This is a genomic window from Pseudomonas sp. Sample_24 (assembly GCF_004307605.1).
Classification (GTDB): domain Bacteria; phylum Pseudomonadota; class Gammaproteobacteria; order Pseudomonadales; family Pseudomonadaceae; genus Aquipseudomonas.
Map to the genome: position 1 here is coordinate 1 of NZ_RCNW01000477.1, position 56,157 is coordinate 56,157.

Here is a 56,157-nt window from a genome sequence, read left to right on the forward strand (position 1 = left end):
GCGAATTATAGACACCTGAGATCTGCCGTCAAGCGTTGATTTGGTTTTTCTATCAGGATGAGCAAATTCACTGCTTATATATAGACGCGCCATCAAGGAATGCGCAGTATATTGCCCAACACAACAAATACGCTCCAGCTTCACCCTACTTTGGACGATGCCTTTAAATGAATGACCAGCCTCGCAGTCTTGCCTCGACCCTGTTCTCGGTCGGCCTGCTTTTAATAGCCATGGCATCGATCCAGTCCGGAGCTTCCCTGGCGAAAAGCATGTTCCCAGTTATTGGCGCCCAGGGGACCACCACTTTGCGCTTGATATTTGCCAGCGTGATCATGCTGCTGCTCCTGCGCCCATGGCGTGCGAAGCTCAGCGCCAAATCCCTGCGCACTGTCATCGTCTATGGCATGGCACTGGGCGGCATGAACTTCCTCTTCTATATGTCACTGCGCACAGTACCCCTGGGTATCGCCGTGGCCCTTGAGTTCACCGGCCCATTGGCCGTGGCCATTTATGCTTCACGCCGTGCCATCGATTTCCTGTGGATTGCTCTTGCAGCGGTTGGCTTGCTATTGCTGATACCGACCGGCGCGACAACTGCGGGTATCGACCTGGTAGGTGCCGGTTACGCACTGGGCGCTGGTGTTTGCTGGGCACTGTACATTCTGTTCGGGCAAAAAGCCGGAGCCGACAATGGCGTACAGACTGCTGCGTTAGGGGTGATGATTGCCGCCCTGTTCGTAGCACCGATAGGCATAGTTCACGCCGGCGCCGCGCTGCTGACCCCGTCACTGATTCCGATTGCCATCGGTGTCGCCATTCTGTCCACTGCCCTCCCCTATACCCTGGAGATGGTCGCTCTCACACGTATGCCCGCCAGAACATTTGGCACATTAATGAGCATCGAACCGGCATTTGGCGCGCTGTCAGGTCTGTTGTTCCTCAATGAGTACCTGTCTTTGTCACAGTGGATGGCTATCTTGTGCATCATCCTGGCATCCGTTGGTGCAACCATGACCATGGGCAGCTCCGCCAAGCCTGCCATTGCTGCCGATTGATGCAAGATTTGACGAGCCTCTGGTATTTGCCGCTCATTTAGGCCATGTTTAGCCCCGCAACCCAATGTCAGCCATGGACTTTTGAAGAAAGGGATATCAACACGCTTCATGCGAAAGCGAATACTGCCAGACCGGGCGCGAGATCCGGGACAGCAACAAGGACAGCAATGAAACGAATTTTGATTTTGATCGCCGTACTCGCGATTGCGGGCTGCTCAGCGACATCGAAGACCCAGGTCAAACATGGCAGGAAAGGGCTGCACATCAACTGTTCAGGGCTGTCGTCCTCTTGGGATCAGTGCTACGCCAGTGCCACCAACTCGTGCGCACCGAAAGGGTACAAGGTCATCGCCAAGTCAGGCGATGCGGTTGAAGAGCCCGGTGACTATCCGTTTGGCCTCAATCCTGCCGGTTATACCAGTCGCAGCATGATCGTCATCTGCAAATAGATTGCGAGTTGTCAGGTTCTCGGACTCGCCATTTGCCGTCCGATTTCATCGTAACTGGACTTCAGCACGGTATGCTGAAGCTCCGTAGTGGCGAGCATCCTCGCCACCACCAACGCCCCGATACATTGCGACAGGATGGCCCAAGCCAGGCTGTCGCTCTCCAGCACCTGCGCCCAGCTCTCCTGCAACCGACAAATCCAGTGCTCAGCCTCCTGGCGAATCGTCACGTCGGAACGGGCTATCTCCGCACCCAATGCCGGCAGTGCACAGCCCGTTTCCGGATGTTCGACGTGGGACATGCTCAGGTACTGCTTCAAGCAACGCTCGAGCTTGTCACGATCCTGCTCCGCTCCCAATCGCTCCAGACTTTGCCTCAGTTCACGTTCGACAACTGAAGCAAACAACTCGTCCTTTGAGGAGAAGTGGCTGTAGAAAGCCCCGCCACTCAAGCCGATCGCCTTCATCAAGCCATCCACGCCCACCGTCGAAAAACCAGATCTCTTGGCCGATACCGCACTGCTCTGCAGTAGTTTTTCCCTGGTTTGCAGCTTGTGATTAGCTGAGTAACGCATGGCCTTTCCCTCAGTGTTGATCGTCTTGACGCCTGTCGAATCGTAGCATAACGTTCGTTTAGTTAACGATCGTTTACCAAAGGGCTCTAGCCATGAATAACAAGAAGGTCGTACTGGTTGTTGGTGCTGGCGATGCCACCGGGGGCGCTATTGCCAAGCGTTTTGCCAAGGAAGGATTCACAGCCTGTGTCACCCGTCGCAGCGCAGACAAACTCCAGCCGCTGGTTGATTCGATTCTGGAGGACGGAGGACTGGCTCACGGCTTTGCCTGCGATGCACGCAAGGAAGAAGAAGTGGTGGCTTTGATCGAGCAGATTGAAAACGACATTGGCCCCATCGAAGCGTTTGTCTTCAATATCGGCGCAAACGTGCCTTGCAGCATTCTGGAAGAAACCGCCCGCAAGTATTTCAAGATCTGGGAAATGGCCTGTTTTTCGGGATTTCTCAATGCCCGCGAGGTAGCCATTCGCATGGCCAAGCGACAACGGGGAACGATCCTGTTCACCGGTGCCACCGCCGGCATGCGCGGCGCCGCCGGGTTTGCCGCGTTTGCCGGAGCGAAGCACGGCATTCGTGCCTTGGCGCAAAGCATGGCCCGTGAACTGGGGCCGATGAACATTCACGTCGCCCATGTCATCGTTGATGGTGCGATCGATACCGATTTCATCCGCGACAGCTTTCCCGAAAAGTACGCAACCAAAGACCAGGACGGCATTCTCAACCCCGAGCATATTGCCGAGAACTATTGGTACCTGCACAGCCAGCCTCGCGACGCCTGGACCTTCGAGCTGGACCTGCGCCCATGGAGCGAACGCTGGTAAGCCTTCCCCCATACAACAACAATCAGAGCGCAACGACCATGAGCAAAACCGTGGAGTTTTACTTCGACCTGGGCAGCCCCGCCACCTACCTGGCGTACACCCAGTTGCCCAAGATCTGTGAACAAACCGACAGCCAACTCATCTACGTTCCGATTCTGCTTGGTGGCGTATTCAAAGCCACCGGCAATGCCTCCCCGGCGACTATTGCGGCCAAGGGGAAATACATGTTTCAGGACCTTGACCGCTATGCCAGACGATATGGCGTGCCGTTGAAGTTCAACCCGCATTTCCCGATCAACACCCTCATGCTGATGCGTGCCGTCACTGGCATGCAGTTGCGCCATCCGCAGCGTTTTTTGGCATTCGTCGATTGTCTGTTCAAAGCGCTCTGGGTTGATGGTCGCAGCCTCGATGAACCGGCAACGGTCGCCGCAGTATTGACTCAAAGCGGCTTCGATCCCGACGAAGTGCTGGCTCTGACCGCCGAGGAAGAGATCAAAGCCGCATTGAAGGTCAATACCGAAAAAGCAGTACAGCGCGGTGTATTTGGTGCGCCGAGCATGTTTGTCGATGATCAGCTGTTCTTCGGCCAGGATCGATTGGACTTCGTTCTTGAAGCCCTGAACTAGATCTCGATAACCAACCGTCCCTGCGCTGCTCCCGATTGCAGCAGCTCATGGGCGGTCTCGGCGTTTTGCAGGTTGAATCGGCGCGGATCGAGTATGGGCTTGAGCTTGCCTGCCTCGATCAAACCTGCCGCTTGCCGAAGTATCTCGCCGTGATGCTCACGCCCCTCGCCCGTCAGCAATGGCAGCAAAGTGAACACACCTGAATAGGTCGCCCCACGAAACGAGAGCGGCGCGAGGCTGTGCTGTCCCCACCCAAGGCAACTGAGGACATGTCCGTGATACACCCGCGCAGCCTTGAAAGAGAGGTCCAGGGTTTCACCGCCCACCGTGTCGTAAACGATATCGAAACCCTGCCCGGCTGTGTATTGCGCCACGTACTCTTCGACTGAAGACTGGCGGTAATCGATGAACGTTGCGCCCAGGTCCTCGATAGTTTCCCGGTGTCGCGCAGAGCCCGTGGCAAAAACTTCGGCCCCCAATGCACGGGCGATCTGCACCGCGACATGACCGACACCCCCTGCCCCACCGTGAATCAACACTTTTTGCCCTGCCCGCACATGCGCCCGGTCGACCAATCCTTCCCACGCTGTAATCAACACCAGCGGCAACCCGGCCGCTTCGCGCATGTTCAGATTGCCCGGTTTACGCGCCAATAGCCGTGCATCGACCACCGCGTACTCGGCCAGCGAACCCTGAACGCCGCCAATCCCCGTTGCCATGGCATAGACCTCATCACCCGGCACCCAGCCGTTTACGCCCTCCCCCAACGCTTCAACGGTACCCGCCAGATCCATGCCCAACACGGCCGGCAACGGTTGCCGCGCATGAGCGGCCTGGCCCGCACGAATCTTGCCGTCCAATGGATTCACCCCGCTGGCCGCGACCCGTACCAGGACCTGCCCCACACCTGGAACTGGCTTGGGAATGGACACCAAGCGTAGCGGCGCATTAGCCGAGTCAACAATCAGTGCACGCATTTGCATTGAGTCAGTCATTTCGCATACTCCCGTCAGAGGTGGTTGTAGGAACGATCTTCAACCTTCCAACGCATGCCGATAAGACGCCAGATCGCTATAGTTCGTATGCCGTTAAAGCATTAATGAGGCGTCTCGTGGATAAATTAAACGCAATGGCGATCTTCGTCCGAGTGGTCGAACGCGGGAGCTTTTCCGCCGTCGCTCGAGAGATGCAGACCAGTCAGCCAACCATCAGTAAAGTGCTACGCGCGCTGGAAAGCGAACTGGGCGGAAAACTGATCGCTCGCAGTACCCGCAAGTTATCGCTGACTGACGAAGGTCAGCGTTACTACGATCAATGTCGGCAAATACTGGCTGCCGTGGACGCTGCCGAACACAGTTTCCAATCTGGGCGGGAGACCATCGCCGGCCCTTTGAGAATCGGTTCTTCCGTCAGTTTCGGGCGCCTGCAGATCGCGCCGCGCCTGCCCGCGTTTCTCGCGCGTTATACCGGGATTCAGATTGACCTGCAACTGAGCGATCAAAACCAGGATCTGGTCAGCGAAGGCCTGGATGTCACGTTCAGGATCGGTGCGTTGAACGACAGCGGCCTGATTGCACGGCAGATCGGCACCACTCACCGGCTAACCGTCGCGACGCCGCAGTACCTGGCACAACACGGCGAACCGCAAACGCCGGAGGATCTGCGCGAGCACAACTGCCTGCAGTTCAATCTGCTGACCAGTCAAAACCTGTGGGTTTACGACCATGGTACTGGTCGTCATGAAGTGCGGATCAAAGGCAATGCGCAGAGCAACAATTCCGAAGCCATTCGCGAAATGGTGCTGGGGGGATTGGGGATTGCATTGTCGCCAGTGTGGCTGTTCAGCGAGGATTTGAAAGCAGGGAAAGTGACCGCGATTTTGCAGGACTACAGTGCGCAGTCACTGCCGATACATGCTGTGTCCCCGGCGAATCGTCGCCAATCCGCCAGGGTCAAAGCCTTTGTCGACTACATGAGCCAGGCGCTGGAGGCAGCGCCCGAGCTGCAAGCAATCAAATAGCCGCGGTGCGTGTGTTCAGCCACTCAAGGGCGGCGCCGTCGAGCAACGGGCTCAAACGCTCCCGCACTTGCGCGTGGTAAGCGTTGAACCATTGTTTTTCCTCTTCGTTGAGCAACGAGGTTTCGAGGCAACGGGTGTCGATCGGGCACAGGGTCAGGGTTTCGAACTTCAGGAACTCGCCGAATTCGCTGCTGCCTGCTTCGCGGTTCATCGCCAGGTTTTCGATGCGCACGCCCCAACGACCAGGACGATACGTACCCGGCTCGATGGAGGTGATCATGCCCGGCAGCATCGCGGTTTGCGGCGCCGGCGCGGCCTGGTAGGCAATGACTTGCGGGCCTTCGTGAACATTGAGGAAGTAACCGACACCATGGCCGGTGCCGTGCCCGTAATCGACATTTTCGGCCCAGATCGGCGCCCGGGCGATGGCGTCCAGCAGTGGCGACAGAATGCCTTTCGGGAACTGCGCGCGGGACAAGGCAATCACGCCCTTGAGCACACGGGTGCAATCGCGCTTCTGCTCGTCAGTCGGCGTTCCCACCGCCACCATCCGGGTGATGTCGGTGGTGCCGCCGAGGTATTGACCGCCGGAATCGATCAGCAGCAGACCGTCACCTTCGATCACTGCGTGCTCTTCTTCGGTGGCGTGGTAATGCGGCATGGCGCCGTTGGCGTTGAATGCGGCAATGGTATTGAAGCTCAGCGACACGTAATCCGGTCGACGTTCACGGGCAGCGGTGAGTTTTTCGTCAATGGTCAGTTCAGTAATGCGTTCGCGGCCCAGTGCCGAGTCCAGCCAGGTGAAGAATTCGCACAGTGCCGCGCCGTCCTGTTCCATGGCCCGCCGAATGTGTTCAGCATCGGCCAGGCTTTTCTGCGACTTGGCCAGGGTCGTCGGGTTCAAGCCCTCGACCAGTTTGACGCCATCGTTCAGGTTATCCAGCAAACCTGCGGTTACGCGAGCCGGATCGACCAGCAGGCTTGCGCCGTTCGGCACCGCGCGCAAGGCGTCGGCCACTTCGCTGTAGTCACGCAGGGTCACGCCGTCCTGTTCAAGGACCGTGCGCATCTCGGCGTCGACCTTGCTCAGCGCCACAAACAGGGTCGCCTGCTGCTGGCTGATCAAGGCAAAAGATACGAAAACCGGGTTGAACGAGACATCGCCGCCGCGCAGGTTGAACAGCCAGGCGATGTCATCGAGGGTGGCGATGAAATGCCAGTCAGCGCCACGTGCCTGCAGGGTTTCACGCAGCCTGGCGAGTTTTTCGCCACGGCTGACTGTCGCCTGCGGAGGCAAGTGTTGATAGATCGGCGCGTTCGGCAGCGTCGGGCGATCGCTCCAGACTTCACTCAACAGATCGATGTCGGTGCGCAGGCGTGCACCGCGCTCTTCGAGTTTGCCACCCAAGGTACGCGCCGAGGCCACGGCCATTACCGCACCATCGACCGCCACCACGCCGCCTTTCGGGGTTTGCTCGGCGAGCCAGTCCAGGGGGCTTGGCTGACCCGGTTGCAGCTTGACCAGTTCGATGCCGCTGCCCTTGAGTTCCTTCGTTGCCTGTTCCCAATAACGGCTGTCGGCCCAGACTCCGGCAAAGTCCGCAGTGACGATCAGCGTGCCGACCGAGCCATGGAAACCCGACAACCATTGCCGCCCTTGCCAGTAACCCGGCAGATATTCGGACAGGTGCGGATCTGCCGACGGCACCAGCAAGGCGTAAATGCCCTCCCGGCTCATCAGCTCGCGGGTATGCGCCAGGCGCTGAGGCACTGATCCTGTAATCGAAAACTGCGTATTCATCATGACTCCTGCTAACCACTCATCATTATTGTTCAGTGCCGATCAATGCCGGCGCTTTTCGCCTTACTGCCAGAATGCCGGGGCACTGGTGCAGGCCGTTTTAATCAGTTGTACGGCTTGATCGATATCCTGCTCGGTGGTGAAACGTCCGAGGCTCAAGCGAATGGTGCGACTCGCCGAACGGGCGTCATGCCCCAGCGCCAGCAGCACGTGGGACGGCGCATTGCTCGCGGAATTACAGGCCGAGGTCGCGGAAAAAGCGATCGACGCGAGCAATGCCGTTGAGTTGAACTCGCCTTCACCGAAGGTCAGGCTCAAGGTGTGCGGAATGCGTTGGGTCGGGCTGCCATTGAGTCGCACGCCGGGCATGCTCAGCAGCTGATCGAGCAAGCGCTCGCGCAGACCCGCGATCACGGCTTTTTCTTCGTCGAAAGCAGCCGCAGCCAAGGCAAAGGCCGCCCCCATGGCGGCAATCTGGTGGGTTGCCAGGGTGCCGGAGCGCAGGCCACCTTCGTGCCCGCCGCCATGGATCTGGGCCAGCAAACGCGGGCGCGCCCGCGGGCCGACGTACAACGCACCGATGCCTTTGGGGCCGTAGAGCTTGTGCGCCGAAAACGACATCAAGTCTACCGGCCACTCGGCCAGATCGATCCTGACCTTGCCCGCGCCCTGCGCCGCGTCGACATGCAACAGCGCACCGCGCTCGCGCACTACCTGGCCGATGGCCGGGATGTCGTTGACAGTGCCCAGCTCGTTGTTGACCAACATCAACGACACCAGAAAGGTGTCTTCACGCATGGCCTCGCTGACCGCTTGCGCGGTGATCAGACCATCGGCGTCCGGCACCAGGTAGGTCACTTCGACGCCGCACTCCTGCAGCTGACGGGCAGTGTCGAGGATTGCCTTGTGTTCGATCTGACTGGTGATGATGTGACCGCCGGCGACACCGCGCGCCTGGGCTACGCCCTTGAGGGCCAGGTTATTGGATTCGGTGGCACCGGAGGTCCAGACGATTTGCTCAGCCTCGGCGCCTACCAGCTCGGCGACCTGGCGTCGCGCTTGCTCGACCGATTGCCGGGCCTGTTGACCGAAAGCGTGGGAGCTGGACGCGGGGTTGCCAAAGTTGCCGTTGAAGCCTAGACACTCGACCATGACCTTGATGACTCGCTCATCCACCGGCGTGGTGGCGGCGTAGTCGAAATACAGCGGACGTTTATTCATAAAAGACTCGCAGAGCGTGTTCCGGGATCAGGAGGCTCGTGACTGCAAACGGCAAAACGCAGCCTTGTGAGCTGCGTGCGGTTTTCAGAACGTTACCAATACCTGATCGGATGCCGTTAAAGAAGTACAACTTCATTTAAAAGTGCGTAGGAACGCTCCTGAAAAGTGAGCTTAACAGGCATCGGGCAATCGGTTGAAGCAATGCGTCAGTTGAAGCTTTCGAGCAGGATCGGATACAGCGACGCCACCAGCAATGCAGCCATGCTCCAGTTGAACAGGCGCAGCCAGCGGCGATCCTTCAAAACGTTGCGCAGCAGCGTGCCGCATGCCGCCCAGACACCGACGCTGGGCAAGTTGATCAGGGCGAAAACCGCCGCAATCACAATCACATTGGTGAAATAACCCTGCATTGGCGTGTAGGTGCTGATTGCACCGATCGCCATAATCCAGGCCTTGGGGTTGACCCATTGGAAAGCGGCGGCACCGAGGTAGCTGATCGGTTTCGCCTCGCCCTTCGCACTGTCCGAGACCGGCCCCGAGTGCGCGATCTTCCACGCCAGGTACAACAAATACGCCGCGCCGACGTAGCGCAATACGGTGTAGAGCAAGGGATAAGTCTGGAACACCGCGCCCAACCCGAAACCCACCGCCACTACCAACACGAAGAAGCCGCATGTGATGCCGAGCATGTGGGGGATCGTGCGGTTAAATCCGAAATTCACGCCGGATGCCAACAACATGGTGTTGTTCGGGCCGGGCGTAATCGAGGTCACAAGAGCAAACAGGGCAAAGCCCAGCAGCAGATCAAGCGAGAGCGTCATGGGGGTGCAGTCCATCAGGGTCGGTCAGGTATAGACCCTATCGCACACCCTCGGTGAAACCCATGGACAGTTGGGAGAAAGTTGAACCCGTACAGTTTTTGCTCAGCTCTGACGACCGTGCAGCTGTACAGCTCGTTCGGCGTTCATCTCGCCCTTTCTGTCGAACCCAAAAGTCTTTTGCGGCTGCCCGAGCAGTTCCGCTTTTTTCGCGTGGTATTCATCGAAAGACAAGCCGCGACGATTCAACGCTTCCAGAGCCAATTGCCGGGTTTCTTCGGCGGTGTAGGGCCGCAGTTCCGGGGAGACATGGCTGGCACATCCGGCAAGTACGGAGATCGCAAGCAGCAAGAAAGTGGCGATGAAAGTTTTCATGTTCGGCGTCCTGGCATCTGGGTTCGGGGCAATGAACACAGGCTACTCGCGCCATTGGATGAGCAGAAATCAACCGTCTCGATAGTCGCTATCGAGTTTTCCTGATGCTTGACTGATTCGAGCTATATAGTCGTAACAGTTCTATACGTGCTTTTTTATGACTTTTTAGGAATAACAGACCGCGTTTATAACACTGTTGCCCGAACCCTTCGCCAGTCTCGCCGGGCGCGGCCTCACCATCCTGGCAGGGCCGTTCGCCGAAATGTTCGCCAATAATGTATTGCTCACCCAACCTACGGCTTGATCCTCGCCATTCTTGCAGGACAAATACCAGGCCAAGTGCTGACAGTGGCATTGATGCGCTACGCCTGTCGGCAGCCTGATGTAATGGGTGAACTTGAAACCTGCTGAAGATCAAATCTAAGGATCGCAGTCTTCGGCAGCTCCTACACTTGATGGTCCTGCTAGAAAGCAGCGAATTCACAACAAGAACAGGGAGAACCATCATGAGCGTTAAACCTATTCCCGAGGGCTATCACAGCATCACGCCGTACCTGGGCATTGCCAAAGCCGCTGAAGCCATCGACTTCTACAAGAAAGCCTTCGGTGCCATCGAAGTCATGCGCCTGTCGATGCCGGACGGCGGTATCGGTCATGCCGAACTGCGTATCGGTGACTGCCCGATCATGCTCGGCACACCGTGCGATCAAGGGCCGTTGAGCAATCCGGACAACTCACCGTCGGTGGGCCTGCATGTGTATGTAACCGATGTGGACAAGTCCTACAAACAGGCGATCGACGCGGGTGGCACCGTGGTGTCCGAGGTCAAGGATCAGTTTTACGGCGACCGTACCGGTACCTTGAAGGATCCCTATGGGCATCTCTGGTTTTTGGCTACCCGTAAAGAGGACCTGACTCAAGAGCAGATTGAGCAGCGGGCCAAGGAGATGTTTCAGCAGGGCTGAAAGCTTCGGTGCCTGAACAGGCCTCATCGCGGGCAAGCCCGCTCCCACAGGGATTGATGGCGTGCACATCATGCGTGAGCGCCTGGATACCTGTAGGAGCCGGCTTGCTGGCGAGGGTCGTTAACGATTACGCGTGATGTCTGGTTGAACGCGGGGTATTCATCGCCAGCAAGCCGGCTCCTACGGGGAACGAAGAAGAAAGACAACGCGAAACATTTTCTTTCATATCACCCTTCGGGATTTTGGGTGCTCATCCGTCCTATATAGATGCAGTCCTGTCGCCCAGGCAAAAGCCACGGCCGGGCCTTTCATGGACCTCATCGCTGCGAAGCCCGTAGCAGAGGCCTTTCATCGATATAAGACACCCTCATCATGTCGAAGAAATCCCGTTCAAAACTCTGGTTCCTGGTCCATAGCTGGCTGGCGTTGCCGATCTGGTTTTTTGTCCTGATCGTCTGCGTGACCGGCACACTGGCCGTGGTCAGCCAGGAAATCGTCTGGCTGGCCAACCCGCAAATGCGCGCCAGCCAACCGTCGGACGATGCGCCGCGGCTCAATTACGACCAGATCGTCAGCGCGATCAAAAAGGCCGAGCCCGATATCATCATCGATAGCATCAGTCGTCCCGACGAGTCGCACTTTGCCCTCGACGTCAGCGTCAATTATCCCGACGGGCGTTCACTGACGGTCTACGTCAACCCCTACACCGGCGTAATTCAAGGTCCTGCTCCGCAATTCAACTTCAAGGCGTTTACCCGTGCGCTGCATGGCTGGTGGCTGGTGCCGTTCACCAATGGCTATAGCTGGGGCTGGTATCTGGTGTCGTTCCTCAGCCTGCCGTTGCTGGCTTCGTTGATCACCGGGCTGGTGGTGTACAAGCGTTTTTGGAAAGGTTTCTTGCGCCCGACCCTGCGCATTCGCCACGGCGCGCGGATTTTCTGGGGTGATTTTCACCGGCTCAGCGGCATCTGGTCGATCTGGTTCATCGCGGTGATTTCCGTCACCAGTACCTGGTTCCTGATCGAAGCGTTCATGTTCGACAACCAGATTTCCATCTCCACCGCTCCGGTGGCGGCTGTGGTGCCGCGTGAGAACGTGCCGCTCACCGCGGATGGTTCGGCGGCGCCGATGATCAGCCTGGAGGCCGCGATTCGTGAAGCCAAGGCGCGCATTCCCGGCCTGGACGAAAGTTTTGTCAGCATGCCGGCCAACGCCTACAGCTACCTGTCGGTGGGTGGTCGCAGTTGGTATCCGCTGATGTTCCAGACCGCCGATATCAACCCGTACAGCGGCGAGGTGGCTGCCACGCGCCTGCTGTCGGACCGCTCGGGCCTGGAATTCGTGACCGAGTCCATGCGTCCACTGCACACCGGTGATTTCGGTGGATTGTGGATCAAGCTGATCTGGTTCTTCTTTGGCCTGCTGCTGAGCATGATGGTGCTCAGCGGTCTGTTGATCTGGACCAAACGCACCGCCCTGGCTACCGCCAATGCCCTCAAGCGCAGGCACAAACGCCCGCGTAACGAAAGTATCCCGGTGACCAGCCGTGAAAGCACGGAGGTCAGCCAATGAGCCTGTTCGCCGCGGAAAAACCGGGCTCGGCACTGAGCCGCTTTTGGCACAAATGGCGTTTCCACATCAACGTTCTGCTATTGCTGGTGCCGCTGGGCTTCATGCCCAAGTACTTCGCCGACGCCGCACTGTTTCGCGGTGACACCGGGCTTGGCGAGCGAGAAATCGGTGAAGTTCAGGTCGGCCCGTGGAGCGTACGTCTGGCTGAGTTGCGCAATGAAGCACCACGGCCCGATGGCCCGGCCGGCCACATGAAAAGCTTCAATGCCGCGCTATGCGCCAGCTGCCGCGAGCAGGTCAAGGCCACTTACCTGCGCATCGGCAAACCCCGCAGCCTGCGCGCCGCCGGAGTGATTTTCTTCGGCACGCCGTACCGCATGGGCGCCATGTTGCCGATCCCGGAAAAAACCAAAGCCGACGCCGAACTGTGGATCACCATGGAAGGCTGGGACGGCTCCATGCATCAGGCATCCATTCCTCTGAGCCAGGCATCGCCCGCCACCATCGCCTGGTTGAGCATTCAAGGAGGCAAACCATGATCAACGTTATCCGTCCTCTCAGCGCTGCGCTTGTATTGTTTTGCGCCGGTTTCAGCGCCAGCGCCCTGGCCCACAACCCGATGTGCGAATGCAAGGCCATCGACGCCGAGCAGATCAAGTGCACCGGCGGTTTCTCCGACGGCAGCGGCGCCCCCGGCGTGACCCTCGACGTGATCGGCTATGACGAAACCATTCTGGTTCCAGGCAAGCTCGGGGCCGATTCGACCCTGACCTTCAAGAAGCCCGGCGCCGAGTTTTATGTGCTGTTCGACGCAGGCCCCGGCCACGTGGTCGAAATCGACCAAGCCGACATCGAGGCGCCCGGGACATGAGCATGAGTCCGCCAACCACGCAAGTCGTCCGCCCGGCCGGTGCCGGTCATGAAACGCTCTACGTATTGCTGCTGTGCCTGATCATTCTGGCAGTGGCCGGGTCGGTGGTCGCCTGGCGCGGTGAGTCGCAGGAAGCGAGCAGCGTCAACAGCCATCAGCTGGATGCCCGACGCGACCTCAGCGCTTCAGAACAAGGCATCTACGCCGATCTGCGGGTGACGCTGGACGAAATTCACTTGCTGCGCCAGGAACAACACACCCTGCCGGCACCTGAAACCCTTGCCGCTGAGGGCTTCGCGCCGTTTGCCCAAGACGCCAGTTCGGTCAGTCGCGGCGGCCATGCCTGGCAATTGCTCGATGCCAGGGCTTACTTCGGCCAGAGCCAGGTTGCCAGCGTGGCCGGCTCGTTTCTGATGCGCCTGACCGCCGAGGATGACGCGCCGGACATCTGGCTCAACCGTGCCACCGACCTCAAGCCCCCTGCCGACCTCAGCGATGCCGCGCTCGAAAGCGCCGGCTGGCAGCAGATCGTCGCGCAATTCGATGCCGGCGTGACCCGCCAGCACCGGCACTGAACCCTCGCTTTCACCCGAGAGAAGACCGCTTTCCCATGCCTATTTCATCGCTACGCTCGATTCTGCGCCTGACACTGGTCGGCCTGCTGGCCTGCCTGCTGACACCCCTGGCCAGCGCCGAGGAGGCCAAGCGCCTGCGCATCGGCATCACCCTGCATCCGTATTACAGCTACGTGGCCAACATCGTCGGCGACAAGGCCGAAGTGGTGCCGCTGATTCCTGCCGGTTTCAATCCCCATGCCTACGAACCTCGCGCCGAAGACATCAAGCGCATCAGCGGCCTCGATGTAATCGTGCTCAATGGCGTGGGCCACGACGACTTTGCCGACCGCATGATCGCCGCCAGCGAAACGCCGAAGGTGCCGGTGATTGAAGCCAACGAAAACGTACCGCTGCTGGCCGCCACCGGCGTCGCTGCGCGCGGTGCCGGCAAGGTGGTGAACCCGCACACCTTCCTGTCGATCAGCGCGTCGATTGCCCAGGTCAACAACATTGCCCGGGAGCTGGGCAAGCTCGACCCGGTTAACGCCAAGACCTACACCGAAAACGCCCGCGCCTACGGCAAACGCCTGCGCAAGATGCGCGCCGATGCCCTGGCCAAACTGACCCAGGCTCCCAACGCCGAACTGCGGGTGGCCACGGTGCACGCGGCCTACGACTATCTGCTGCGCGAATTCGGCCTGGAGGTCACCGCCGTGGTCGAACCCGCCCACGGTATCGAACCAAGCCCGAGTCAGTTGAAGAAAACCATCGACCAACTGCGCGAATTGGACGTGAAGGTGATCTTCTCGGAGATGGATTTCCCGTCGTCCTATGTCGACACCATTCAGCGTGAATCCGGGGTCAAGCTGTATCCGCTGTCCCATATTTCCTACGGCGAATACACCGCCGACAAGTACGAAAAGGAAATGACCGGCAACCTCAACACCGTAGTGCGGGCGATTCAGGAGTCAGGCCAATGACATCGAAGGAAACCATCCTGGCCGACACGCAAAGCCCTGTAGGAACGAGCCTGCTCGCGAAGGCGTCCGGTCAGCCAGCATCACTGTCAACTGAAACACCGCAATCGCGACGGTGCGACGATTCGACAGGCTCGCTCCTACAGGGGGTAGGGCCAACGCTGGATTTCGCAGAGGTCAGCCTGACGTTGGGTCGCACGACGATCCTCGACAAGGTCAGCTTTCAGGTTCGGCCCGGCAGCGTGCATGCACTGGTCGGCCCCAACGGAGGCGGCAAGAGTTCGTTGATCAAGACCTTGCTCGGGCAGATGCCGCATCAGGGTCGCCTGAGTCTGCAATGGCCGGGCGAACCGGGGACCATCGGTTATGTGCCGCAAGCCCTGGAGTTCGACCGCGGCCTGCCGCTGACCGTCGACGATTTCATGGCTGCCATGTGCCAGCGCCGCCCGGCCTTCCTCGGTCTGAGCAAGCACTACGCGGCGGCGATTGGCGAGGCGCTGGAGCGGGTCGGCATGCAGGACAAGCGCAAGCGGCGCATGGGTGCACTGTCAGGTGGCGAACGTCAGCGGGTGTTGTTGGCGCAAGGGCTGATTCCGGCGCCACAATTGCTGGTGCTCGACGAACCGATGTCAGCCCTCGATGAGGCCGGTATCCAGGTGTTCGAGCGTTTGCTCGGCGACTGGCGTGCGGCGGGGATCACCGTGTTGTGGATCGAGCACGATCTGGAGGCCGTGGGCCGTCTGGCCGATCACGTTACCGGTCTCAATCGCCGGGTACTGTTCGACGCCACACCGAAACAGGCGCTGACGCCGGACCGTTTGCTGAGCCTGTTTTCAACCCACCCGCGGAGCGTTGCCTGATGAGTTACGAAGCTTTTCGCCTGATGGTCCAGGGCTGGGCATCGTCGGGTTATCTGCCTGAGGCGCTGGCCTATGGATTTGTGGTCAACGCGCTGCTCGCCGGCCTGCTGATCGGCCCGGTACTGGGCGGTCTGGGCACGCTGGTGGTGGTCAAGCGCTTCGCGTTCTTCTCCGAAGCGGTGGGCCACGCCGCACTAACCGGCGTGGCCATCGGCATCTTGCTCGGCGAACCCTACACCGGCCCTTATGGCAGCCTGTTCGGCTACTGTCTGCTGTTCGGCATCCTGCTCAACTACCTGCGCAACCGCACCGGCCTGGCACCGGACACCTTGATCGGCGTGTTCCTGTCGGTGTCCCTGGCGCTGGGGGCGAGCCTGCTGCTGATTCTGGCGGGCAAGATCAACGTGCACATTCTGGAAAACGTGCTGTTCGGCTCGGTGCTGACAGTCAACGGCAATGACTTGCTGGTGCTGGCCATCGTCGGCTCGCTGGTGATGGCCCTGGCTTTGCCGCTGTACAACCGCATCATGCTCGCCAGTTTCAATCCGCAACTGGCGGCGGTTCGCGGTGTAGCGGTGAAGTCGCTGGATTATCTGTTCGTGATTCTGGTGACGCTGATCACCGTCGCCGCGGTGAAAGTCATCGGCGCGATTCTGGTCGGTGCCCTGCTGGTAATTCCGGCCGCAGCGGCACGGTTGCTCAGCCAATCGTTGAAAGGCTTTTTCTGGTGTTCGGTGCTGATCGCCACGATCAGCACACTGTGCGGGATTCTCGCGCCGATCGTCTTCGACCTGCCGATCCCCTCTGGTGCCGCGATCATTCTGGTGGCCGGTATCGCCTTCGCCCTGGCCGCCATCGCGCGCGGCGTCGTCCCCAGCCTGAAAGGGAACCTTGGATAAATGACTTTTTCTCTGCGCCAATTGACCCTGGCGATCACCCTGTGCGGGCTGACTACCGCCTCTTTCGCCGCTGACAACAACAAACCGCTGCGCGTGATCGCGTCCTTGCCGATCACTTATGGCTTGGGCGAAGCGCTGCTCAAAGGTACCGACGTCAGTCTGCAACGCGCAGCGCCGGACAATCTGCCCGGCAGCCGTCAGACCGCCTACTTCACCGGACGGGGCGCTCCGGCGCTGGCAAAACTGGCGGCCGACGCCGACGCGGTGATCGGCCTGCGTTCGTTGTGGCCGGATGATCCGCTGTATCCGATCTCACGGCGCAGCAACATCCGTATCGTCGAAGTCGACGCCGCCCGCCCGGTGGACGGCGCCCTGCCAGGCATCGCCGTGCAACCTGGCAACAAGGTCGATGGCTTGAACAGTCAGCCGTGGCTGGCCAGCAACAACATGGGACGCATGGCGGACGTGATGGCGGCGGACCTGGTGCGCCTGGCGCCCGAGGCCAAGCCGGCAATCGAAGCCAATCTGGCGACACTCAAACAGCGCCTGCTCAAGCTCAGCGCTGAAAGCGAGGCGCGCCTGGCTGCCGCTGACAACCTCAGTGTGATGAGCCTGAGCGATCACTTCGGCTACCTGATCGGTGGTCTCAATCTTGAGCTTGTCGGCCTTGATGCGAGGCCCGATGCCGAGTGGACGCCTGAGGCGTTGAAGGCGTTGGGGGCGACGCTCAAGGACAATGACGTGGCGCTGGTGTTGCATCATCGCCAGCCTTCGGATGCGCTGAAAGCGGTGATTGCTGAAGCCGGGAGTCGATTGGTGATGTTGAGTGTCGACGCGGCTGATCCGGTGGCGGAGTTGGAGGGCGATGTGGATTTGGTGATCAAGGGGTTGAGTGGGGCCTGACGGCAGTTCTTCCGGGTTATCGTTCATCGCCAGCAGGCTGGCTCCCACGTAGGGGCCGCGGTCTTACTTGCGATTAATGCCCCACTGAAGAGTTCCGTGGGTGTCAATTTACGCATTTTTGATTCGTGTACATTTCCGTTGCTGCGGTAACGGCGGCGAGCCTGCGCGCGATGGCTTCGTGTCAATTTACGCATTTTTGATTCGTGTACATATCCGTTGCTGCGGTAACAGCGGCTTTTACGTTGTGAGGTGTACATATCCGTTGCTGCGGTAACGGCTGCTTATGGTTCCGCTCTTACAGCGGGTCACTTTGGAAAAGCCCCAAAGTAACCAAAGGGCTCTGCCCCACCATTCGGTGCCTCGCCAAGGCTCGGCATGCCCTCACTCCGGCATTGCTCCGGGGGCCCGCCGCCATCGGCCATCCATGGCCGGGGGCGGCTACCTCGGCATCCATGCCGAGGTGCCCCCTACGCAATACCTGCGTTCGGCCTCTGGAAACGGGGCAAGAGATCAAATACCAAAGCCAAAGCCAAAGCAAAGCAAAGCAAAGCAAAGCAAAGCAAAGCAAAGCAAAGCAAAGCAAAGCAATGCATTGCAATGCAATGCAAAGCATCAAAACTTCTTTGACTCGACAGCGCACACCCACCCAGAGTCAGGCCGGCCGGTAGGCCGCCTCGCTCTTGCTTTGGCTTTGGCTTTTGATTTTCTTGCCCCATCGAGAGGCCGAGTGGAGGTTCTGCGTAGTGGGCAACCCGGCAGGGATGCCGGGTTAGCCGCCCCCGGCCATGGATGGCCGATGGCGGCGGGCCCACGGAGCAGGACCGGAGCGAGGGCATGCCGAGCCTAGGCGAGGCACCGAACGAAAGGGGCAAGAGCGTTTGGTTACTTTGCGCTTTTCAAAGTGACCCGCTGTAAGAGCGGAACCCTAAGTAGCCGTTACCGCAGCAACGGATATGTACACCTCACAACGTAAAAGCCGCCGCTACCACAGCAACGGATATGTACACCTCACAACATAAAAGCCGCCGTTACCACAGCAACGGATGTGTACACCACCAAAACAAAAAAACCCGCTAACCGTCACCAGTCCAGCGAGCTCCTTTTTTTGCAAAACACTCAGAGAGCCACACCCTGCTCATCCATCTTGCGCCGCAAGCTCAACGGACGCATGTCAGTCCAGGTCTCCTCGATGTAAGCCAGGCACTCCTTTTTCAACCCGCTCTTGCCCACGGTACGCCAGCCTTGCGGCACAGCTTTATAGTCGGGCCAGATCGAGTATTGCTCTTCGTGGTTGACCACGACCTGAAAGAGGATGTCCTCGCGGTCGAATACTGAAGTCATGCTGTTTCTCCGTCAGTGTAGGGTGGGCCGCACGCTGCGTGCAGCCGCGATGTAGAAGGAACGTTCCGGCCCCCGGAAAATTTAAAGCCCGGTGGTTGCGGCGGCCAATGCCCGGCCGAAAATCTCGGCGACATGGTCGATTTCCGCGGCAGTAATCACCAGCGGCGGCAGGAAACGCACCACCGCGCCATGCCGGCCACCCAGTTCCAGGATCAAGCCACGCTTGAGGCATTCGCGCTGCACCAGCGGCGCCAAACGCGCAAAGGCAGGCGGATGCCCCAACGCGTCCAGCGCCCCCGTCGGGTCGACCAGTTCGACGCCAAGCATCAAGCCACGACCGCGAATGTCACCCAGTTGCGGGAAGTCGCGCTGCAGGATGCGCAAGTGTTCGCTCAAGCGCTCGCCCATGGCGGTGGCGTGTTCGCACACTTTGTGTTCAACCAGGTAACGCATCACCGCAGAACCGGCAGCCATGGCCATCTGATTGCCACGGAACGTCCCGGCATGGGCGCCCGGCAACCAGGTGTCGAGCCAGTCTCGATACACCACCACCGCCAACGGCAGACTGCCGCCGATGGCCTTGGACATCACCACCACGTCCGGAATGATCCCCGCATGCTCGAAGGCGAACATCTTGCCCGTGCGGGCGAAACCGCTCTGAATCTCGTCGACGATCAACGCGACGCCAGCCTTTTCGGTAATCCGGCGCAACCCACGCAACCAGTCCAGATCGGCCGGGATCACCCCGCCCTCGCCCTGCACAACTTCAACGATCACCGCCGCCGGCAATAGCACGCCGGCTTCCGGGTCGTTCAACAGGTTTTCCAGATAACTCAAGTTGGCCTTGACCCCTTGTGCGCCGCCCAAACCAAAGGGGCAACGGTAATCGTAAGGGTACGGAATGAACTGCACGCCATTGCCGAGCAAAGCGCCCAGCGGCTTTTTCGGCCCCAGACTGCCCATCAGGCTCAACGCGCCCTGGCTCATGCCGTGGTAACCGCCCTGGAACGACAAAACGGTGCTGCGACCGGTAGCGGTGCGCACCAGTTTCAGCGCCGCTTCTACGGCATCGGTGCCGGTGGGACCGCAGAACTGGATTTTCGCATGCGCGGCCAGTGCTGGCGGCAACAAGCCGAACAGGTCCTGTACGAACCGGTCCTTGACCGGCGTCGTCAGGTCAAGCGTATGCAGAGGCAACTCGTCAGTCAGCACTTGCTGGATGGCTTCGATCACCACCGGATGGTTATGCCCCAACGCAAGGGTACCGGCGCCCGCCAGGCAGTCGATGAACGTGCGACCTTCGACGTCTTCGACATGAATGCCCTTGGCGCGCTTGAGGGCCAGTGGAATGCGTCGCGGGTAGCTGCGGGCGTTGGATTCCTGTTGGCTCTGACGGGCCAGTAACGGCGATTCGGCGAACTGATAAAGCGACTCGGTCGGGGCGACCCGGGCCGGCTGATCTTCGATAAGACTGGTAGCGACTGACATCTCTCGACCCCTCAATAAGGTTTTCCTGTTGTGGAAACGCATCAGGGGCTCAAGGATTTAGACCTTCGACAAGGCTTTGTGCATAGGGATGACGGGGAGACCCGCCACTGTCAGGGGTTCGGCCTGCGGCTGGTAGCCCAGGCGCCGATAAAAGGCTTCGCCGGTTCGCGTGCTGTTCAGTCGCGACTGGCGCAGCCCCTGATTGATCAGCCAGCCCTCAAGATCGCGCACCAACGCTTGGCCGACCCCGCGACGAAACCACTCCGGCATCACATAGCAGAACGCAACCTGCCCCTGATTCGACGCCATCGCCACCCCCACCGGTTTGTCGTGCAGCAGGGCGAGGTTGAGGTACAGGTGTTGATCCGAGAGCCAAAGCAGGATGTTTTCGTGGGTTTGATTTTGCGTCCAGGTCGCAACGACTTGCGGCTGATTACGATGGTCGAGGGCGCAACCGACCCGAATGGAGCGCTCGATGATGCGGCTGATGATACCGGCGTCGGCCGGAGTCGCCTTGCAGGTATGTATGGGTTCGTCCATGGCGCCGTTACCTCAATCCATTGAGTGTCAGGGAACGATAGTTGTACGAGAGCCGGACGACCAATGCAGAGAAGTTACATTTGATGTAGCGCCCGCGGGAGCGGCGGTGCGACGATTCGACTTGCCCGCGATGGCGTCCTGGCAGGCGATATTGATGCTGAATCTGCCGACCTCATCGCTGGCAAGCCAGCTCCCACAGGTACTGTGTCGTGCCAGGTTGATGCGGCCAACACAAGACCTGTGGTGTTTGTCAGACCGGTTGCAACGGCATGCTCAATTCAACCCGCAATCCATCCGGGCGGCTGTCGAAATGCAACGTACAACCACAGCGCTGGACGATGGCCTGGACAATTGCCAGGCCGAGACCGCAACCGGTGCTTTGACCGTTGCGCCAGAATCGCTGGGTCAGGTGTTGCACGTCATCCTCGGCAATGCCCGGCCCATGATCGCGGACCACGAACTGCACACGGTTGCCGCTGGTTTGCAGGCTGAGCTCAACCTCACCTTCGCCGGGCGTATGGCGCAAGGCGTTGTCCAGCAAGTTGCGCAGCGCAGCAATCGACAGCACCGCAGGCATTTCTACCGGCGCCTGGGAGACCCTGGCGGGCAATTGCAATTTAATGCGCTGGCGATCACCACCGGCGGCGTCCTGAATCGCCAGTTTTGCCACCTGCTCGGCGCTGCATTGCACACCGTCGTCAAACGACAAACTGCCCTCGACCCGGGCCAGCAACAACAACTGTTCAAGCGTGCGGTGCAGACGGTCGGCGCCCTCCTCGGCCCGGGCCAGGGATTGATCCCGAGCCGCGCCATCGGTCATGCGCGCCACCTGCAGATGGGTCTTGATCGCGGTCAGCGGGCTGCGCAATTCATGGGCCGCGTCACCGGTCAGCCGGCGCTCGCGCTCGATGGTCTTGCCGATGCGCTGGAACAGCTGGTTCTGCGTGTCCAGCAGCGGTTGCAGTTCGCTGGGCAGTGGCTGGACCTGCAAAGGCTCCAGGGAATCGGCGCTGCGACGCATCAAGGCATCGCGCATGCGATTGAGCGGCGCCAGTCCCTGGCCGATCCCCAGCCACAACAGGCACAGGCAACCCAGCAGCGCCACACCCACCGGCACCGAAGCGGCCAGCAGGATCGACATGTTCAACGCTTCCCGTTCGATTTGCCGATCGGCGGTGGTGATCCGCAGATCGCCTCGCGCGAGGGTAAAACTGCGCCACGGCGCGCCGTCGATCATCTGATCGTGGAAGCCCATTTTCTCGGCTTCCAGGGTCTGGCCAGGGTCCGTGTGACTGCGGGCGAGGATTTCCCCCCGCAGCGAGCTGACCTGGCACGCCATGCCACCGGGAATGCTCAGCTGTTCGGCACTGAAATGCGTGCCCTCGCCCTTGCTCGGCAATGGCGGCAATTGCTCCATCAGCCCGGCGACCATCCGCGCCGAAGCCACCAGGCGCTGGTCGAGGGAGAACATCATCTGGTTGCGCAAGTCGCTGAGCATCCAGGCCGCGGCCAGCGCCCAGATCAGCGCAAACGCGGCGCCGAGCGTCAGGCTCAGGCGCAAACGCAAACTCATCACTTCGATTGATCTCCGCCGTCGGCCGGCCCCAGGCGATAGCCCAGACCGCGCACTGTTTCAACGATGCCTTTACCCAGTTTGCTGCGCAGGTGATGGATATGCACGTTGAGGGCGTTGCTTTCCAGTTCGTCGTTGAAGCCGTAGACGCTGTCCTTGAGTTGCTCGGTGGACAACACCCGGCCACGGTTATGCAGCAGGGCCTGCAACAGCGACTGTTCGCGACGCGAGAGGTCCACTGGACGACCGGCGAGCGTGGTTTCGCGGCTGCTCGGGTCGTAGGTCAGGGCGCCATGTTCGATCAGATTGACACTACGCCCTGCCACCCGCCGCAACAGCGTATGCAGGCGCGCGGCCAGTTCGCGCAGGTCGAAAGGCTTGAGCAAATAGTCGTCGGCGCCGGCCTGCAGACCGTCGACGCGGTCAATGACCGAGTCCCTGGCCGTGAGGATCAGCACCGGTAACTCCAGACCGTTGTGGCGCAATTGCTGAAGTAACTTCAGGCCGTCTTCATCGGGCAAACCGAGATCGAGCACCATCACGTCGAACTCCGCCACCTTGAGCATCGCCCGGGCTGCAGACGCGGTGGCCACGTGCTCAACGGTCAGGCCCTGGGCGGTCAGGCCGGCGACGATGCCGCTGGCGATCAACTCATCGTCTTCGCAAACCAGTACGTGCATAAGAGCCTCGTGTAAATAAAGCAGATTAGGCCGGCGACCGATTAAGCGGACATTATGCCGCAAGTGCCATTGCCACAAGGCTGCCAAGGTTAATCATCGGTTAATCGTCGCCACCCATTGTGCTGCTCACGTGCAAAAGATAAGGCTTTTCCATGCGCCATCTGTTCCTACTCGTCGCCCTGTTGTTCTCCAGCCTGACCCAGGCCGGCACTGATCCGTTTGCAACCAAGCCAGAGTTTCTGCCGGTCGACAAAGCGTTTGTCTTTACCTCGCAGCGCCTTGAGTCCGGCGAAACCCAATTGTTCTGGCAGATCGCCGACGGCTATTACCTGTATCAGAAGCGGCTGAAGTTCGACGGTTTACCGATCGGGCAGCAACCTGCATTACCGCAGGGCGAAGCGCACAGCGACGAGTTTTTCGGTGAACAGCAAGTCTATCGCCAGGGTCTGGAGTTGAAGATTCCTGCCGGTGCCACCGGCCAGGTCAAGGTCGGGTTCCAGGGCTGTGCCGACGCAGGTTTGTGTTATCCGCCACAAACCCAGGTCGTGGACCTGGGTAACAGCGACGCCGCCGTTGCAACTGACGAAGCGCCGGACCAGGCATTGGCCAGCGGCCTGCAAAAGCAGGCATTGGGTTGGAGCTTGCTGGTGTTTTTCGGCCTCGGACTGTTGCTGGCGTTTACCCCCTGCTCGCTGCCGATGTTGCCGATTCTGGCGGGTTTGATCGTCGGCAGCGGCGCCTCGACCAAGCGCGGTTTTGCCCTCGCAGGCAGTTATGTGGTGAGCATGGCATTGGTCTACGCAGCGATGGGCGTGCTGGCGGCGCTGTTGGGGGCGAATCTGCAGGCACTGTTGCAAAATCCTTGGCTACTGGGCAGCTTCGCGGCGATTTTCGTACTGTTGGCGTTACCGATGTTCGGCTTCTTCGAACTGCAATTGCCGGTGGCGGTTCGTGATCGGCTGGAAAATGTCTCGCGCAATCAGCGCGGCGGCAGCCTGGTCGGCGCCGGTGTGCTGGGAGCTTTGTCTGGCCTGTTGGTGGGGCCGTGCATGACCGCGCCGCTGGCCGGCGCCCTGCTCTACATCGCGCAAAGTGGCAACGCGTTGCACGGCGGGCTGATCCTGTTTGCCCTGGGCATTGGCATTGGCATGCCGCTGCTGTTGCTGGTGACGGTCGGCAATCGCTTCATGCCCAAGCCTGGCGCCTGGATGAACCTGGTCAAAGGCATTTTCGGTTTCCTGTTCCTCGCCACTGCGCTGCTGATGCTGCGTCCGGTGCTGGATGAGTCCCTGTGGGTCGGTTTGTGTGGCGCGTTGCTGGTGATTGCGGCCTACAGCGCCTGGAAGCAATCGGACGGCTTCGGTCGCGTGGCGCATCTGTTCGGTGCTACTTCGTTGTTGCTGGGCATGTGGGGAGGCTTGTTGATGATCGGCGCAGCGGGCGGCAGCGATGATTTGTTCAAGCCATTGCAGGTTTTCCGCGCTTCGAACTCGGCCGTTGCGGCTGTCCCGGTCGGTCACGACGCCTTCACTACCGTCAAGGACCCGCAAGCCCTGCAACGGGAACTCGACGCGGCGCAAGCGCAGGGCCAATGGGTACTGCTCGATTACTACGCCGACTGGTGCGTGGCGTGCAAGGTCATGGAAAAACAAGTGTTCGGTAAAACCAGCGTGCTCGAAGCCTTGAGCGATGTGCGCTTGCTCCGGCTGGACGTCACCGCCGACAATGCCGCCAGCCGTGAACTGCTCGGTCGCTACAAAGTACCGGGGCCGCCGAGCCTGTTGTGGATCGGTGCCGACGGCGTTGAGCGTCGCAGCCAACGCATCACCGGCGAGGTCGATGCCGACACGTTCCTGAAACGCTGGACCACCACCCGAGACGCCCGCTAATGCTGACCTTCACCCTCGGCACCTTTGCAATCGCGCTGAACCACCTGCTGCTGATCAGTGCCTTGGCACTGGCGACCTTTGTCGGTTGGCGAGTGGCCAAACGTGGGGGCGAGAACCCAGAGTCGGCGCTGTTCAGTCTGTTCCTGATCGGCATGCTCGCGGCGCGGGTCGGTTTCGTCGCCGTTTACTGGAACCACTATCGCAGTGATCCCTGGCAGATCATCGACCTGCGCGACGGCGGTTTCCTCGCTTGGCCGGGGGTGATCGCGCTGGTGCTTGCCACCCTGTACCGAGGCTGGCGTCGACCGGGTTTGCGCCGCCCTTTGGGCTTTGGTGTCGCCAGCGGCCTGGCGTTCTGGCTATTGGCGACCTTCTCCCTGGCGATCTACGAGCAAGGCACGCGCTTGCCGGAAATCGCCTTGCGTAATGCCGCCGGTGAAACGGTGCAACTGGCCGACTACAAGGGCGGCCCGCTGGTGATCAATCTGTGGGCCACCTGGTGTCCGCCATGCCGCCGGGAAATGCCGGTGCTGGAGAACGCTCAACAGCAACGCCCGGACCTGACGTTCCTGTTCGTCAATCAGGCCGAAAGCATGCAAAGCGTCGCAACGTTCCTGGAAACCCAAGGCCTCAGTCTGTCCAATGTATTGTTCGACGGCAGTGGTCGCCTGGGTCAGGCCGTCGGCTCAATGGCATTGCCAACTACGCTGTTCTACAGCCCCGACGGTCGCTTGCTGGGCAGCCATCTGGGTGAACTGTCGCAGGCCAGCCTGGCCCGCGCCCTGGAAAACTTCGATTCCGTACCTGCCACCTCTTCAAGGAAACTGCCATGCCCCGCCTCCGCCATCTGCTGACCCTGAGCCTCGGTGCCGTCCTGCTGCACTTGCCATGGGTGCAGGCCGAAGAGTTGCCCGAGGCGATCAAAAAGATCGAAGCCAAAGGCGCGAAGATCGTCGGCCAGTTCGATGCCCCTGATGGCTTGCGCGGGTACGCCGCGCAATACCAGAACCGAGGCATGGCGCTGTACCTGACGCCGGACGGCAAACACGTGCTGCTGGGCAATCTGTATGACGCCCAAGGCAATGACCTGAGCAGCGCACCGTTGCAGAAACTGGTGTACGCGCCAATGGCCAAGGAAGTCTGGGGCAAGATGGAAGCGAGCAACTGGATTGCCGATGGCAGCAAGGATGCGCCGCGTATCGTCTACATGTTCAGTGACCCGAACTGCCCTTACTGCAGCATGTTCTGGGAACAGGCGCGGCCATGGGTCAAGGCCGGCAAAGTGCAGCTGCGTCACATCATGGTCGGCATCATCCGCGAAGACAGCCCCGGTAAATCCGCCGCCCTGCTCGCCGCCAAGGACCCGCAAAAAGCGTTGCAAGACCACGAATCCGCCGGCAAGGCCAGTACGCTTAAAGCCCTGAAGGAAGTGCCACCGGCAATTGCGGCGAAACTGGCGGCCAACATGCAGTTGATGGAAGACCTGGAGCTGCAAGCCACTCCGGCCATTTTCTACATGGACAGCAAGGGTGAACTGCAACAGCAGCAAGGTGCGCCGTCGCCGGACAAACTGGCGAAGATTCTCGGGCCTAAATAGTGTTCTGATTTTGATCGTTCCCACGCTCCGCGCGGGAATGCAGCTCGGGACGCTTCGCGCCCTTCCAGAGCCGGACGCAGAGCGTCCGAAGAGGCATTCCCACGCAGAGCGTGGGAACGATCTCAAACGCAGAGCGTGGGAACGATCTCAAACCAACTAATTTCTTTGAGCCAAAAACTCGAGCAACGCCTCAGTGACAAACTGCGGATTCTCCAGATTGGAAATATGCCCCGCCTCCGGCACCAGCACACAGGGACAACCGATCAGCTCGGCCATTTCCTGCGCTTCGCTTGGTGGACGCGGCTTGTCCTGATCGCCACACAATACAAGCGTACTCGCCGCGTCCAGTTCGCCCAGACGCGGCAACAGATCATCACGCGCGAACGTAATCCGGCCCATCGGTACGATGCTTTCACGCAGACGTTGCGCTGGCAATGCGGCGAGTTTGGCGCGGAACGCCTGATACAACGCCGACTGCGGATCGATGCCCGGACGGAAGAAAATCGGTACCACGATGTCCAGCAACTGCGGTGCAATCACGCCGCTTTGTTCGATCATGTCGAACAACGAAAAATAGTACTGGCGGGTCGGTTCCGGCTCGACACCGACATAGGTGTCCATCAACACCAGGCCATTGAGCCGCTGCGGTGCCGACAACGCCAGGCGTACGCCCCACATGCCGCCGACCGACAGGCCGATCAGGGTCACACGCGCGATATTCAAATGATCGAGCAATGCCAAGGCCTGGCGCGCCACATCGTCCAGCGATGCCGTGCCAGCAGGCAACGCCCCCGATTCACCGTGGCCCCACAGGTCCAGCGCGATGACTCGATACTGTTGTGATAGCGCCGCGATCTGCGGCGCCCACATGGTCTGGTCCCACAGATAACTGCCGGCCAGCAGGACTGCCGGACCAGAGCCTTGATCAATGTAATGGAGGGGTTGGCCGTCTAGGGTTACGAAAGGCATCGTGTCTGCGCCAGTAAAAATGGAACAGCAAGACTGCGCGGCTGGCAGGTTGCAGTCAATCGCACCAATGTATGTATTCCTGCTGACGCCATCGCTGGCAAGCCAGCTCCCACAGGGTTCTGAGTCGAACATGGATTTTGTGCACGACATCAATCACTGTGGGAGCTGGCTTGCCAGCGATGGCGTCAGCCCAGGCACTAAAGAATCAAAGCCCCTCCAGCTGCGCCATCAGATCATTCAGCCGATCCACCTTGTCCTCGGTGATCTCACTGGCCGCCAGCCCGTCGATGTAACCGGCCAGTTCTTCCACCGTGCTGCATTCGAACATCGCCCGCAACGGTACATCCCTTTGCAGGGTTTTCTGCACCCGCGAGGCGATCTGGGTGGCCAGCAGCGAATGCCCGCCCAACTCGAAGAAATTGTCGCGAACACCGACCTTCTCCACCTTCAATACCTCGGCCCAGATAGCGGCCAGGGTCTGCTCAAGCTCATTGCGCGGCGCCTGGTAATCCTGGCTTTGCAACTGACCGATTTCCAGCACCGGCAGCGCCTTGCGGTCCAGTTTGCCGTTGGCGTTGAGCGGCATTTTGTCCAGCCACAGCCAGTGCAGCGGCACCATGTATTCCGGCAGTTCGGCGCGCAGGCGCTGCTTGATGCGTTCCAGGCATTCGGCTGGATTGAGCGTTGAATCGGCAGGCACCAGATAGCCGACCAGATGCTTGCCATTCGCACCTTCCTGCACACCGACCGCCGCGTCGCGTACTTGCGGCTGTTCATGCAGGCGCGCTTCGATTTCACCCAACTCGATGCGGTAACCGCGAATTTTCACCTGGTGATCGATGCGCCCGACGTACTCCAGCACGCCGTCGTTGCGACGCCGAGCCAGGTCGCCGGTGCGATACAAACGCTCGCCCGGTGCGCCAAACGGGTTGGGCACGAACACCTGCGCGGTGCGCAGCGGATCGCTGACGTAACCGCGTCCGACGCCGGTGCCAGCGACGCACAACTCGCCCACCGCGCCCAGCGGTACCAGTTCCAGTGCGCCGTCGAGCAGGTACAAGCGGTTGTTGTCGGTCGGCGTACCGATCGGCAAATAGCTGCCGCGGGTGGAGGCCGTGTCGACGCGGAAAAACGCCACGTCATCCGAGCACTCCGCCGGGCCGTAGGCATTCACCAGGCCGATGGCCGGGTAACGCTGCAACCATTGATGCGCCAGTTCAGGCGGCATCGCCTCACCGGTCGGCAGCATCCAGCGCAAGCCATCGAGGCTCATCCGCTCCTGGGCGAGCATGCCCTGGATCAGCGATGGCACGCTTTCCAGAACAGTGATGCCCTGGGCCTGCACGTGGGCCAGCAAGCCTTGCGGATCGTGGGCGATGCTGTTCGGCACGATGTCCACCCGAGCACCGAACAACGGCGCAGCGAGAAACTGCCAGACTGAAATGTCGAAGCTTTGCGAAGCCGTCTGCGCGATCACGTCGGACTCGCTCAGGTCCAGATACGGCACCTTGCTCAACTGGTTGTTGAGCATGCCGCGCTGTTCGACCATCACCCCCTTGGGCAAACCGGTGGAACCGGAGGTGTAGATCACGTAGGCCAGGTTGTCCGGGGCGCTGTAGATACCCGGATTGCCCAACGCAACATCGCTCGCCTGCACCTGTTCCCAGACCAGCAATCGAGGCCGATTGGCACAGCTGAATTCTTCCAGCAGCCCAAGCGCTTGCTCGCGACAGGCCTGCGTGCACACCAGCAATGGCGTACGGCTCAGATCGATGATGCGGCTCAGGCGCTGGCTCGGCAGCCCCGGGTCCAGCGGCAGATAACCCGCCCCGGCCTTGAAGCTACCGATGATCATGCCCAGCAGATCGAGGTTGCGCTCGGCCAGCAAGGCCACCGGTTGATCCAGCCCGACACCGGACGCTATCAGCGCATGACCGAGCCGGTTGGCGCGCTGATTCAACTCGGCGTAACTGTGCTGCTCATTCAGGCAACTGGCGGCGATCCGCTGCGGATGCGCGGCCACTTGCGCTTCGAACAAAGCGACATAGCTTTGCTCCAGCGGGTAATGGTGCTCGCTCTGGTTGCAGGCGTGGATCAGAAACGCCTGCTCCTCGGCTCCCAGCAACGGCAGATCGGCCATGTCACCGTGGAAGCCTTCGACCAACGCCAGCAACAATCGCTTGAACTCACCGAGCATGCGCTCGACGGTGTTTTCATCGAAGTAGCGCTGGTCATAGGACAGGTGCAAGCCCAGGTCGTCACCCGGATAGCACACCGCCGTGAGCGGGAAGTTGGTGTGGGTGCGACCCGAATCGGAAGTGGCGTTGAGGCTCTGCGCACGGTCCAGCACCGAGGTTTCCACCGGAGCGTTTTCGAACACGAACAGGCTGTCGAACAGCGGCTGGCCCTTGGGCAATTCGCTTTGTTCCTGGATATTCACCAACGGCAGGTATTCGTACTCGCGCAGTTGCATGTTGCTGTCGAGCAAGTCGCTGAGCCATTGGCGCACGCTGCAACGCCGATCGTCCTGAGGCATTTTTACCCGCAGCGCGATGCTGTTGATGAACAGGCCGACAGTGCGTTGCATCTCTGGCATCTGCACCGGTCGCCCGGCCACCGTGACACCGAACAACACGTCACGATCACCGCTCAAGCGCCGCAGCACCAAAGCCCACGCTGCCTGGGCAAACGTGTTGATGGTCAGTTGATGGGCCTGCGCCAGTTCACGCAATCGTGCACCGTCACGGGCGTCGAGTTTTGTGTAGCGGTCGCCGACGAGCATGCCGCCGCTGTCGCCGGCATGCTCGCGCAAAAACGGCCGGTCGCTCGGGATCGGCGTCGTGCGTTCAAAGCCTTGCAGGTTGGTTTTCCACCACTGCCGCGCTTCGGCCAGGCTCTGGCGTTGCAGCCAGCCGATGTAATCGCGGTAACGCGGCGGCACCGCCAGTTGCGCATCCCGGCCCTCGCCGAAGGCACTGTAGATTTCGAAGAAATCGTTCATCAACAGCGAGCGGCACCAGGCATCGATGAGGATGTGATGGTTGCTCATCATGAACCAGTAGCGCGCCGCCCCTACACGAATCAGGCGCAAGTGGAACGGTGCCTGGTTGAGCAGATCGAAGCCGGCCTCACGCTCGGTCTTGAGCAATGTCTGCAGCTTCGGTTCCTGCTCGGCCTCAGAGATAGCGCTCCAGTCGAGGTATTCGATCGGCGTAGTGCCCGGTTTGTGGATAACCTGCAACATGTCTTCGCCGACGTTCCAGCAGAACGACGCGCGCAAGGCTTCGTGACGAGCGATGACCGCTTGCCAGGCCTGGGTGAAACGCTGCGGATCAAGTTCGCTGTTGATGCGATAGCGATCCTGCATGTAGTACAGGCCGGTACCCGGTTCCAGCAAGGTGTGCAGCAGCATGCCTTCCTGCATCGGGGTCAGTGGGTAGACATCCTCGATCACCGCCGCCGGAACCGGTAGCGCATCCAGTTGCGTCTGGTTGAGCCGGGCCAGCGGGAAGTCCGACGGCGTCAGGCCGCCGACGTCATCACGCAGGCAATGCTCGATCAGGCTTCGCAATTCGCCAAGGTAGGCGTCCGCCAGATCGCCGATGGTCTGTGGATCGTGGCGATCGGCGCTGAAGGTCCAGCGCAATACCAGTTCCCCACCGTAGACCTGACCGTCGACGCTCAACTCGTTTGGCAACGGTGCATTGGCATCGTGGGCCGCGCCGATGGTTTCATCCAGTGGATGGAACAGCGCATCGACACCAAAGCTCTGGTCGAACTGCCCCAGGTAGTTGAAGGTGACCGGCGCCACTGGCAACGCGGCCATGCTGCGGCGACTCTGGTCGTCGGCGAGATATCGCAGCACGCCATAACCCAGGCCTTTGTGCGGCACGGCGCGCAGTTGCTCCTTGATCGCCTTGATCGAAGCGCCCTGTCCTGCAGCCTCTTCAATGTTCGACGGGGTCAGGCGCAGCGGATAAGCACTGGTGAACCAGCCGACAGTGCGAGTCAGGTCAATCTCGTCGAACAGCGTTTCGCGGCCATGGCCTTCCAGTTGAATCAACGCCGAGGCGTGACCGCTCCAACTGCACAGCACACGGGCCAATGCGGTCAGCAGCAGGTCGTTGACCTGGGTGCGATAAGCGCTCGGCGCCTGTTGCAGCAGTTGCCGGGTGCGTTCGCTGTCGAGGCGCACGCTGACGGTTTGCGCGTGACGATTTTGCCGACCACCCTCGGGACGATCACACGGCAAATCGGCGCTCGGCCCCGCCAGTTGCGCCTGCCACCAGCCCAGCTCTTCGCGCAGGGATTCGCTGCCGGCATAGGCCTGCAAGCGTGCGGCCCAGTCCTTGAACGCACTAGTTTTGGCCGGCAGTTTCAGCGACTGCTGCGCGTCGAGTTGGCGGTAAACGGTTTGCAGATCGTCGAGCAGCACACGCCAGGAAACACCATCGACCACCAAGTGGTGAATCGCGATGAACAGCCGTTGCTGGCCCTCGGGACCATCGACCAGCAGCACGCGCATCAGCGGTCCTTCTTCGAGGTCGAGGCTGCGCTGGGCGTCGGCGAACAGCGCGGCGCATTTGTCCATGGAGGCAACGCGCACCTGCCACAGCACCGGCGTATCGGCCATCGCCTGATGTTCAGCATGCCACTGGCCAGCCACCTTGCTGAAGCGCAGGCGCAGGGCATCGTGTTGCTCGATCACTGCCAGCAACGCCTGCTCCAGGCGATGGGGTTCCAGCGGTGCGGTCGGTTGCAGCAGCAACGCCTGGTTCCAGTGTTGGCGCTGTGGAATATCGGTGTCGAAGAACCAGTGCTGGATCGGCGTCAGGCGCGACTCGCCGCTGAGCAAGCCTTGTTCGGCGGTGACCTGCTCGGTGCGGGTCGCCACGGCGGCGAGGGTCTGCACAGTCTGATGCTGGAACAGATCACGCGGGCTGAAATGAATGCCCTGCTGCCGCGCGCGGCTGACCACCTGAATCGACAGGATCGAGTCGCCGCCCAGTTCGAAGAAGTTGTCGTTGAGGCCGACCTGTTCGACGTTCAGCACTTCACACCAGATCTGCGCCAGCGTGACTTCCAGTTCGTTGCCCGGCGCCACGTACTGCTGACGGTTCAGCTCCGGGTCCGGCGCCGGCAGCGCACGGCGGTCAAGTTTGCCGTTGGCGGTCAGCGGCATGCTGGCCAGCAGAATCAGGTGCGTGGGCACCATGTAATCCGGCAGTTGCGACTTGAGATGCGCCTTGAGCGCTTCGCGCAGTTCGGCCTGTTGCGCTTCGCCAAGCTCTGCGACTTCGCTCACCAGATAGCCGACCAGTTGCTTGCCACTCGGTGCATCCAGCGCCAACACCACGGCTTCACGGACCGACGGATGTTCCAGCAGGCGGGTTTCGATTTCACCCAGTTCGATGCGGAAACCACGAATTTTTACCTGATGGTCAATCCGTCCCAGGTACTCCACCAAACCATCCGCGCGCTGGCGCACCAGATCGCCGGTGCGATAAATGCGCCCGCCGTTGTCGGCGAACGGGTCAGCCACAAAGCGTTCAGCGGTCATGCCCGGGCGCTGGTGATAACCCTGGGCCAGGCCCGCGCCACCAACGTACAACTCACCAGTCGCGCCTTGCGGCACCAATGCCAGATCGGCGTCGAGGATGTACGCCACGCGATCACCGATGACGCTGCCGATCGGCACGCTGCCCAGACCTTCTTCCAACACCTGCGGGGCCAGACTGGCCAGCGGCATGACCACGGTTTCCGTCGGGCCGTAGGCATTGAAGAACGCGCTCGGTTTGAACGCTGCGCGAATGCGCGCCAGGTGCTCACCGGTCAGGGCTTCACCGCCAGTGATGATCATGCGCACCGGCAGCGTCTCGTTGCGGGTCGCCAGCCACTGCGCCAACTGGCTGCCGTAGCTCGGGGTGAAACCGAGGACATTGATGCGATGGGTGCGGATCAACGCGCAGATTTCTTCGGCATCCCATTGGCCCTGCGCCCGCAGAACCACTTGCGCGCCACTCAACAACGGCACCAGCAAACGCTCGGTCGCAGCGTCGAAGTTGATCGAATAGAAATGCAGTTCACAATCGTCGGGGCGCATGGCAAAGCGCTCGATCACTGCACGACAGTGCATGGCGATTTCACCGTGGGACACCACCACGCCTTTCGGTTTGCCGGTGGAGCCCGAGGTGTAGATCAGGTACGCCTGATGTTGCGCCAGGCTGATAAACGGCAACTCGGTAACGGGATAATCAGCCAGGCTTGCCGCATCTTCTTCCACGCACCAGCGGCCGACCGTCGACGGCAATTCGCCCAAGGCTTTGAACATTGCCGCATCGCTCAAGAGCAGGCCGACGCCGCTGTCTTCGATCATGTAATGCAATCGATCGAGCGGGTATTCCGGGTCCAGCGGCACATAGGCGCCACCGGCCTTGAGGATCGCCAGCAGGCCGACGACCATCTCCAGCGAACGCGCCAATGCCAGGCCCACGCGCACCTGCGGCCCGACGCCGCGCTCGCGCAGCATCCACGCCAGGCGATTGGATCGGCTGTCGAGTTCGGCATAGCTCAAGGTTTGCCCGGCGAACGTCAGTGCCGGGGCATTGGGGCGGGCACACGCCTGCGCGCTGAACAGCTGATGGATGCACTGGTCCAGACGATGTTCGCCCGGTTCGACGCCAAGGCTATCGAGCAGCCTGGTTTGTTCCGCCGCCTCCAGCAGCGGCAGTTCACTGAGGCGCTGTTGCGGATCGGCAATCAACGCTTCGAGCAGGTTGCGCCAATGCCCGGCCATGCGCGCAATCCGCGGTTCGTCGAACAAATCAGTGCTGTAGGTCAGGCAGCAACCCAGGCGATGGTCGAGGTCAGTGACTTCCAGGTTGAGGTCGAACTTGGTCGCCCGGGCGTCGTTGGCCAGGTACTCGACGGTCATGCCGGCCAGGCGACGACTCTGCTGGAATTCCCAGCGCTGCACGTTGCACATCACTTGGAACAGGGGGTTATAGGCGGCGCTTCGCGGCGGTTGCAAGGCTTCCACCAGATGATCGAACGGCAAGTCCTGATGGGACTGGCCTTCGATGACCGTGTGGCGAACCTGCTCGAACAACTCGCCCACGGACATCTGCCCGTCGAGCTGGCAACGCAGTACCTGGGTGTTGAGGAACGCGCCAATCAGCCCTTCGCTTTCCGGACGAATCCGGTTGGCCACCGGCGCGCCGATGCGCAAATCGGTCTGGCCGCTGTAGCGGTACAACAGCGTGGCCAGGGCGGCAGTCATGGTCATGAACAGGGTCAGACCGTTTTGCGCATTGAAGGCGCGGACCCGGGCCGCGAGGTCGTCGCTCAGGTCGAAACGGTACAACTCACCTTGATGGCTTTGCACCGGTGGACGCGGACGGTCGGCGGGCAATTCCAGCAGCGGATGTTCACGACCCAGTTGCGCGGTCCAGTAATCGAGCTGGCGCTGACGTTCACCGGACTCCAGCCACTGCCGCTGCCACACGCTGTAGTCGAGGTATTGCACCGGCAACGGCGCCAGCGGCGATTCGTGGTCATCGACGAACGCTTCGTAAAGCGCGCTCAATTCGCGGGCAAAAATGTCCATCGCCCAACCTTCGGTGACGATGTGGTGCAAGGTCAGTACGAAGTAGTGCTCCTGCTCGGCAGTCTTGACCAGGCAGGCGCGCAGCAGCGGTCCGCTTTCCAGATCGAACGGTGTGTGCGCTTGCGCATCGGCCAGTTGCTGGACTTGCCACTCGCGCGCCTCGGCCTCCAGCGCAGTGAAATCCTTGCAGTCCACGCGCACGCCCGTCTCGACATGCACCTGCTGATGCGGCACGCCATCGACGCTCGGAAATGTCGTGCGCAAGGTTTCGTGGCGCAGGATCAGCGCGTGCAAGGCCGCTTCGAAGCGCCCGACATCCAGCACCCCGCGCAGCCTTGCCATGCCGCCGACGTTGTAGGCCGGACTGTCCGGCTCCATCTGCCAGAGGAACCACATGCGCTGCTGGGAATAGGACAGCGGCACCGGTTGGCTGCGGTCGACTGTCTCGATGGGTGGCTGTTTGTTGGTGCTGCCACTGGCCTGGATCAGGCGCACCTGCTCGGCAAATGCGCCCAGTTCGCTGTTCTCGAACAGCGCACGCAACGGCAACTCGATGTCGCAGGCCTGACGGGTGCGGGCAATGATTTGCGTGGCCAGCAGCGAGTGGCCGCCGAGGGCGAAGAAGTCGTCGCGCAAGCCGACTTGCGCCAGACCCAGCACTTCGCGCCAGATGCCGGCGAGCTGTTGCTCCAGTTCAGTCACGGGTTCGACGTGTTCGCGAACCTGCCACTGCGGTTCCGGCAGAGCGCGTCGGTCGAGTTTGCCGCTCGGGCCGAGGGGCATTTCAGTCAGGCGCATCAGTTGCGCTGGAACCATGTATTCGGGCAGCTCAGCCGCCAAGGCATTTTTCAGGCGGGCGGTTTGCGCATCGATGGCTTCGGTGGGATCCGTCGTGGTGTAGTAAGCGATCAGTTGTCCGCCAGCCGAAGTTTCGCGCACCAACACGACAGTTTGAGCCACGCCATCCTGGGCAAGCAGTCGCGCTTCGATTTCTTGCGGTTCGACGCGGAAGCCGCGCAACTTGAGCTGCTGATCGAGGCGACCGAGGTATTCGATCACGCCGTCGCCAGTCCAGCGTGCACGATCACCGGTGCGATACAGACGGGCGCCCTGCTCGCCCAATGGATCGACGACAAAGCGCTCAGCGGTCAAGCCAGGACGGCCCAGATAGCCTCGCGCCAAACCAATGCCACTGATGCACAACTCACCCGGCACGCCGGCCGGAACAGGGTTGAGTTCGCTGTCGAGTACGCGGCAAATCACGTTGGCCAATGGCCGGCCAATCGGCGAGCGTTCGCCATCGGCGCTGGAGCACTGCCAATGGGTGACGTTGATCGCGGTTTCGGTCGGACCGTAGCGGTTGTGCAACTGTACGGCTGGCAGTTGCGCCAGCACGCGGTTGCGCAGCTCCGCTGGCAAGGCTTCGCCACCGGAGAATACGCGCCGCAGGCAGGTACATTGCGCGCTGAGCGGTTCATCGATGAACAGTGAAAGCAGCGGCGGCACGAAGTGCAGCGTGGTCACGCCGTACGTCTGCACAAGCTGCGCGATACGGTGCGGGTCGCGGTGTTCGCCAGGGCTGGCTATCAGCAGGCGCGCGCCGCTGATCAGCGGCCAGAAGCACTCCCACACCGACACGTCGAAACTGATCGGCGCCTTTTGCATCAGCACGTCGCTGTCGTTCAGGCGATAGGTGTTCTGCATCCATTGCAGGCGTTCGGCGAGCGCCGCGTGGGTGTTGCCGACACCTTTGGGCTGGCCAGTGGAGCCGGATGTGTAAATCACGTACGCGAGGTTGTCGCCGTGCAGGTGCAAACCCGGCGCGTGGCTCGGCCAGCGCTCCAGATGCAGGGCATCCATGGCGATCACGCTGACGCCGTCAGGCGCCGGCAAGTGCTCCAACAATTGAGTCTGCGTCAGCAGCAATTGCACGCCGCTGTCGCCGAGCATGTAGGCCAGGCGTTCGGCGGGGTAATCCGGGTCCAGCGGCACATAGGCGCCGCCAGCCTTGATGATCGCCAGCAGGCCGATCAGCAGTTGCGGCGAACGCTCGCAGGCGATGGCCACGCAGACATCCGGCCCCACGCCTTTGTCACGCAGGTAATGGGCCAGGCGATTGGCCTGGGTGTGCAGTTCAGCGAAGTCCATTTGGCCGCCTTCCCACAGCAGCGCGGTGCGTTCCGGCGTCTGGCGTGCCTGTTCGTTGAGCAGTTCCGGCAGCCATTGGCTGGCGGGCGTGCACGGTGCAACGGACCAGTCGGCCTGCTGCTCGTGCTCAGTAACGGTCAGCAGTTGCAGGTCGCCGATGGCGGTTTGCGGTTGTGCACAAATGGCGCGCAACAGGTGATTGAAATGCTCGGACAGCCGTTCGATGGTCGTCGCATCGAACAGCTCGCTGGCGTAATCGAACGACAGGCTCAAGCGGCCGTTACGATCTTCTTCACTGTGCAATTGCAGATCGAACTTGGCTTGGCGGCTATGCCACGGCAACTCTTCAGCGAGCAACCCCGGCAGGCGCTTCAAGGCGCTGAGGTCGCGCTGCTGGTGGTTGAACATGACCTGGAACAAGCCTTGTTCACGGGCCTGCGGGAAGGCTTCGAGCAGTTGTTCGAACGGCAAGTCCTGATGCGCTTGCGCACCCATTGCCGCGTGCCGGGTTTGCGCCAGCAGTTCAGTGAAGGGCATCCGTGAATCCAGTTCGGCGCGCAGTACCTGGGTGTTGATGAAGAAACCGATCAGGCCCTGGGTTTCCAGGCGCGGGCGGTTGGCGTTCGGTACGCCGATGCGGATATCACGCTGGCCGCTGTAGCGATGCAACAGGCTTTGCAGCGCGGCCAGCAACAGCATGAAGGTGGTCGATTCATGGGCCTGCGCGGTCTGGCGAATCGCGTCGCTCAGGGCGACGTCCAAACGCACGGTGTGGCGGGTGGCGCTGTGCAGTTGTTGGGCCGAGCGCGGATGGTCGGTGGCCAGGTTCAGGGTAGGATGTTCATCGCCCAACTGCTCTTTCCAGTAGGCCAATTGACGCTCGCCCTCGCCTTGCGCCAGCCATTGCCGCTGCCAGTTGCCGAAGTCGGCGTATTGGGCTGACAACGGCGCGAGCGTTGCTTGCTGCCCCTGAGAGGCCGCCGGGTACAACCGTGCGAACTCGTCGATCAACACGTTCAGCGACCAACCGTCGGCGATGATGTGATGCATCGTCAGCAACAGCTGATGATCTTCGTCGTCAAGGCGCACCAGCGTCACCCAGAACAATGGGCCTTTCTCCAGATCGAACTGAGTCCGCGCTTCGTCTTCGCGGATTTGCTGCGCACGGGTTTCACGTTCGGCCAGCGGCAGATCGCTGATGTCGATCAGTTGCAGATTGAACTCACCGGCCGCAACGACTTGTTGCAGTGCCACGCCGTCGCGCTCGAAGAAGCGTGTACGCAGGGATTCATGGCGTTCGATCAACTGCTGGAAACTGGCGCACAAGGCGTCTTGATTCAACTCGCCACGCAGGCGCAGGGCGCCGGGAATGTTGTAGGCGCAGCTCACGGTGTCGAGTTGCCAGGTGATCCACAGACGGTTTTGCGCCAGGGATTGCGGCATCGGTTGATGGCGCGACAGCACAGTGATTGTGCTTTGGGCAAGGCCACCGTCCTGTTGCTGGCGAGCCAGCGCAGCGGCAAATGCGCCGAGGGTCGGTGCTTCGAACAGCTGGCGCAGGTTCAACTCCAGCCCCAGTTCCTCGCGCAGACGCGCCACCACCTGAGTGGCCGCAATGGAGTTGCCACCGAGCAGGAAGAAGTGATCGTCGGCGCTCACTTGCTCGACCTGTAATTGTTCGCACCAGATCCGGCCTATCAGGCTTTGCAGCTCAGAGCCCGATTCGGGATTGCCTGCGCTTTCGGTCGTGGCTGACGGGAACACGGCATAGCTGTCGAGGCTGCCATCCGCCAGGCGATTGCGGCACGCCGAGCGCTGCAATTTGCCGCTGGAAGTCTTGGGCAGTGCGCCCGGATTGAGCAGCACTACCACGCTGGGTGCTTGCTGACAGGCCTCGGCAACAGCCTGGCGAATCGCTTTGATCAGCGCTTCGGGCGGGAGGATTTTTTGCACGCTGCGGCTGATTTCCGCAGCGATGCCGATGCCTTCCTGTCCGTCCACGCTGACGGCGAACGCAGCAACGCGCCCTTTGCGCACGACCTCCACTTCACGCTCGACGGTCTGTTCGATGTCCTGCGGATAAAGATTGTGACCGCGCACGATCAGCATGTCTTTCAGGCGGCCGGTGATGAACAACTCACCGCCGCGCATGAAACCCAGGTCACCGGTGCGCAGCCAGGTACGACCGGCGTGCTGGACGAACGTCTTGGCCGAGGCTTCGGGGTTGCGCCAGTATCCGTGGGCGATACTCGGGCCGGCGGCCCAGACTTCGCCGACGGCATTGTCGGCCAGTTCAGTGTGCGACGCTGGATCGACAATCAACACCGCGTGATCCGGCTGAGCGATGCCGCAGCTCATGATCGCACTGCCCTCGCCCGGCTCGGCGCGGTTCTGCGTCAGGGCCTGATCGTCTACGCGCAGGTTGCCGATGCCATGGCCGCGCGGCGTACCGGCGACGAACAGCGTGGCTTCAGCCAGACCATAAGAAGCCATGAAGTTGCCCGCCGTGAAACCGCAGCCGGCAAACTTTTCGGCAAAGTGCTCCAGAGTGTCGAGGCGGATCGGTTCGGAACCGGAATACGCCACGCGCCAACGGCTCAGGTCGAGGCGCTCCAGCGCCGAACCACTGACTCGCTCGCTGCACAGGCGATAGGCAAAGTCCGGCCCGCCGCTGATGGTGCCGCCATATTCACTGATCGCTTCGAGCCAGCGTAGCGGCCGGCCGAGGAAGTACGCCGGCGACATCAGCACGCATTCTACGCCGCTGAAAATCGGTTGCAGCAGGCCGCCGATCAGCCCCATGTCGTGGTACAGCGGCAGCCAGCTGACGATCACGTCATCGGGGTTGAGGTCGATCCCGAAACCGTGGCGGATCAGCAACTCATTGGCCACCAGATTGCCGTGGCTGACTTGCACGCCTTTGGGCAGCGCGGTGGAGCCAGAGGTGTATTGCAGGAATGCGATGTGAGCGTCTTGCAGACCCGGTGCCTGCCAACGCTCGGCCATGGCGCTGTCAAGGGTATCGACACACAGCAACGGCGGCGCGCCTTCGATTTGCAGCAACGCATCACGCAGGTCGGCGCTGGTCAGCAACAGGCGCGGCTCGGCGTCGCTGATGATCGACAGCAAACGCTCCTGATGATGACGCTTGGCAGACTCTGGCGGATAAGCCGGCACTGCAATCACGCCGGCATACAGGCAACCGAAAAACGCCGCGACGTAATCCGGGCCACTGGGAAACAGCAACACCGCACGGTCGCCAAAATCCGCCTCGGCCTGTAACGCACCGGCAATGATTCGCGCCCGTTGATCCAGCTCGCGATAACTGAGCACCACAGCCTGATCCCGGGTTTCGGCGAGAAAACGCAAGGCCACACGGTCCGGCGTCAGGGCCGCGCGGCGCTGAAGGGCGTGGGCCAGTGTGCTGGGGAGTTCGAACGCGTCGGTCATGAGCTTTCCTGCCTGAATTCGGCTTGCAAATGGAATCGGTTTTTCTGTCGTCACGCCCCATTCAAGGGCGCGCAGGGCGCGGTCTTTGCCGACCGCGCAAGGCATTGGGCATACGGTTGTGCCAGGGCAACTGCCCGGAGCCATTCACCAATGAGGACGGATGACATCTGGAAATAATTAGTCGGCAGGCGTTAGCGCCAACCAGGCCGGGAGGCGGCAAGCGTGCGTCAGCGTGTCGCAGTTCGCACTCTGCACCTTTGAGGAGCATTAGTTCTCTTTCTCAATTGACAATCATTATCATTCAACATAATTTGTCGCTCGATGTGTAGGGCGGCCACGGACTTCTTGCCGTCCCACTAACCTTTTGGCAGCAGGGTGATTTCCATGACGGAACAAGTCTCCACAAGCAGGTGCGACTCGCCGCTACTTCAGGCATTCGTCGACAATCGACTGATTCTGGTCAAGATTGCAGCCCGCATCACCGGCTGCCGATCACGCGCTGAAGACGTGGTGCAGGACGCGTTTTTCCGGCTGCAATCCGCACCGCAGATCACGTCGTCGTTCAAGGCCCAGCTCAGCTATCTGTTCCAGATCGTGCGCAACCTGGCGATTGATCACTACCGTAAACAGGCGCTGGAGCAAAAGTATTCCGGGCCTGAAGAGGAAGGTCTGAACGTGGTGATCCAGGGAGCTTCGCCGGAAACGTCGCACATCAATTTCTCGACCCTGGAAAACATCGCCGACGCACTGACAGAGCTGCCGAGCCGCACCCGCTACGCTTTCGAGATGTATCGCTTGCACGGCGTGCCACAGAAAGACATCGCCAAGGAACTCGGCGTCTCGCCAACCCTGGTGAACTTCATGATTCGCGATGCACTGGTGCACTGCCGCAAGGTCTCGGGCAGTCGGGCGGATACCTTTGCTCGTCGTTAAGATCTGAAATTTGCGTCACCCCAATCGCTAGCAAGCTAGCTCCTACATTGATCTCTGGTGTTCACGAAAACCATGTACACCAAAGTTCCATTGTGGGAGCTAGCCTGCTAGCGATGACGGACTCAAGATCAGAACAAGCCTTGAGCCCTCCCCTTCACACCAACCCACACCGCTCGAAAAACCGCTCACGCCCCAACACCATCAACGCGGCACGCTTGTGCGGGAAGTCGAACTCTTTCTCGCGGTAAAACCGCTGATCCTGCATGTAGCCGATCATCCTGGCGTTGTCGGCCCGGGGCTCGGCGACCACTCGCTGCGTACGCGGATCATCAAGAAACAGGTAATGCACCAACGCCGATAACCAGCTCGCCACCTTGTGCGGGCCACGGTGATTCTCCTCGCCCACCAGCATGTGGATGCCACGGTCATAATCGTTGGCATCGTAGAACGGTGCGATGCGATCTTCCTTGGCCCAATAGGCTTCGTAATAGGCAAACGGTTGATCGTCGAAACAACCGATCAGCGTCAGGGTGTGGGGGTCGGCCTGGAGTTTGCTCAGGTACTCGCGATGCTGTTCGAGGCTGCCCTCCTCCTGCCAGAAACTCGCCACTCGCGCGCTGTTCTGCCACCGATTGAAACGCGCCAGATCGACATCGATGTCCACGGTGCGCAGGGAAATCCACAGGCCCAGGCGCACATCGAATCGTCGGTAAACCTCGCCTCGTGGCTTGCCCGGCCGCAAAGGGTGACGCTTGCCGCCACTGATGACCATTTGCTGGGGATAGCTGTTGGTCAATTGCACCCGCCACGGCTGTGGCAACTGCCAGAACAGCGTGCGCTCACAACGGTATTGATTGGCCGTGTCCGTGTTGACCAGCAAACCACTGAGCAGTGCCTCGGCCGGGGCTTCATCGAGATGCCAGGTCAGGCGCTGGCAGGCCGGATCCCGGGCGAACAGCCAATAACAGGCCGCCCACAGAGCCGCTACATTCGGTTGGCCGCAGCCTTCCTCCCGCTGCAGCTGCAGCTCAGGATCGCGAGTCAGGCGCAGCTGGACCAGCGGTTGGCCGTCAAGGCTGAGGCTCAGGCGGTTTTCGGTTTCATCGGCTACAAGTCGACTGCCCGAAGGTAAAACCAGGGCGGTCAGGTCATTCTGAATGGACATGGGTCGGGCTCACGCTAATGGTCGACAGTTCAACCATGTGACGTCAGCCGCGGCGGGAAATTTAAGAGAAGTCGCTCAAGGGTTGATCTCAAGCAACGCGCTCAGTTACCGGAAACGGGCACCACCGCAATCTTGTACGGATCGAAAATCTTCAGCATCTGGCCATTGTCCCGCAGCCCTTGCAGCAACCTGCCGAACGCTTCGCCACTGATGGGCGCTGCCGGGCGCAGGATGGCGTAATGGTGATAGATCTGATCGATGCGATCGGACACCAGCAACTCATTGGCCACATTCAGATTGCGCAAAAAATAGTCGTTGAGATAGGAACGTGTGACCAGCGCGATGTCGGCCCGCCCGCGCAAGACCATCAACAGGTTGCTGTCATGGGAGTAGGTCAACGTGGCGTTATGGTTTTTGGCGAGATACTGGGGCTCGGCAATAAAGTTGGCGAATTCGTAGTGGTAACCACTGAACAGTGCCAGGCGCTTGCCGGTCAGGTCTGCAAAATAGTCTTGCTGGCGAATCGCACGCCCCTCGGGCTGACGTTGTGCGACGAAAATCTCCGCGTCTTCCAGGCCCATGTCGACATCGGTATGGGGAATGTCTTTCCAGCCCCAGGCGGGGTTTTCGAAGATCGCCATGTCGATCCGCCCTTGCTTGAAGTCACCAAAGCGCCGAGGAATGGAAGTGGGAACCAGGACGAACTGATAGTCACTCTGCAGGGCGTTCAAGGCCTCGACCAGTTGCGGCAGCAAGCCGGTATCGGCGCCGGACTCGGGGCGCACGGTGTACGGAGGAAAATGCGCGGCACCGATTCGCACCAATTGCGCGGCCTGGGACGGCAGCATCCATAACGCCACAAGCACCGTCAGCAAAAGCCGCGAAGCTGTCCGAATTGGCGAAGACATCAAGACAAGCCACTCCCCAAAAGTACTGCATCAATGCATTCAAGCTAGGCGGTTTCGCCCAGTTAGCCAGTTTCCCGCCAACCTACAAAGCAAATCATTTTTCCTCAAGTACCAGAATCAGTGCTTCGTCGGCCAGTTGATCCAGGCTCATGCTGCCACCGGCGCGAAACCAGGTGGTTGTCCAGGACAGCGCCCCGGTCAGAAAACGTCGTGTGATGAACACATCACCCCGGATAAAACCGGCGCTTTTGGCTTCACCCAATACCTGCAACCAGATGTCTTCATAGATGTCGCGCAATGCCAACACCTTGGCCTGCCCCTCCTCAGACAGCGACCGCCATTCATAGACCAATACCGCCATGGCCTCGCCACTGCCGCCCATGATCGACTGCAATTCACAACGGATCAGCGCCAGAACGCGCTCGCGCACATTGCCGGCCTCGGCAATGGCGGCACGCATCAACGCGGTGTTGTAACGAATGGTCTCCTCCATCACCGCGCGCAGGATGTCATCCTTGCTTTTGAAGTGATGAAAAATGCTGCCCGACTGAATGCCTACCGCACCGGCCAGATCGCGCACGGTGGTGCGCTCGTAACCTTTATTGCGAAACAGGTGAGCCGCCACTTGCAGCAACTTGCCACGGGCACTGTCCGGATCGGTCAACTGGCCGTTGTCGACCAATTCGCGCATGACTCCAAGGGCTCTTTGCTCATCCACCCGATCTCTCCTACAGTCGTGATCACCGCTAAAACAGCGGGGTTGCGCGGGCAATTTAAGCTGACGGCCCGAACCAAGCAAGCGCTCGGGCAGAAGATATTTTTCGTGATTTACAAACCAAGCGCTTGCTTGGTAGTCTCGATGCACTCTGTTGGAGGTGGTTATGGAATTGACTGCGCCAAAAACGATTCGCATTGGCTGCGCCAGCGCATTCTGGGGCGATACCTCGACCGCGGCCGCGCAACTGGTGAATGGCGGACGTCTGGACTATCTGGTTTTCGACTACCTGGCCGAGATCACCCTGTCGATCATGGCCGGCGCGCGCATGAAAGACCCCTTGAGCGGTTACGCGGGCGATTTCATCGAGGTCCTCAGCCCCCTGCTCCCACAACTTGCCGAGCAAAATATTCGGGTCATCAGCAATGCCGGCGGGATCAACCCGCAAGCCTGTGCCGCCGCCCTGCAAGCAGCCTGCGACAAGGCCGGCGTTTCATTGAAGATCGCCGTGCTGCTGGGCGATGACCTGCAACCGCAACTCAAACGATTGAACACCCTGGGCATCCATGAAATGTTCAGCGGAGCGCCATTGCCACCGATGTGCGTGTCGACCAACGCCTACCTCGGCGCACCGGGCATCGTCGAAGCCCTGCGCCTGGGAGCGGACATCGTGATCACCGGGCGCGTGGTCGACAGCGCGGTGGTCAGTGCCGCGCTGGTGCATGAGTTCGGCTGGTCGTGGCACGATTACGACAAGCTGGCCCAGGCCGCACTGGCCGGGCACATCATCGAATGCGGCGCCCAGTGCACGGGCGGCAACTTCACCGACTGGCGCGATGTGCCCGATTACGAGCACATCGGTTTCCCCATCGTCGAAGTCAGCGCCGACGGCCAGTTTGTCGTCAGCAAACCCGAAGGTTCCGGTGGTCTGGTCACGCCGCTGACAGTGGGCGAGCAGATGCTCTATGAAATCGGCGATCCGCGCGCGTATCTGCTGCCGGATGTGGTCTGCGACTTCACTCAGGTCAAATTGCACCAGCAGGGCAAGAACGCCGTGCAGGTGCACGGTGCGAAAGGCTTGCCGCCTACCGATCAGTACAAGGTCAGCGCCACGTATCCGGATGGTTTCCGATGTACCGCCAGTTGCCTGATCGCAGGTATCGATGCGGTGGACAAGGCCCGGCGCGTCAGTGAAGCCATCATCAACAAGACCTCGGAAATATTCACTCAACGCGGCTGGCGTCCCTTCAGTGAGGTGAACGTCGAACTGCTCGGCAGCGAGGCGACCTACGGTCCCCATGGCCAGCGCTCAGACAGCCGCGAAGTGGTGATCAAACTCGCGGTGCGCCATCCGGACAAACAGGCGTTGATCGTGTTCTCCAGGGAAATCGCCCAGGCCGCCACCGGCATGGCGCCCGGGCTGACCGGCATCGTCGGCGGCCGGCCCACGGTCTATCCGCTGATCCGACTGTTCTCGTTCCTGATCGACAAAAGCGTCTGCACACTGGAAATTGATTTCATGGGCCAGCGCCACCCGTGTGTCCTGCCCGCCCTCGATGCGCTCGACAGCGCCGAACTGCCCACAGTGCTCGACCCACCGAAACCCACTGGTCTGGCCGACGCCAGCGTGGCGCTGGTCAAACTCGCGGTGGCGCGCTCCGGCGACAAGGGTAATCACAGCAACATCGGCGTCATGGCCCGCGATCCCGAGTACCTGCCGTGGATCGCCGAGGCGCTGACGCCGGAGGTCATTGTCGACTGGATGAGCCATGTTCTCGACCCGGTACTGGGTCGCGTCGAGCGCTGGTATTTGCCGGCCACTCACAGCCTGAACTTCCTGCTGGAAAACGCCCTCGGTGGCGGTGGCGTCGCCAGCCTGCGCATCGATCCGCAAGGCAAGGCCTTCGCCCAGCAACTGCTGGAGATCCAGATTCCGGTGCCGCAGCGCATCGCCGACCAGGTCAACTAGAGGACAACCGCCATGGCCTACGATTCGATTTTCAAAGCCGATCTGTTTGCCGGCCAAAACATCATCGTCACCGGCGGCGGCAGTGGCATTGGTCGCTGCACCGCCCACGAACTGGCGGCCCTCGGCGCGCATGTGCTGCTGGTGGGGCGCAAGGCGGACAAACTCAAAGCGGTCGCCAGCGAGATTAGCGACGACGGCGGCAAGGCCGACTGGAGCACCTGCGACATTCGCGAAGAAGAAGCAGTGACGCATCTGGTCAGCGAACTGATCCGTAAACACGGGCCGATTCACGGCCTGGTCAACAATGCCGGAGGGCAGTACCCGTCGCCACTGGCCTCGATCAATCAGAAAGGTTTCGAGACGGTGATGCGCACCAATCTGGTGGGCGGTTTCCTGATGGCCCGTGAAGTGTTCAACCAATCCATGAGCAAACACGGCGGGGCGATCGTCAACATGCTCGCTGACATGTGGGGCGGCATGCCGGGCATGGGGCATTCGGGGGCGGCGCGGTCGGGTATGGACAACCTGACCAAGACAGCCGCATTCGAGTGGGGATACGCCGGGGTGCGGGTCAATGCCGTGGCGCCAGGCTGGATTGCTTCCAGTGGCATGGACACCTACGAAGGTGCGTTCAAGGCAGTGATCCCGACTTTGCGCGAACACGTGCCGCTCAAGCGTATCGGCACTGAATCGGAAGTCAGCGCGGCGATTGTTTTCCTGCTCAGCCCTGCCGCAGCCTTCATCAGCGGCAGCACCTTACGCATCGACGGTGCCGCCAGCCTTGGCGGACGGGCATGGCCGATTCACAAGGCGACGAACAGCGAATCCTATAACGGCTTCCACCGCGCCTACCTTCCCGACGTCCTCAAGGACAAGGGATAACCCATGCCGGTGATCCAGTCGCAACTCGATCCCGACAGCGAACAGTTCGCGCAAAACCGTGCGGCGATGCTCAGCGCGGTCGAACAGGTCCAAACCCTCGAACAGAACCTGCTGGACAAGGCGGCCGAAGCCAAAGCCAAATTCGACAAGCGCGGTCAACTGTTACCCCGAGAACGCCTCAATCTGCTCCTCGACCCCGGTGCGCCGTTCCTCGAACTGGCAAGCCTGGCCGGCTATAAACTGCACGATGACAAGGACGGCAGTTCGGCCGGCGGCGGCTTGATCGCCGGCATTGGTTATGTGTCCGGTGTGCGGGTGCTGGTGGTGGCGAACAACAGCGCCATCAAGGGCGGGACCATTTCCCCCAGCGGCTTGAAAAAATCCCTGCGCCTGCAACAGATCGCCATGGAAAACAAACTGCCGGTGATCACCCTGGCCGAAAGCGGCGGCGCCAATCTCAACTACGCGGCAGAGATTTTCGTCGAAGGTGCGCGCAGCTTCGCCAACCAGGCGCGGATGTCGGCCATGGGCCTGCCGCAGATCACCGTGGTGCATGGCTCTGCCACGGCGGGCGGCGCTTATCAGCCTGGATTGTCGGACTACGTGGTGGTGGTGCGCGGCAAGGCCAAACTGTTCCTTGCCGGGCCTCCGCTGCTGAAAGCGGCGACCGGGGAAATCGCCACAGACGAAGAGCTGGGTGGCGCCGAGATGCATGCACAAACGGCCGGCACCGCAGAATACCTGGCAGAAAACGATGCCGATGGCGTGCGTCAGGTGCGCGAAATTGTCGCCATGCTGCCGTGGAACGAACAACTGCAATGGTCACCCGAACTCCGCTGGGAAGAGCCGCTCTACCCGATCGACGAACTGCTGGGACTGATCCCGGATGACCCGAAGAAACCTTACGACGTGCGCGAGATCATCGCCCGCATCGCCGACGGCTCGAACTTCCTCGAGTTCAAGGCCGAATACGATCAGCAGACCGTCTGCGGACAGCTGAAAATCCAGGGCCGCGCCTGCGGTTTCATTGGTAACAACGGCCCGATCACACCCAAGGGTGCAAGCAAGGCGGCGCAGTTCATCCAGCTCTGCGACCAGAGCCAGACCCCCTTGCTGTTCTTTCATAACACCACCGGGTTCATGGTCGGCACCGAATCGGAGCAGCAAGGTGTGATCAAGCATGGCGCCAAGATGATTCAGGCAGTGGCCAATGCCCGTGTGCCCAAGCTGACCATCGTGGTCGGCGGTTCCTACGGCGCCGGCAACTATGCGATGTGCGGGCGCGGCCTGGACCCGCGCTTCATCTTCGCCTGGCCCAACAGCCGTACCGCGGTGATGGGCGGCGCGCAGGCGGGCAAAGTGCTGCGCATCGTCACCGAGGCCAAACAGGCCAAGGACGGGCTGGTACCTGATCCGAAAATGCTCGACATGCTCGAGCAGGTCACGGCGCAGAAACTCGACAGCCAGGCCACGGCGCTCTACGGCAGTGCCAACCTGTGGGACGACGGTTTGATCGACCCGCGCGATACCCGGACCCTGCTCGGTTACTTGCTGGATATCTGTCAGGAGGCCCGGGTGCGGCCGCTGCAAGCCAACAGTTTTGGTGTAGCCCGTTTGTGATTGATCGGACGCAGAGCGTCCATAGAGGCGTTACCACGCAGACGGTTCGACGCCTCGACGTGGAAACGATCATGGATCAGAGGAGAACAATAAAAATGATCTTCACCCAGGAACACGAAGCACTGCGCCGCACCGTTCGCCAATTCGTCGAACACGAGATCAACCCCCATGTCGAGGAATGGGAAAAAGCCGGGCGTTTTCCGATCCATGAGATATTTCGCAAGGCGGGCGACCTCGGTTTGCTGGGCATTTCCAAACCGGAAAAATTCGGCGGCATGGGCCTGGACTACAGCTATTCGATTGTCGCTGCCGAAGAGTTCGGCACCATTCATTGCGGCGGCATTCCGATGTCCATCGGCGTGCAGACCGACATGTGCACCCCGGCCCTCGCCCGCTTCGGCTCCGATGAACTGCGAGACCAGTTCCTGCGCCCGGCCATCAGCGGCGAGCAGGTCGGTTGCATTGGCGTCTCCGAAGTCGGTGCCGGTTCCGATGTGGCCGGGTTGAAAACCACCGCGCGCAAGGACGGCGACGACTACGTGATCAACGGCAGCAAGATGTGGATCACCAACTCGCCAAGCGCCGATTTCATCTGTTTGTTGGCCAACACTTCGGACGACAAACCGCACATCAACAAGTCGCTGATCATGGTGCCGATGAACACCCCGGGCATCAGCCTCGGTTCACATCTGGACAAGCTCGGCATGCGCAGTTCGGAAACCGCCCAGGTGTTTTTCGACAACGTGCGCGTGCCGCAGCGCAACCGCATCGGCCATGAAGGCGCGGGGTTCATGATGCAGATGCTGCAGTTCCAGGAGGAACGCCTGTTCGGCGCGGCCAACATGATCAAAGGCCTGGAGTACTGCGTCGACAGCACCATCGAGTACTGCAAGGAGCGCAAGACTTTCGGCAATGCGTTGATCGACAACCAGGTCATTCACTTCCGCCTGGCTGAACTGCAAACCGAAATCGAATGCCTGCGTGCGTTGGTCTATCAGGCCACCGAACAGTACATCAAAGGCCAGGACGTCACGCGTCTGGCGTCGATGGCCAAACTCAAGGCCGGTCGGCTGGGCCGCGAGGTCAGCGACAGTTGCCTGCAATACTGGGGCGGCATGGGTTTCATGTGGGACAACCCGGTGGCCCGCGCCTATCGCGATGTGCGCCTGGTGTCGATTGGCGGCGGTGCCGACGAAATCATGCTGGGCATCATCTGCAAACTCATGGGCATCCTGCCGGGGAAAAAGAAATGAGCACCCTGCCCGATTGCCAGACGCTGCTGCTGGAACTGCACAACGGCGTGCTGCACGTCACCCTCAACCGCCCGCAAAGCCGCAATGCCATGAGCTTGCAGATGGTTGCCGAACTGCGCGCGGTGCTGGCGGCGATTCATGATGACCGCACCGTTCGTGCATTGGTCATCGGCGGTGCCGGCGGCCACTTCTGTGCCGGTGGCGACATCAAGGACATGGCCAACGCCCGTACCCAGGGTAGCAGCGCGCACCGCGATTTGAACCGGGTGTTCGGTGCGCTGCTGCAAGAAGTGCAACACGCACCGCAAGTGGTCATTTGCGTATTGCAAGGCGCTGTGCTTGGCGGTGGTTTTGGTCTGGCCTGTGTCAGCGACATCGCCATTACCGAGCATTCAGCGCAATTTGGCCTGCCAGAAACCAGCCTTGGCCTGCTGCCGGCGCAAATCGCACCGTTCGTGGTCCAGCGCATCGGCCTGACCCAGGCCCGGCGCCTGGCACTGACGGCGGCGCGCTTCGATGGCACCCAAGCGCGGCGGATGGGCCTGGTGCACTTTGTCGAGCACGATCCGCAAGCCTTGGCCGAGCGTCTCGATGAGGTGCTGGCGCATGTACTTTGCTGCGCACCGCAAGCCAATGCTGCAACCAAAAAACTGTTGCTGGCCAGTGCCGGACAACCTTCGGACGCGCTGCTCGACCAAGCCGCCGAGTGGTTCAGCGAAGCGGTGACCGGGGCCGAGGGTGTCGAGGGAACCATGGCCTTTGTGCAAAAACGCAAACCGGGGTGGGCCTCCTGAAAAGCATCGCTGGCAAGCCAGCTCCCACAGGGACCTGTGTCGCACACACAACCTGTGAAAGCTGCCACAGGAATCTGTGTCGCACACACAACCTGTGAGAGCTGGCTTGCCAGCGATGAGGCCCGAACAAGCACTGCAAACTCAAGAGAGCTATCCCATGCCCGGATTCAGCAAAATCCTCATCGCCAACCGCGGTGAAATCGCCTGCCGCATCCAACGCACCGCCCAGGCGCTGGGTTATCGCACCGTCGCCGTGTTCAGCGATGCCGATGCCGATGCGCTGCACGTAGAAATGGCTGACGAAGCCGTCAACATCGGTCCGGCCCCGGTGCAACACTCTTATTTGAACATTCCGGCAATCATCGACGCCGCCCGGCGCACCGGCAGCGATGCCATCCATCCCGGCTACGGTTTCCTCTCGGAGAACGCTGGATTCGCCCTCGCCTGCCGGGAGGCCGGCATCACCTTCATCGGTCCCAGCCCCGAAGCGATTGAACTGATGGGCAGCAAACGCCTGTCGAAAATCGCCATGAGCGAAGCGGGTGTGCCCTGCATCAAAGGCTATCAAGGCGCCGCTCAGGATGACGCGACCCTGAGCCGCGAAGCCGAACGCATTGGTTATCCGTTGATGATCAAAGCCAGCGCCGGCGGTGGCGGGCGGGGCATGCGCCTTGTGCATGACAGCCGGGTTTTGCTGGAGCAGATCCGCACGGCACGCTCTGAAGCGTTGAACGGTTTTGGCAACGGTGAACTGATTCTGGAACAGGCGTTGATCGAGCCACGCCATGTCGAGGTGCAGTTGTTCGGCGACCAGCATGGCAACCTGATCTATCTCGGTGAACGGGACTGCTCGATCCAGCGTCGCCATCAGAAGGTCATCGAGGAAGCCCCTTGCCCGGTAATGACTGACGTATTGCGCCAGGCCATGGGAGAAGCGGCGCTCAAGGCCGGGCGGGCCGTGAATTACGTCGGCGCCGGCACGGTAGAGTTCCTGCTCGATGCACGGGGGCAGTTTTACTTTCTGGAAATGAACACCCGCCTGCAAGTGGAACATCCAGTGACGGAGTTGATCACCGGGCTTGATCTGGTGGCCTGGCAACTGAACATTGCCGATGGCCAACCGCTGCCATTGCGTCAGGAGCAAGTACAACTCACCGGCCACGCCATGGAAGTACGTTTGTATGCTGAAGACCCCGCCCAAGGCTTCCTCCCGCAAACCGGACGCATTGCGGGGTGGGAACCCGCTTTGCGCGACGGCGTGCGGGTCGACCACGGTCTGATCGAGGGTCAGAACATCAGCCCCTTCTATGACCCGATGCTGGGCAAAATCATTGCTTACGGCGCCACCCGCGAAGAGGCCCGGCGCAAGCTGCTGCGGGCGGTGCAGGACAGCGTCCTGCTGGGCATGCAAAGCAATCAGCGCCTGCTCGCCAGCCTGTTGCAACATCCGGCATTCATCGCTGGAGAATTCAGCACTGGATTGATCGCCCAAGCGTTTGCCGATCATCCGTGCCTGCAACCCTTTGCGCCCAACCCTGAGCAATTGGCAATCGCCGCCGCCCTGCTCTATCAGGCCTCGGCCGGGACGCACCGTGCCTCATTGGCCGGGTGGCGCAATAACGCCAGCGTGCCGCTGCACTATCGCCTCGGCCTGGAGGATCAGCAATGGTCGGTGGTGTTGAACGCCGGACCGGGAGAGATCTACCGGATTGAAGCCGTCGGCCACTGTCTTGAGGTAAAGCTCATTCACAGCGACGGACGCTGGGCCACGCTGGAAATCGACGGGATCCGTCAACGCCATGCCTATCGCCTTGAGGGCAAACAACTGTGCCTGTTCACCCGCCCCGGCAGCTTGGCGCTGGAGGACCGAACCCAGGCCCGGGTCAGCAGCCAGGCCAACGTCAGTTCAGGCACCCTCAAGGCGCCGATGGACGGCGCGATCGTCGACGTGCTGGTCAGCGAGGGCAGCGCCGTCAGCAAAGGCCAGCTTTTGGTCGTGCTCGAGGCGATGAAAATGGAGCATCCGCTCAAATCCGGCATCGACGGCGTGCTCAAGCGCTTGCAGGTTCGGGTCGGCGACCAGGTGAAAAACCGCCAGATTCTGTTGGAGGTCGAATAAGCCGCTAGGCGGAACCGCCGGGTTTGGCTACGCTCAAAGGCTATCAGGACGCGGATACCAGGAACCCTGCGATGCCTCATTGGCTGGTCATTGATTTGGAAGCCACCACCGACGAGGGTGGTTGGCCCGTTACAGAAATGGAAATCATCGAAATCGGTGCCACCCTGGTGGATCGCAAGGGACGTGAACTGGATCATTTCCAGCGATTTGTCCGCCCAACGCGCCGACCGTTGCTCACGCCATTTTGCCGGGACCTGACGCACATCACCCAAGCCAACATCGATACCGCGCAACCCTTGGGCGATGTCTGGCCCTTGTTCGAGCGTTGGCTCGGCCAACATCACAGCCGCCTCGAAGGCTGGGCCAGTTGGGGCGATTACGATCGCAAGCAATTGCTGCAGGAATGGCAGCGCCTGCAACTCGACAGCGTCTTGAGTCGCATCCAGCACATGAATCTCAAACAACGCTTTGCCAAAGCCCGACGGCTGGAACGTCCGCTGGGCCTCAATGGCGCCTTGCAACTGGCCGGTCTGCAATTTACCGGTCAGCAGCATCGGGCGCTGGAAGACGCTCGCAATACCGCACGACTGCTACCACTGGTTCTACCGCTTTAGACAGGTGACGCCAACAAAGGCCTTGTGCATACTGGCCGGCCATTTTTAGCCCTTTTCGAGGAATCGCCCATGTTTAAAGTCAACGAGTACTTCGACGGCACCGTCAAGTCGATCGCCTTTGGCACCGCTGACGGTCCGGCGACCATCGGCGTCATGGCTCCGGGCGAATACGAATTCGGCACTGCCCAGCGTGAAGTCATGCACGTGGTGTCCGGCGCCCTGACCGTCAAGCTGCCAGACAGCAACGACTGGGAAACCTTCGCCGCCGGCAGCCAGTTCAACGTGCCTGCCAATAGCAAGTTCCAGCTGAAAGTGGCCGTCGACACCGCTTACCTGTGCGAATACCACGGCTGATCCCCTGGGTTTCACAGCGCAAAAAAAATGCCCGCATCCAAGGACGCGGGCATTTTTTTATTCAACGATTTTATTCAAGGATGGTCACCGGCATGCCGACTTCCAGCCGGCCATTACCGTCGTTGACCAGATTTTGCCCGAACATCGCGCCATCCGCTTCAGACCGATATTTTTGCAAAGTGGCGAACGGTTCGCGATCGGCGTTGCGTTCGCCGGTCTGAGGGTCGATGGTGGTCAGGATGCAACGTGAACACGGCTTGACGACACGGAATTCGACTTCACCAATGCGAATACGCTTCCAGCCATCTTCGGCAAACGCATCAGCGCCTTCGATCACCAGATTCGGGCGAAATCTCAGCATTTCCATAGGCCGCCCGACTTTTTCCGACAGATCGTCCAGCGACGCCTGCCCGATCAACAACAACGGAAAGCCATCCGCGAACGCAACCTGATCGTCATCCTTGCCATATCCGGCCTGGGTGGTTCTTGCACGGTCGAGTGGCACTTGCACCAGGCGCGTCGGTTTACCGATAAATTCACTGACCCAGGCACCTGCGGCGTCACCGGCATCGGGCACACGCAGCGTATCGCGCCAGATGGTCACACCGCGCAGTTCGGCTTCGCTGGCGGGCAAGGCGATATCAATCGGCGCATGGCCCGGGGCACTGAGGGTCAAGCCGCCAGCAGTATTCCACAACGCCGACAGCTGACTCATTTTCGCCACCGCTCGCTGGGTCAGGAAACGCCCGCTGGCCTCGTCCACCAGCATCCAGCGTCGATCCCCGTCGAGGCCAAGCTTGTCGAGACCGATCTGTTGCAGGATTTCGCCCTTGCCGGATTTCAACGGATAACGATAAAGCGCACTCAGACGCAGCATGACCAGCTCCCTGATGGACCAAAAACGCCACCCTATACGAGCTTGATCGCCGAATCAAAGGCTGACTCAACGCCAGCCTCATGTGCGAAGGTCAGGCTGGAACGGCGTCGAGCATCAGGCGCTGGCGCACCACGTCGACGAGTTTGTCCGGCTGGAACTTGGAGAGGAAGTTGTCACAGCCGACCTTCTTGACCATCGAATCATTGAAACTGCCGGACAACGACGTGTGCAGCACAACATACAGACCGCGCAAGCGCGGGTCATTGCGAATTTCCGTGGTCAGGCGATAACCGTCCATTTCCGGCATCTCCGCATCGGTAAAGACCATCAGCAATTTGTCGGTCATGTTCACACCCGTATCGGCCCAGGCCTTGAGCATGTTCAGCGCCTTCAAACCGTCGCTGGCGATGTGCATTTTCACCCCTAGCTGACCCAACGTGTCGCGCAGTTGCGCCAGCGCCACATTGGAGTCATCCACCAGCAGTACTTCACGACCACGGGCGCGCTCCAGAACCGGATCATCAAGCTTGTCGCGGGACACCTTGGCGTTATAAGGGACGATTTCGGCCAGGACCTTTTCGACATCAATGATTTCCACCAATTGGTCGTCGACCTTACTGATGGCAGTCAGGTAATGCTGGCGACCGGCGCTGGTCGGCGGCGGCAAAATCGCTTCCCAGTTCATGTTGACGATGCGATCCACACCTCCAACCAGGAATGCCTGCACCGAGCGGTTGTACTCAGTGACGATGATCGTGCTGCCAGGGCCGGGCACCAGTGGACGCATGCCGATCGCCTGGGACAGGTCGATCACTGGCAGAGTCTGGCCACGCAGGTTGACCACACCGCACACAAACGGATGCCGCTGGGGCATCAACGTCAACTTTGGCAATTGCAGGACTTCTTGCACTTTGAACACGTTAATTGCGAACAATTGCCGCCCGGCAAGCCGGAACATCAGAATTTCCAGGCGATTCTCACCCACCAGTTGCGTACGTTGGTCTACCGTATCGAGAATGCCGGCCATCAATCACTCCTGGGCTTGTACTGATGAAATCACTAATAGAGGGTTATCGGCTGTATTTGCCGGACCTTGACCCTGTTCAAAATGCCGCGTCCAAACATTGATGTCACATTAACATCATGCTTTACTGGCGTTGTATTTTCATCTGCTACATTTCCCAGGCGCGACAATAGTTTACGCGTCAGGTTCCGTTGCGTAAGGGATTCCCCTAGCAACAATCAGGTGCAACCTGATATTCGCGATATCCAATAGCCATTAATGTGACGCCATTCTCATTGCATGAA

The 56,157-nt window shown here is 60.6% G+C and carries 44 protein-coding genes and 1 pseudogene; 27 read left to right on the top strand and 18 right to left on the bottom strand.

The genetic code is table 11. The annotated features are described in order from the left end of the window. Positions 1-167: 167 nt before the first annotated feature. Together rhtA and D8V06_RS27285 are read left to right on the top strand one after the other, a co-directional pair. Positions 168-1,055, top strand: a complete 888-nt coding sequence (rhtA, locus tag D8V06_RS27280) for a threonine/homoserine exporter RhtA (protein WP_056856313.1) — start codon at positions 168-170, stop codon at positions 1,053-1,055. Positions 1,056-1,222: 167 nt separating this feature from the next. After that, a complete protein-coding gene (locus tag D8V06_RS27285) occupies positions 1,223-1,504 on the top strand; it encodes a hypothetical protein (RefSeq protein ID WP_056856314.1) in 282 nt (93 codons plus the stop codon). Between the two features lie 11 nt (positions 1,505-1,515). On the opposite strand, the gene D8V06_RS27290 is transcribed toward D8V06_RS27285, so the two are convergent. Then, on the bottom strand, positions 1,516-2,076 hold the full coding sequence (locus tag D8V06_RS27290; RefSeq protein ID WP_056856315.1) for a TetR/AcrR family transcriptional regulator: 561 nt from the start codon (positions 2,074-2,076) through the stop codon (positions 1,516-1,518). A 92-nt stretch (positions 2,077-2,168) separates the two neighbouring features. On the opposite strand from D8V06_RS27290, the gene D8V06_RS27295 reads away from it, so the two are divergent. Then, positions 2,169-2,897 carry an SDR family oxidoreductase gene (locus D8V06_RS27295; RefSeq protein ID WP_056856316.1) on the top strand — a complete coding sequence of 243 codons (729 nt, stop codon included), beginning with the start codon at positions 2,169-2,171 and terminating at the stop codon, positions 2,895-2,897. A 38-nt stretch (positions 2,898-2,935) separates the two neighbouring features. Next, entirely contained in the window at positions 2,936-3,526 is a 591-nt protein-coding gene (locus D8V06_RS27300; protein ID WP_130932179.1) for a 2-hydroxychromene-2-carboxylate isomerase, read from the top strand. On the opposite strand, the gene D8V06_RS27305 is transcribed toward D8V06_RS27300, so the two are convergent. Continuing rightward, a complete protein-coding gene (locus D8V06_RS27305; protein WP_130932180.1) occupies positions 3,523-4,521 on the bottom strand; it encodes a zinc-dependent alcohol dehydrogenase family protein in 999 nt (332 codons plus the stop codon). The genes D8V06_RS27300 and D8V06_RS27305 overlap by 4 nt on opposite strands. A gap of 104 nt (positions 4,522-4,625) precedes the next feature. On the opposite strand from D8V06_RS27305, the gene D8V06_RS27310 reads away from it, so the two are divergent. Next, a complete protein-coding gene (locus tag D8V06_RS27310) occupies positions 4,626-5,546 on the top strand; it encodes a LysR family transcriptional regulator (protein WP_177434498.1) in 921 nt (306 codons plus the stop codon). Here D8V06_RS27310 and D8V06_RS27315 read toward each other — a convergent pair. From D8V06_RS27315 to D8V06_RS27330, 4 genes are all read right to left on the bottom strand, one after another. After that, positions 5,539-7,347: an aminopeptidase P family protein gene (locus D8V06_RS27315; RefSeq protein WP_130904057.1), complete on the bottom strand. Its 1,809-nt coding sequence runs from the start codon at positions 7,345-7,347 to the stop codon at positions 5,539-5,541. The genes D8V06_RS27310 and D8V06_RS27315 overlap by 8 nt on opposite strands. 63 nt (positions 7,348-7,410) lie before the next feature. Beyond that, entirely contained in the window at positions 7,411-8,568 is a 1,158-nt protein-coding gene (locus tag D8V06_RS27320; protein WP_130932182.1) for an aminotransferase class V-fold PLP-dependent enzyme, read from the bottom strand. Positions 8,569-8,774: 206 nt separating this feature from the next. Beyond that, complete coding sequence (locus tag D8V06_RS27325; RefSeq protein ID WP_056856322.1) at positions 8,775-9,389, bottom strand: LysE family translocator; 615 nt, start codon at positions 9,387-9,389, stop codon at positions 8,775-8,777. A 102-nt stretch (positions 9,390-9,491) separates the two neighbouring features. Next, positions 9,492-9,761: a hypothetical protein gene (locus D8V06_RS27330; protein ID WP_056856323.1), complete on the bottom strand. Its 270-nt coding sequence runs from the start codon at positions 9,759-9,761 to the stop codon at positions 9,492-9,494. A 193-nt stretch (positions 9,762-9,954) separates the two neighbouring features. On the opposite strand from D8V06_RS27330, the pseudogene D8V06_RS30970 reads away from it, so the two are divergent. The 10 genes and pseudogenes from D8V06_RS30970 to D8V06_RS27375 form a co-directional block, all read left to right on the top strand. Then, positions 9,955-10,065, top strand: a pseudogene (locus D8V06_RS30970) (hypothetical protein); the annotation flags it as partial. A gap of 202 nt (positions 10,066-10,267) precedes the next feature. Beyond that, on the top strand, positions 10,268-10,726 hold the full coding sequence (locus D8V06_RS27335) for a VOC family protein (RefSeq protein ID WP_056856324.1): 459 nt from the start codon (positions 10,268-10,270) through the stop codon (positions 10,724-10,726). A gap of 372 nt (positions 10,727-11,098) precedes the next feature. Next, positions 11,099-12,298: a PepSY domain-containing protein gene (locus D8V06_RS27340; protein WP_130932183.1), complete on the top strand. Its 1,200-nt coding sequence runs from the start codon at positions 11,099-11,101 to the stop codon at positions 12,296-12,298. Then, entirely contained in the window at positions 12,295-12,837 is a 543-nt protein-coding gene (locus D8V06_RS27345) for a hypothetical protein (RefSeq protein ID WP_056856326.1), read from the top strand. The genes D8V06_RS27340 and D8V06_RS27345 overlap by 4 nt, the downstream gene beginning before the upstream one ends. Further along, positions 12,834-13,169: a hypothetical protein gene (locus D8V06_RS27350; RefSeq protein WP_130904061.1), complete on the top strand. Its 336-nt coding sequence runs from the start codon at positions 12,834-12,836 to the stop codon at positions 13,167-13,169. The genes D8V06_RS27345 and D8V06_RS27350 overlap by 4 nt, the downstream gene beginning before the upstream one ends. Before the next feature lie 2 nt (positions 13,170-13,171). Further along, a complete protein-coding gene (locus D8V06_RS27355) occupies positions 13,172-13,744 on the top strand; it encodes a DUF6162 family protein (RefSeq protein ID WP_130908006.1) in 573 nt (190 codons plus the stop codon). 35 nt (positions 13,745-13,779) lie between these two features. Beyond that, positions 13,780-14,706: a metal ABC transporter substrate-binding protein gene (locus D8V06_RS27360; protein ID WP_130932184.1), complete on the top strand. Its 927-nt coding sequence runs from the start codon at positions 13,780-13,782 to the stop codon at positions 14,704-14,706. Next, the gene (locus tag D8V06_RS27365; protein WP_130932185.1) at positions 14,703-15,563 is read left to right on the top strand and encodes a metal ABC transporter ATP-binding protein; all 861 of its coding nucleotides are present in this window, start codon (positions 14,703-14,705) and stop codon (positions 15,561-15,563) included. Before D8V06_RS27360 ends, D8V06_RS27365 begins: the two co-directional genes overlap by 4 nt. After that, complete coding sequence (locus D8V06_RS27370) at positions 15,563-16,462, top strand: metal ABC transporter permease (RefSeq protein WP_056856331.1); 900 nt, start codon at positions 15,563-15,565, stop codon at positions 16,460-16,462. The genes D8V06_RS27365 and D8V06_RS27370 overlap by 1 nt, the downstream gene beginning before the upstream one ends. Further along, positions 16,463-17,365: a zinc ABC transporter substrate-binding protein gene (locus D8V06_RS27375; protein WP_130932186.1), complete on the top strand. Its 903-nt coding sequence runs from the start codon at positions 16,463-16,465 to the stop codon at positions 17,363-17,365. Between the two features lie 1,116 nt (positions 17,366-18,481). On the opposite strand, the gene D8V06_RS27385 is transcribed toward D8V06_RS27375, so the two are convergent. The 5 genes from D8V06_RS27385 to D8V06_RS27405 form a co-directional block, all read right to left on the bottom strand. Next, positions 18,482-18,706, bottom strand: coding sequence for an MbtH family protein (locus D8V06_RS27385; RefSeq protein ID WP_056856334.1), 225 nt, complete (start codon positions 18,704-18,706; stop codon positions 18,482-18,484). A gap of 81 nt (positions 18,707-18,787) precedes the next feature. Next, positions 18,788-20,194 carry an aspartate aminotransferase family protein gene (locus tag D8V06_RS27390; protein WP_130932187.1) on the bottom strand — a complete coding sequence of 469 codons (1,407 nt, stop codon included), beginning with the start codon at positions 20,192-20,194 and terminating at the stop codon, positions 18,788-18,790. Between the two features lie 57 nt (positions 20,195-20,251). Next, on the bottom strand, positions 20,252-20,734 hold the full coding sequence (locus tag D8V06_RS27395) for a GNAT family N-acetyltransferase (RefSeq protein ID WP_130907136.1): 483 nt from the start codon (positions 20,732-20,734) through the stop codon (positions 20,252-20,254). A 250-nt stretch (positions 20,735-20,984) separates the two neighbouring features. Then, positions 20,985-22,310 carry an ATP-binding protein gene (locus tag D8V06_RS27400; protein ID WP_130932188.1) on the bottom strand — a complete coding sequence of 442 codons (1,326 nt, stop codon included), beginning with the start codon at positions 22,308-22,310 and terminating at the stop codon, positions 20,985-20,987. Next, on the bottom strand, positions 22,307-22,987 hold the full coding sequence (locus D8V06_RS27405) for a response regulator (protein ID WP_056856338.1): 681 nt from the start codon (positions 22,985-22,987) through the stop codon (positions 22,307-22,309). The genes D8V06_RS27400 and D8V06_RS27405 overlap by 4 nt, the downstream gene beginning before the upstream one ends. A 152-nt stretch (positions 22,988-23,139) precedes the next feature. On the opposite strand from D8V06_RS27405, the gene dsbD reads away from it, so the two are divergent. The 3 genes from dsbD to dsbG are packed head-to-tail and all read left to right on the top strand — an operon-like array spanning position 23,140 to position 26,473. Further along, a complete protein-coding gene (gene dsbD / locus D8V06_RS27410; protein ID WP_130932189.1) occupies positions 23,140-24,876 on the top strand; it encodes a protein-disulfide reductase DsbD in 1,737 nt (578 codons plus the stop codon). Then, the gene (locus D8V06_RS27415; protein WP_056856340.1) at positions 24,876-25,730 is read left to right on the top strand and encodes a TlpA disulfide reductase family protein; all 855 of its coding nucleotides are present in this window, start codon (positions 24,876-24,878) and stop codon (positions 25,728-25,730) included. The genes dsbD and D8V06_RS27415 overlap by 1 nt, the downstream gene beginning before the upstream one ends. Then, positions 25,706-26,473, top strand: a complete 768-nt coding sequence (gene dsbG / locus D8V06_RS27420; RefSeq protein WP_056856341.1) for a thiol:disulfide interchange protein DsbG — start codon at positions 25,706-25,708, stop codon at positions 26,471-26,473. The genes D8V06_RS27415 and dsbG overlap by 25 nt, the downstream gene beginning before the upstream one ends. A gap of 156 nt (positions 26,474-26,629) precedes the next feature. On the opposite strand, the gene D8V06_RS27425 is transcribed toward dsbG, so the two are convergent. After that, positions 26,630-27,442, bottom strand: coding sequence for an alpha/beta fold hydrolase (locus tag D8V06_RS27425; RefSeq protein ID WP_130907133.1), 813 nt, complete (start codon positions 27,440-27,442; stop codon positions 26,630-26,632). A gap of 205 nt (positions 27,443-27,647) precedes the next feature. Next, a complete protein-coding gene (locus tag D8V06_RS27430) occupies positions 27,648-40,646 on the bottom strand; it encodes a non-ribosomal peptide synthetase (RefSeq protein WP_130932190.1) in 12,999 nt (4,332 codons plus the stop codon). Between the two features lie 384 nt (positions 40,647-41,030). Here D8V06_RS27430 and D8V06_RS27435 point away from each other — a divergent pair, with 384 nt between their 5' ends. Continuing rightward, positions 41,031-41,579, top strand: coding sequence for an RNA polymerase factor sigma-70 (locus D8V06_RS27435; protein WP_056856344.1), 549 nt, complete (start codon positions 41,031-41,033; stop codon positions 41,577-41,579). Positions 41,580-41,733: 154 nt separating this feature from the next. Here the strand turns inward: D8V06_RS27435 and D8V06_RS27440 are convergent, their stop codons facing one another. The 3 genes from D8V06_RS27440 to D8V06_RS27450 all read right to left on the bottom strand — a co-directional run bounded on the left by D8V06_RS27440 (position 41,734) and on the right by D8V06_RS27450 (position 44,370). Then, the gene (locus D8V06_RS27440) at positions 41,734-42,744 is read right to left on the bottom strand and encodes a GNAT family N-acetyltransferase (protein ID WP_130932191.1); all 1,011 of its coding nucleotides are present in this window, start codon (positions 42,742-42,744) and stop codon (positions 41,734-41,736) included. A 101-nt stretch (positions 42,745-42,845) separates the two neighbouring features. Further along, positions 42,846-43,652, bottom strand: coding sequence for a transporter substrate-binding domain-containing protein (locus D8V06_RS27445; RefSeq protein ID WP_177434499.1), 807 nt, complete (start codon positions 43,650-43,652; stop codon positions 42,846-42,848). A 94-nt stretch (positions 43,653-43,746) separates the two neighbouring features. Continuing rightward, on the bottom strand, positions 43,747-44,370 hold the full coding sequence (locus tag D8V06_RS27450; protein ID WP_130904073.1) for a TetR/AcrR family transcriptional regulator: 624 nt from the start codon (positions 44,368-44,370) through the stop codon (positions 43,747-43,749). 163 nt (positions 44,371-44,533) lie between these two features. On the opposite strand from D8V06_RS27450, the gene D8V06_RS27455 reads away from it, so the two are divergent. The 8 genes from D8V06_RS27455 to D8V06_RS27490 all read left to right on the top strand — a co-directional run bounded on the left by D8V06_RS27455 (position 44,534) and on the right by D8V06_RS27490 (position 53,972). Beyond that, positions 44,534-46,336, top strand: a complete 1,803-nt coding sequence (locus tag D8V06_RS27455) for an acyclic terpene utilization AtuA family protein (RefSeq protein WP_130904074.1) — start codon at positions 44,534-44,536, stop codon at positions 46,334-46,336. A 12-nt stretch (positions 46,337-46,348) separates the two neighbouring features. Further along, positions 46,349-47,218, top strand: a complete 870-nt coding sequence (locus D8V06_RS27460; protein WP_130904075.1) for an SDR family oxidoreductase — start codon at positions 46,349-46,351, stop codon at positions 47,216-47,218. A 3-nt stretch (positions 47,219-47,221) separates the two neighbouring features. Then, positions 47,222-48,838, top strand: coding sequence for a geranyl-CoA carboxylase subunit beta (gene atuC, locus D8V06_RS27465; protein ID WP_130932192.1), 1,617 nt, complete (start codon positions 47,222-47,224; stop codon positions 48,836-48,838). 95 nt (positions 48,839-48,933) lie between these two features. Beyond that, a complete protein-coding gene (gene atuD, locus D8V06_RS27470) occupies positions 48,934-50,091 on the top strand; it encodes a citronellyl-CoA dehydrogenase (protein ID WP_130932193.1) in 1,158 nt (385 codons plus the stop codon). Beyond that, positions 50,088-50,885 (top strand): enoyl-CoA hydratase-related protein, encoded by a 798-nt coding sequence (locus D8V06_RS27475; protein ID WP_056856351.1) that lies wholly within the window; start codon positions 50,088-50,090, stop codon positions 50,883-50,885. The genes atuD and D8V06_RS27475 overlap by 4 nt, the downstream gene beginning before the upstream one ends. A gap of 157 nt (positions 50,886-51,042) precedes the next feature. Next, a complete protein-coding gene (locus D8V06_RS27480; RefSeq protein WP_130932194.1) occupies positions 51,043-53,004 on the top strand; it encodes an acetyl/propionyl/methylcrotonyl-CoA carboxylase subunit alpha in 1,962 nt (653 codons plus the stop codon). Positions 53,005-53,075: 71 nt separating this feature from the next. Continuing rightward, positions 53,076-53,618 carry an exonuclease domain-containing protein gene (locus tag D8V06_RS27485; RefSeq protein ID WP_056856353.1) on the top strand — a complete coding sequence of 181 codons (543 nt, stop codon included), beginning with the start codon at positions 53,076-53,078 and terminating at the stop codon, positions 53,616-53,618. A gap of 69 nt (positions 53,619-53,687) precedes the next feature. Beyond that, on the top strand, positions 53,688-53,972 hold the full coding sequence (locus tag D8V06_RS27490; RefSeq protein ID WP_056856354.1) for a pyrimidine/purine nucleoside phosphorylase: 285 nt from the start codon (positions 53,688-53,690) through the stop codon (positions 53,970-53,972). A 70-nt stretch (positions 53,973-54,042) separates the two neighbouring features. On the opposite strand, the gene D8V06_RS27495 is transcribed toward D8V06_RS27490, so the two are convergent. Both D8V06_RS27495 and D8V06_RS27500 read right to left on the bottom strand, forming a co-directional pair. Further along, positions 54,043-54,849: an MOSC domain-containing protein gene (locus tag D8V06_RS27495; RefSeq protein ID WP_130932195.1), complete on the bottom strand. Its 807-nt coding sequence runs from the start codon at positions 54,847-54,849 to the stop codon at positions 54,043-54,045. 91 nt (positions 54,850-54,940) lie between these two features. Further along, entirely contained in the window at positions 54,941-55,876 is a 936-nt protein-coding gene (locus D8V06_RS27500; protein WP_056856356.1) for a chemotaxis protein CheV, read from the bottom strand. Positions 55,877-56,157: the final 281 nt, after the last annotated feature.

Bases quoted from the DNA above. Each gene is read 5' to 3' on its own strand.
- rhtA (WP_056856313.1), top strand. From the start codon at position 168: ATGAATGACCAGCCTCGCAGTCTTGCCTCGACCCTGTTCTCGGTCGGC.
- D8V06_RS27285 (WP_056856314.1), top strand. From the start codon at position 1,223: ATGAAACGAATTTTGATTTTGATCGCCGTACTCGCGATTGCGGGCTGC.
- D8V06_RS27290 (WP_056856315.1), bottom strand. From the start codon at position 2,076: ATGCGTTACTCAGCTAATCACAAGCTGCAAACCAGGGAAAAACTACTG.
- D8V06_RS27295 (WP_056856316.1), top strand. From the start codon at position 2,169: ATGAATAACAAGAAGGTCGTACTGGTTGTTGGTGCTGGCGATGCCACC.
- D8V06_RS27300 (WP_130932179.1), top strand. From the start codon at position 2,936: ATGAGCAAAACCGTGGAGTTTTACTTCGACCTGGGCAGCCCCGCCACC.
- D8V06_RS27305 (WP_130932180.1), bottom strand. From the start codon at position 4,521: ATGACTGACTCAATGCAAATGCGTGCACTGATTGTTGACTCGGCTAAT.
- D8V06_RS27310 (WP_177434498.1), top strand. From the start codon at position 4,626: ATGAGGCGTCTCGTGGATAAATTAAACGCAATGGCGATCTTCGTCCGA.
- D8V06_RS27315 (WP_130904057.1), bottom strand. From the start codon at position 7,347: ATGAATACGCAGTTTTCGATTACAGGATCAGTGCCTCAGCGCCTGGCG.
- D8V06_RS27320 (WP_130932182.1), bottom strand. From the start codon at position 8,568: ATGAATAAACGTCCGCTGTATTTCGACTACGCCGCCACCACGCCGGTG.
- D8V06_RS27325 (WP_056856322.1), bottom strand. From the start codon at position 9,389: ATGACGCTCTCGCTTGATCTGCTGCTGGGCTTTGCCCTGTTTGCTCTT.
- D8V06_RS27330 (WP_056856323.1), bottom strand. From the start codon at position 9,761: ATGAAAACTTTCATCGCCACTTTCTTGCTGCTTGCGATCTCCGTACTT.
- D8V06_RS27335 (WP_056856324.1), top strand. From the start codon at position 10,268: ATGAGCGTTAAACCTATTCCCGAGGGCTATCACAGCATCACGCCGTAC.
- D8V06_RS27340 (WP_130932183.1), top strand. From the start codon at position 11,099: ATGTCGAAGAAATCCCGTTCAAAACTCTGGTTCCTGGTCCATAGCTGG.
- D8V06_RS27345 (WP_056856326.1), top strand. From the start codon at position 12,295: ATGAGCCTGTTCGCCGCGGAAAAACCGGGCTCGGCACTGAGCCGCTTT.
- D8V06_RS27350 (WP_130904061.1), top strand. From the start codon at position 12,834: ATGATCAACGTTATCCGTCCTCTCAGCGCTGCGCTTGTATTGTTTTGC.
- D8V06_RS27355 (WP_130908006.1), top strand. From the start codon at position 13,172: ATGAGTCCGCCAACCACGCAAGTCGTCCGCCCGGCCGGTGCCGGTCAT.
- D8V06_RS27360 (WP_130932184.1), top strand. From the start codon at position 13,780: ATGCCTATTTCATCGCTACGCTCGATTCTGCGCCTGACACTGGTCGGC.
- D8V06_RS27365 (WP_130932185.1), top strand. From the start codon at position 14,703: ATGACATCGAAGGAAACCATCCTGGCCGACACGCAAAGCCCTGTAGGA.
- D8V06_RS27370 (WP_056856331.1), top strand. From the start codon at position 15,563: ATGAGTTACGAAGCTTTTCGCCTGATGGTCCAGGGCTGGGCATCGTCG.
- D8V06_RS27375 (WP_130932186.1), top strand. From the start codon at position 16,463: ATGACTTTTTCTCTGCGCCAATTGACCCTGGCGATCACCCTGTGCGGG.
- D8V06_RS27385 (WP_056856334.1), bottom strand. From the start codon at position 18,706: ATGACTTCAGTATTCGACCGCGAGGACATCCTCTTTCAGGTCGTGGTC.
- D8V06_RS27390 (WP_130932187.1), bottom strand. From the start codon at position 20,194: ATGTCAGTCGCTACCAGTCTTATCGAAGATCAGCCGGCCCGGGTCGCC.
- D8V06_RS27395 (WP_130907136.1), bottom strand. From the start codon at position 20,734: ATGGACGAACCCATACATACCTGCAAGGCGACTCCGGCCGACGCCGGT.
- D8V06_RS27405 (WP_056856338.1), bottom strand. From the start codon at position 22,987: ATGCACGTACTGGTTTGCGAAGACGATGAGTTGATCGCCAGCGGCATC.
- dsbD (WP_130932189.1), top strand. From the start codon at position 23,140: ATGCGCCATCTGTTCCTACTCGTCGCCCTGTTGTTCTCCAGCCTGACC.
- D8V06_RS27415 (WP_056856340.1), top strand. From the start codon at position 24,876: ATGCTGACCTTCACCCTCGGCACCTTTGCAATCGCGCTGAACCACCTG.
- dsbG (WP_056856341.1), top strand. From the start codon at position 25,706: ATGCCCCGCCTCCGCCATCTGCTGACCCTGAGCCTCGGTGCCGTCCTG.
- D8V06_RS27425 (WP_130907133.1), bottom strand. From the start codon at position 27,442: ATGCCTTTCGTAACCCTAGACGGCCAACCCCTCCATTACATTGATCAA.
- D8V06_RS27430 (WP_130932190.1), bottom strand. From the start codon at position 40,646: ATGACCGACGCGTTCGAACTCCCCAGCACACTGGCCCACGCCCTTCAG.
- D8V06_RS27435 (WP_056856344.1), top strand. From the start codon at position 41,031: ATGACGGAACAAGTCTCCACAAGCAGGTGCGACTCGCCGCTACTTCAG.
- D8V06_RS27440 (WP_130932191.1), bottom strand. From the start codon at position 42,744: ATGTCCATTCAGAATGACCTGACCGCCCTGGTTTTACCTTCGGGCAGT.
- D8V06_RS27445 (WP_177434499.1), bottom strand. From the start codon at position 43,652: ATGTCTTCGCCAATTCGGACAGCTTCGCGGCTTTTGCTGACGGTGCTT.
- D8V06_RS27455 (WP_130904074.1), top strand. From the start codon at position 44,534: ATGGAATTGACTGCGCCAAAAACGATTCGCATTGGCTGCGCCAGCGCA.
- D8V06_RS27460 (WP_130904075.1), top strand. From the start codon at position 46,349: ATGGCCTACGATTCGATTTTCAAAGCCGATCTGTTTGCCGGCCAAAAC.
- atuC (WP_130932192.1), top strand. From the start codon at position 47,222: ATGCCGGTGATCCAGTCGCAACTCGATCCCGACAGCGAACAGTTCGCG.
- atuD (WP_130932193.1), top strand. From the start codon at position 48,934: ATGATCTTCACCCAGGAACACGAAGCACTGCGCCGCACCGTTCGCCAA.
- D8V06_RS27475 (WP_056856351.1), top strand. From the start codon at position 50,088: ATGAGCACCCTGCCCGATTGCCAGACGCTGCTGCTGGAACTGCACAAC.
- D8V06_RS27480 (WP_130932194.1), top strand. From the start codon at position 51,043: ATGCCCGGATTCAGCAAAATCCTCATCGCCAACCGCGGTGAAATCGCC.
- D8V06_RS27485 (WP_056856353.1), top strand. From the start codon at position 53,076: ATGCCTCATTGGCTGGTCATTGATTTGGAAGCCACCACCGACGAGGGT.
- D8V06_RS27490 (WP_056856354.1), top strand. From the start codon at position 53,688: ATGTTTAAAGTCAACGAGTACTTCGACGGCACCGTCAAGTCGATCGCC.
- D8V06_RS27495 (WP_130932195.1), bottom strand. From the start codon at position 54,849: ATGCTGCGTCTGAGTGCGCTTTATCGTTATCCGTTGAAATCCGGCAAG.
- D8V06_RS27500 (WP_056856356.1), bottom strand. From the start codon at position 55,876: ATGGCCGGCATTCTCGATACGGTAGACCAACGTACGCAACTGGTGGGT.